This is a genomic window from Syntrophorhabdus sp. (assembly GCA_012719415.1).
Lineage (GTDB): Bacteria > Desulfobacterota > Syntrophorhabdia > Syntrophorhabdales > Syntrophorhabdaceae > Delta-02.
The window spans coordinates 1-41,495 of sequence record JAAYAK010000328.1 but is presented as its reverse complement, the minus strand read 5'-3'; the positions used below and the strand labels follow the sequence as shown (position 1 = coordinate 41,495).

General features: G+C 59.0%; 41 protein-coding genes and 1 tRNA gene. 26 read left to right on the top strand and 16 right to left on the bottom strand.

Annotated elements, in window-relative coordinates; translation table 11 throughout:
- The 4 genes from GXX82_18505 to GXX82_18490 form a co-directional block, all read right to left on the bottom strand.
- A partial coding sequence (locus GXX82_18505; protein ID NLT25030.1) for a hypothetical protein occupies positions 1-113 on the bottom strand: 113 nt, incomplete at its 3' end.
- Positions 106-2,184 (bottom strand): elongation factor G, encoded by a 2,079-nt coding sequence (gene fusA / locus GXX82_18500; protein ID NLT25029.1) that lies wholly within the window; start codon positions 2,182-2,184, stop codon positions 106-108. The genes fusA and GXX82_18505, both read right to left, overlap by 8 nt.
- 10 nt (positions 2,185-2,194) lie before the next feature.
- Positions 2,195-2,665 carry a 30S ribosomal protein S7 gene (gene rpsG, locus GXX82_18495; protein ID NLT25028.1) on the bottom strand — a complete coding sequence of 157 codons (471 nt, stop codon included), beginning with the start codon at positions 2,663-2,665 and terminating at the stop codon, positions 2,195-2,197.
- Positions 2,666-2,678: 13 nt separating this feature from the next.
- Positions 2,679-3,053, bottom strand: a complete 375-nt coding sequence (locus tag GXX82_18490; protein NLT25027.1) for a 30S ribosomal protein S12 — start codon at positions 3,051-3,053, stop codon at positions 2,679-2,681.
- 416 nt (positions 3,054-3,469) lie between these two features.
- Here GXX82_18490 and GXX82_18485 point away from each other — a divergent pair, with 416 nt between their 5' ends.
- Entirely contained in the window at positions 3,470-4,705 is a 1,236-nt protein-coding gene (locus GXX82_18485) for an OFA family MFS transporter (protein NLT25026.1), read from the top strand.
- Between the two features lie 88 nt (positions 4,706-4,793).
- Here GXX82_18485 and GXX82_18480 read toward each other — a convergent pair whose 3' ends face one another.
- Entirely contained in the window at positions 4,794-5,768 is a 975-nt protein-coding gene (locus GXX82_18480; protein NLT25025.1) for a class I SAM-dependent methyltransferase, read from the bottom strand.
- A gap of 77 nt (positions 5,769-5,845) precedes the next feature.
- The gene (gene acs, locus GXX82_18475; protein NLT25024.1) at positions 5,846-7,834 is read right to left on the bottom strand and encodes an acetate--CoA ligase; all 1,989 of its coding nucleotides are present in this window, start codon (positions 7,832-7,834) and stop codon (positions 5,846-5,848) included.
- A gap of 236 nt (positions 7,835-8,070) precedes the next feature.
- On the opposite strand from acs, the gene GXX82_18470 reads away from it, so the two are divergent.
- Positions 8,071-8,655, top strand: a complete 585-nt coding sequence (locus GXX82_18470; protein NLT25023.1) for a carbonic anhydrase — start codon at positions 8,071-8,073, stop codon at positions 8,653-8,655.
- A gap of 87 nt (positions 8,656-8,742) precedes the next feature.
- Here the strand turns inward: GXX82_18470 and GXX82_18465 are convergent, their stop codons facing one another.
- From GXX82_18465 to GXX82_18455, 3 genes are all read right to left on the bottom strand, one after another.
- Entirely contained in the window at positions 8,743-9,540 is a 798-nt protein-coding gene (locus tag GXX82_18465; GenBank protein NLT25022.1) for a prolipoprotein diacylglyceryl transferase, read from the bottom strand.
- Between the two features lie 90 nt (positions 9,541-9,630).
- Positions 9,631-10,248: an HAD family phosphatase gene (locus GXX82_18460; protein ID NLT25021.1), complete on the bottom strand. Its 618-nt coding sequence runs from the start codon at positions 10,246-10,248 to the stop codon at positions 9,631-9,633.
- Entirely contained in the window at positions 10,241-10,885 is a 645-nt protein-coding gene (locus GXX82_18455) for a hypothetical protein (protein ID NLT25020.1), read from the bottom strand. Before GXX82_18455 ends, GXX82_18460 begins: the two co-directional genes overlap by 8 nt.
- 160 nt (positions 10,886-11,045) lie before the next feature.
- Here GXX82_18455 and GXX82_18450 point away from each other — a divergent pair, with 160 nt between their 5' ends.
- Both GXX82_18450 and tadA read left to right on the top strand, forming a co-directional pair.
- Positions 11,046-12,035 (top strand): L,D-transpeptidase family protein, encoded by a 990-nt coding sequence (locus GXX82_18450; GenBank protein ID NLT25019.1) that lies wholly within the window; start codon positions 11,046-11,048, stop codon positions 12,033-12,035.
- Positions 12,036-12,215: 180 nt separating this feature from the next.
- A complete protein-coding gene (gene tadA, locus GXX82_18445; protein ID NLT25018.1) occupies positions 12,216-13,943 on the top strand; it encodes a Flp pilus assembly complex ATPase component TadA in 1,728 nt (575 codons plus the stop codon).
- Positions 13,944-14,077: 134 nt separating this feature from the next.
- On the opposite strand, the gene greA is transcribed toward tadA, so the two are convergent.
- A complete protein-coding gene (gene greA / locus GXX82_18440) occupies positions 14,078-14,542 on the bottom strand; it encodes a transcription elongation factor GreA (protein NLT25017.1) in 465 nt (154 codons plus the stop codon).
- Positions 14,543-14,764: 222 nt separating this feature from the next.
- Here greA and mraZ point away from each other — a divergent pair, with 222 nt between their 5' ends.
- The 18 genes from mraZ to GXX82_18350 all read left to right on the top strand — a co-directional run bounded on the left by mraZ (position 14,765) and on the right by GXX82_18350 (position 33,159).
- On the top strand, positions 14,765-15,205 hold the full coding sequence (mraZ, locus tag GXX82_18435) for a division/cell wall cluster transcriptional repressor MraZ (protein ID NLT25016.1): 441 nt from the start codon (positions 14,765-14,767) through the stop codon (positions 15,203-15,205).
- Positions 15,205-16,071, top strand: a complete 867-nt coding sequence (rsmH, locus tag GXX82_18430; protein ID NLT25015.1) for a 16S rRNA (cytosine(1402)-N(4))-methyltransferase RsmH — start codon at positions 15,205-15,207, stop codon at positions 16,069-16,071. The genes mraZ and rsmH overlap by 1 nt, the downstream gene beginning before the upstream one ends.
- 10 nt (positions 16,072-16,081) lie before the next feature.
- A complete protein-coding gene (locus GXX82_18425) occupies positions 16,082-16,393 on the top strand; it encodes a hypothetical protein (protein NLT25014.1) in 312 nt (103 codons plus the stop codon).
- On the top strand, positions 16,390-17,238 hold the full coding sequence (locus GXX82_18420) for a hypothetical protein (protein ID NLT25013.1): 849 nt from the start codon (positions 16,390-16,392) through the stop codon (positions 17,236-17,238). Before GXX82_18425 ends, GXX82_18420 begins: the two co-directional genes overlap by 4 nt.
- Positions 17,235-18,686 (top strand): UDP-N-acetylmuramoyl-L-alanyl-D-glutamate--2,6-diaminopimelate ligase, encoded by a 1,452-nt coding sequence (locus tag GXX82_18415; protein ID NLT25012.1) that lies wholly within the window; start codon positions 17,235-17,237, stop codon positions 18,684-18,686. Before GXX82_18420 ends, GXX82_18415 begins: the two co-directional genes overlap by 4 nt.
- Entirely contained in the window at positions 18,673-20,031 is a 1,359-nt protein-coding gene (locus GXX82_18410) for a UDP-N-acetylmuramoyl-tripeptide--D-alanyl-D-alanine ligase (GenBank protein ID NLT25011.1), read from the top strand. Before GXX82_18415 ends, GXX82_18410 begins: the two co-directional genes overlap by 14 nt.
- Entirely contained in the window at positions 20,031-21,107 is a 1,077-nt protein-coding gene (locus GXX82_18405; protein NLT25010.1) for a phospho-N-acetylmuramoyl-pentapeptide-transferase, read from the top strand. Before GXX82_18410 ends, GXX82_18405 begins: the two co-directional genes overlap by 1 nt.
- A gap of 1 nt (position 21,108) precedes the next feature.
- On the top strand, positions 21,109-22,434 hold the full coding sequence (gene murD, locus GXX82_18400; protein NLT25009.1) for a UDP-N-acetylmuramoyl-L-alanine--D-glutamate ligase: 1,326 nt from the start codon (positions 21,109-21,111) through the stop codon (positions 22,432-22,434).
- Positions 22,431-23,219, top strand: a complete 789-nt coding sequence (locus GXX82_18395) for a hypothetical protein (GenBank protein ID NLT25008.1) — start codon at positions 22,431-22,433, stop codon at positions 23,217-23,219. Before murD ends, GXX82_18395 begins: the two co-directional genes overlap by 4 nt.
- On the top strand, positions 23,216-24,283 hold the full coding sequence (murG, locus tag GXX82_18390) for an undecaprenyldiphospho-muramoylpentapeptide beta-N-acetylglucosaminyltransferase (GenBank protein ID NLT25007.1): 1,068 nt from the start codon (positions 23,216-23,218) through the stop codon (positions 24,281-24,283). The genes GXX82_18395 and murG overlap by 4 nt, the downstream gene beginning before the upstream one ends.
- A complete protein-coding gene (locus GXX82_18385) occupies positions 24,270-25,646 on the top strand; it encodes a UDP-N-acetylmuramate--L-alanine ligase (GenBank protein ID NLT25006.1) in 1,377 nt (458 codons plus the stop codon). Before murG ends, GXX82_18385 begins: the two co-directional genes overlap by 14 nt.
- On the top strand, positions 25,628-26,524 hold the full coding sequence (murB, locus tag GXX82_18380) for a UDP-N-acetylmuramate dehydrogenase (protein NLT25005.1): 897 nt from the start codon (positions 25,628-25,630) through the stop codon (positions 26,522-26,524). Before GXX82_18385 ends, murB begins: the two co-directional genes overlap by 19 nt.
- Positions 26,517-27,425, top strand: coding sequence for a D-alanine--D-alanine ligase (locus GXX82_18375; protein NLT25004.1), 909 nt, complete (start codon positions 26,517-26,519; stop codon positions 27,423-27,425). The genes murB and GXX82_18375 overlap by 8 nt, the downstream gene beginning before the upstream one ends.
- Positions 27,422-28,123: an FtsQ-type POTRA domain-containing protein gene (locus GXX82_18370; protein ID NLT25003.1), complete on the top strand. Its 702-nt coding sequence runs from the start codon at positions 27,422-27,424 to the stop codon at positions 28,121-28,123. The genes GXX82_18375 and GXX82_18370 overlap by 4 nt, the downstream gene beginning before the upstream one ends.
- Before the next feature lie 5 nt (positions 28,124-28,128).
- Positions 28,129-29,373 (top strand): cell division protein FtsA, encoded by a 1,245-nt coding sequence (ftsA, locus tag GXX82_18365; protein ID NLT25002.1) that lies wholly within the window; start codon positions 28,129-28,131, stop codon positions 29,371-29,373.
- 19 nt (positions 29,374-29,392) lie between these two features.
- Positions 29,393-30,550: a cell division protein FtsZ gene (ftsZ, locus tag GXX82_18360; protein NLT25001.1), complete on the top strand. Its 1,158-nt coding sequence runs from the start codon at positions 29,393-29,395 to the stop codon at positions 30,548-30,550.
- A gap of 300 nt (positions 30,551-30,850) precedes the next feature.
- Positions 30,851-32,476 carry a radical SAM protein gene (locus GXX82_18355; protein NLT25000.1) on the top strand — a complete coding sequence of 542 codons (1,626 nt, stop codon included), beginning with the start codon at positions 30,851-30,853 and terminating at the stop codon, positions 32,474-32,476.
- A 248-nt stretch (positions 32,477-32,724) separates the two neighbouring features.
- Complete coding sequence (locus tag GXX82_18350; GenBank protein NLT24999.1) at positions 32,725-33,159, top strand: single-stranded DNA-binding protein; 435 nt, start codon at positions 32,725-32,727, stop codon at positions 33,157-33,159.
- Positions 33,160-33,678: 519 nt separating this feature from the next.
- Here GXX82_18350 and mtgA read toward each other — a convergent pair.
- A complete protein-coding gene (mtgA, locus tag GXX82_18345) occupies positions 33,679-34,539 on the bottom strand; it encodes a monofunctional biosynthetic peptidoglycan transglycosylase (GenBank protein NLT24998.1) in 861 nt (286 codons plus the stop codon).
- Between the two features lie 178 nt (positions 34,540-34,717).
- On the opposite strand from mtgA, the gene gatB reads away from it, so the two are divergent.
- From gatB to GXX82_18330, 3 genes are all read left to right on the top strand, one after another.
- Complete coding sequence (gene gatB / locus GXX82_18340) at positions 34,718-36,139, top strand: Asp-tRNA(Asn)/Glu-tRNA(Gln) amidotransferase subunit GatB (protein NLT24997.1); 1,422 nt, start codon at positions 34,718-34,720, stop codon at positions 36,137-36,139.
- Between the two features lie 112 nt (positions 36,140-36,251).
- Positions 36,252-37,274 carry an S-methyl-5-thioribose-1-phosphate isomerase gene (gene mtnA, locus GXX82_18335; GenBank protein ID NLT24996.1) on the top strand — a complete coding sequence of 341 codons (1,023 nt, stop codon included), beginning with the start codon at positions 36,252-36,254 and terminating at the stop codon, positions 37,272-37,274.
- A gap of 12 nt (positions 37,275-37,286) precedes the next feature.
- Positions 37,287-38,057 (top strand): SAM-dependent chlorinase/fluorinase, encoded by a 771-nt coding sequence (locus GXX82_18330; protein ID NLT24995.1) that lies wholly within the window; start codon positions 37,287-37,289, stop codon positions 38,055-38,057.
- Here GXX82_18330 and GXX82_18325 read toward each other — a convergent pair.
- The 5 genes from GXX82_18325 to GXX82_18305 all read right to left on the bottom strand — a co-directional run bounded on the left by GXX82_18325 (position 38,044) and on the right by GXX82_18305 (position 41,260).
- Positions 38,044-38,247, bottom strand: coding sequence for a hypothetical protein (locus GXX82_18325; GenBank protein ID NLT24994.1), 204 nt, complete (start codon positions 38,245-38,247; stop codon positions 38,044-38,046). The two genes, GXX82_18330 and GXX82_18325, sit on opposite strands and share 14 nt — an antisense overlap.
- A gap of 41 nt (positions 38,248-38,288) precedes the next feature.
- Positions 38,289-38,741 carry a hypothetical protein gene (locus GXX82_18320; protein NLT24993.1) on the bottom strand — a complete coding sequence of 151 codons (453 nt, stop codon included), beginning with the start codon at positions 38,739-38,741 and terminating at the stop codon, positions 38,289-38,291.
- The gene (gene rmuC, locus GXX82_18315) at positions 38,731-40,095 is read right to left on the bottom strand and encodes a DNA recombination protein RmuC (protein ID NLT24992.1); all 1,365 of its coding nucleotides are present in this window, start codon (positions 40,093-40,095) and stop codon (positions 38,731-38,733) included. Before rmuC ends, GXX82_18320 begins: the two co-directional genes overlap by 11 nt.
- Positions 40,092-40,556, bottom strand: coding sequence for a phosphohistidine phosphatase SixA (gene sixA, locus GXX82_18310; GenBank protein NLT24991.1), 465 nt, complete (start codon positions 40,554-40,556; stop codon positions 40,092-40,094). The genes rmuC and sixA overlap by 4 nt, the downstream gene beginning before the upstream one ends.
- 62 nt (positions 40,557-40,618) lie before the next feature.
- Complete coding sequence (locus GXX82_18305) at positions 40,619-41,260, bottom strand: SagB/ThcOx family dehydrogenase (protein NLT24990.1); 642 nt, start codon at positions 41,258-41,260, stop codon at positions 40,619-40,621.
- A gap of 157 nt (positions 41,261-41,417) precedes the next feature.
- Between GXX82_18305 and GXX82_18300 the strand changes: the two genes are divergently transcribed.
- Positions 41,418-41,493: transfer RNA gene (locus GXX82_18300), tRNA-Ala, on the top strand.
- Positions 41,494-41,495 lie beyond the last annotated feature (2 nt).

Below are 41,495 nucleotides of genomic sequence, written 5' to 3'. Positions count from 1 at the left end.
TTGGAAAGACACCTCGTGATGGCGCTCGTGAGGGTGGTCTTCCCGTGATCTATATGTCCGATGGTTCCTATGTTCACATGTGGTTTCGTCCGTTCAAACTTTTTCTTACCCATAGAGGACCTCCGTGGCGAATTTATCTTTTCTTTTTAGATTCTGTAATATGTTGGATGGTACGGGATGGTAGTGAAAGAACTCCATGCTGGAATAGCCGCGTCCCTGAGTCAGCGACCGGAGCTGCGTCGTGTATCCGAACATCTCGTCGAGAGGAATGTGGGCCAGGACGTGTTTGAAACCGCTGCGTTCGTCCACCTCGAGGACCCTGCCCCTGCGCGACGTCGCGTCCCCGATCACGGCACCCATCGACTCAGGCGGACAATGGATGTCGACCTTCATAATGGGTTCAAGGATGACCGGGTTTGCCTTCGATACCGCTTCCTTCACCGCGATGGACCCGGCGAGCTTGAATGCCAGCTCGGAAGAGTCGACGTCGTGGAAGGACCCGTCTGTCAATTCCACCTTGACGTTGATGACAGGATAGCCCAGATAGACGCCCTTTTCCAGCGCTTCCCTGATGCCCGTTTCGACGCTGCCTATATACTCCCTCGGGATGGCGCCGCCGATGATCTTGTTCTCGAAGACGAGCTCCGAGCCGTCGTGGGGCGCGATGTTGATGACGACGTGACCATACTGGCCGCGGCCGCCGGACTGCTTGATATATTTCCCCACCGCCGAGGCAGGCCTCGTGATGGTCTCACGATAGGCGACCTGGGGCGGTGACGTCACCATCTCAAGATTGTGCTCCCTCCTGGCCCTGTCCATGATGATCTCGAGATGGAGCTCGCCCATCCCCGACAGGATCACCTCGCCTGTCTCGCCATCGAGCCTCACTGTCAACGACGGGTCTTCAACGGTGTACTTGTTGAACACGAGCCACATTTTCTTCAGGTCGTCTTTCTTCTTCGGCGCGATCGCGCAGGACAGCACGGGTGACGGGATCTCGATGGTCTCGAAGACGACGTCGTGTCCAATGGATACCAGCGTATCGCCGGTCACCGCGTTCTTGAGCCCCACGACGGCGCAGATATCGCCGGCGCTGACCCTCTTCACCTCTTCGCGCTTGTTCGCGTGGAGCCTCAGGATCCTCCCCACGCGCTCCGATCTGTCCCGGGAGGTATTAGTAATGGTATCGCCCGCCTTGATCTCGCCGGAATAGACCCGGATATAACTCAAGTGGCCTACGAAAGGATCGGTCATTATCTTGAAGACGAGCGCGCTCATGGGCTCGTCGGCGGTTCCCTTGAGGCTCAGTTCCTGTCCTTCCCCCGTCCAGCACTGATAGGGCGACACATCATCCGGGGAGGGGAGGTAATCGACGATGGCGTCGAGGAGCGGCTGAATGCCTTTGTTCTTGAAAGCGCTGCCACACAGGACAGGGAGTATCCTCCCTTCGAGCGTCCCCTTTCTGATGGCGCTCTTGACCGTATCGACGTCTATGTCGCCGCCTTCGAGGTAGCGTGTCATTATGTGGTCGTCGATCTCGGCAAGGCTTTCGAACATCGCCTCCCTCAGGGAATGGACCTTGTCCCTGTATTCCTCCGGAACCTCTTCATCGGCACAGTCGAGACCCAGACGGTCCCTGTCGTACCTCATCATCTTCTCGGTGATGATGTCGATGACACCTATGAACTCGTCGCCGTTCTTGAGAGGTACCTGGAGCGCGAGCGGGTTTGCCCGGAGGATGTCGCGCATCATGCCGGTGCACTTGTCGAAGTCCGCGCCGGGCCTGTCCATCTTGTTGATGAAGCCGATACGGGGAACACCGTATCGGTCCGCCTGTCTCCAGACGGTCTCCGACTGCGGCTCGACGCCCTCGACACCCGAAAAGAGAGCAACCGCCCCGTCAAGGACGCGCAGCGACCTGCCGACCTCGATGGTGAAATCGATATGTCCCGGAGTGTCTATAATATTGATGCGATGGTCGCGCCAGAAGCAGGTGGTCGCGGCGGCGGTGATGGTGATGCCCCGTTCCTTCTCTTCTTCCATCCAGTCCATCGTTGCCGCCCCGTCGTCAACTTCCCCTATCCTGTTGTTGACGCCGGTATAGAAAAGGATCCGCTCCGTCGCGGTCGTCTTGCCCGCGTCGATGTGCGCCATGATCCCTACGTTTCTGACCCGATTGTTCATTGTAAACCTGTTACCACCTGTAGTGGGCGAATGCCTTGTTGGCCTCGGCCATCTTGTGGGTGTCCTCTCTTTTCTTGACCGCGCTTCCCTTGTTGTTGTAAGCGTCGATCAGTTCACCCGCAAGCCTCTCCATCATCGTCTTTTCTGAACGTGCACGGGAATAGCGGATAAGCCATCGTATGCCGAGGGAGAGTTTTCTGTTGAGCCGCACCTCCACAGGTACCTGGTAGGTAGCGCCGCCGACACGTCTCGCCTTGACCTCGATCTCCGGCTTGATGTTGTCGAGGGCCTTGTGGAAAACCTTGAGACCTTCCTCTTTGAGCCGCTCTTCGATGAGGTTTATCGCGCCGTATACGATCCCCGAGGCCGTGCTTTTCTTGCCGTCGAGCATCACACAGTTGATGAGCCTCTGAACCATCATGTCATTGTACTTGGGATCGGGCAGTTTCTCCCGTTTCGATATGTGTCCTTTGCGTGGCATTTCTTATGCTCCCTTATTGTTTCGGCTTCTTTGCCCCATACTTGGACCTGCTCTTCTTCCTGTTCGCGACACCGCTGGCATCGAGCGATCCCCTGATGATGTGGTAACGGACACCGGGAAGGTCTTTTACCCTGCCGCCCCTTATGAGGACAACGGAGTGCTCCTGCAGATTGTGGCCGATGCCGGGGATGTATGTCGTCACCTCGATGCTGTTCGTAAGCCTCACACGGGCAACCTTCCTCAATGCCGAGTTCGGTTTCTTCGGCGTCGTCGTATAGACCCTGACGCAAACCCCCCTTTTCTGCGGGCAGTTTGTCAGGGCGGGAGATGAGCTCTTCTTTTTGACGGCTTCTCTCCCAAGCCTCACTAATTGGTTAATAGTAGGCATCAATACCTCCAAAAAAATAATCCCTCATCATGACGGGATATAGGTCATAACTGGCGTAAAAAGCAGTGCTATATTAAACGATTACCTCTTTTAATGTCAAGACTTTTTTGGATTCCCTTCAAGAAAAGACCCGCTCTTCGCCGGGGTGTGAGGATCGGAAAAATCGCAAAAAACGGGAAACATGAGGCATCAGTTTCGTCAGAAATTTGTAACTAATCGAAATAACGGAAGAAAAAAGCGAAATATTTTTTTCGAAATGCCCCGGGGGAAGGCAGAACAGGCGACGACTGGCCCGTAAACCTTGTGAACTATGGCACAGAAAATCCTTGACATCATTCATCCGGTATACTAGTTTTCAGCATATTCGTTTAAAATAGGGGATAAGCGCATTTATTCAAATCAGGGGAGGTAGGTATATGTCGGATAACGCGAAGGTCTTTGGTATGTCCGCGAACGCCGGGAGGTGGGTGTTCGTGGTCCTTGGCATGATCATCAACCTGTGCCTTGGAGCTGTCTACGCATACAGTGTGTTCAAAGGACCACTGGAAAAGCTGTTTCAGGCAACAGCAAAGCAGGGCAACATGCCTTTCATGGTCTTCATAGCCATCTTTGCCCTTTTCACGTTCCTGGCAGGCCGGTTCATCGATAAGCTCGGCCCCCGGATCGTCATGATCGTCGGTGGCGTCATCGTCGGTTTGGGATGGATGCTGGCGAAATTCTCCGGCAGCATCACCATGGTCTCGATCACGTACGGAATCATCGGCGGCGCGGGCGTTGGCCTCGTGTACGGCGGGCCGGTCTCTGTCTGCACGAAATGGTTCCCTGACAGAAAGGGCCTCGCCGTCGGTCTCGCCCTGCTCGGCTTTGGAGGCTCCGCCTTCATCACGGCGCCGCTGGCCAAGTCCCTCATCGCATCTTCGGGACCTCTCAACACGTTTCTTTACATGGGTGCCGGGTTTCTCGTTGTCACCGTCATCCTGTCCATGTTCATGAAGTTCCCGCCGGCAGGATGGAAACCGGCAGGATGGAACCCTCCCCAGGCCACGGGCGGCGGCGCCAGCGCCATCACCCCGGGCGGCATGCTGGCGACATCGAGCTTCTACGGCCTCTGGATCTGCTATCTCTTCGGTACGACCGCCGGTCTTATGGCAATAGGCGTCTCGGCAACGGTAGGTGGTGAGGTCATCGGCCTCGATGTCGGCACCGCGGCGTTCCTTGTCTCCATATTTGCCATATTCAATGGTATAGGCAGACCCATCTTCGGCTCCCTGGCGGACAAGATCACGCCCCGGTACGCAGCCATTGTCACCTTTGTCATCATAGGCGTATCCTCCCTCATGATGCTCGGCGCCGGCAAGGGTTCCGTGGCTATCTTCGCCGTTGCCTTCTGCGGTTTCTGGCTCACCCTTGGCGGCTGGCTCGCCATCGGCCCGGCCAGCACGGCGTCCTTCTTCGGTCTTGAGGGGTACGCGCAGAAATACGGCATCGTCTTCAGCGCCTACGGTCTCGGCGCCATCGTCGGCGGCATCATTTCCGGTATGGCGAAAGACACCTTCGGAAGCTACACGGCAGCCTTCTGGCCCACCCTGATACTCAGCATAGTGGGCATCTTCGTCGCGTTCTTCCTCCTCAGGCCGCCGAAGGCAAAGTAGGCTCACAAAGCGCTAAACAAAAGAGGCATGGCAACATGCCTCTTTTTTTGCTATAACCCCCTCGCCCTCAACTCCTCCCTGTCCCCTATCATCCCCCGTCCTCTTCCTTCACCATCACCAGGTACTCATACTCGTACAGGTCGCCGATGAAGTGGTAGATCATCTCTTCGGAGTCGCTGTAGAGGCCCCTCGTGGCAAGGATCGCCTTCAACTCCTCCGTGATGTTGGGCACGATGTAGTCGGCAAAGGGGCCGCGGACGGTCCTGTAGCCGTAATATTCGGCTATGCGGCGCAGGTGGGAGAACTTGATGGTGTATTCGTCGTGGCCCTTTAAGCGGATGCGCCGGGGGTTGCCGTCGAACGCGAGGGGCATGTACGGCTTAAGGGCCGGAGGAAGGGCCGCTTCACAGCTGTGTTCCCCTATGAAGATGCGGGGCACCTCTGAAGAACAGAGCTTCTCGACCATCTCCAGAGCCCCGAGGTTGACGTTGAAGGGAGTCTGCGATATCTCGAGGTTGTAGGTGTCAAAGAGACGGCATATCCTCCAGGGCAGGTCACCGGCTCCCTCCCGGTCCTCGAAGACCCGTTGGTCCACGTCCACCGCCGTCGGAAAGTCACCGAGGTTCTCGTTGAGGATCACCAGCTCGAAGCGCTGAAGGGTTGCGGCGTCCGCCTCCAGGGCATCCTGCAGCACGTAGGATACATCGTGACCGGCCAGCGTCTCCCGCTGTTTCCCGAGGAGCGCCGGTGAGATGTCCATGAGACAGGGACGCAATCCGGGGTTCCTCTCCAGGAAATCCTTCATAAGGTAGCCGTAGCCGGCTCCGATCTCGAGGATGGACGTCATGTCCATGAGGGGCATGAAACAGCTGAGATGGTCATAGAGCAGATGCCCGTAGGAAGCATCCTTCTCGAGGACCCGGCGCATCGGCGTACCGGCGGGATGGAGGGAATTGCAGACGGTCAGCTCCCACCCCAGACCGTCGATCTCCTGTCTGTGATACGCTTCCGTCGTGCTCAGCCGGCAGGTGCCGCCGAAGGTTGACAAGTCTCTCTCGTCCATGGACTGCCCTCACAAAAAGAAGCCCCCGGGTATGATCCCGGGGGCCTCGCATTGCCTTTCAAGAAGGCGGGCCGGTCTTACTGCCTGCCCTTTACGATCTCGTCGACAACTGACGGATCTGCCAGCGTGGTGGTATCGCCGAGCTGATCGATCTCGCCGGAGGCGACCTTTCTCAGGATCCTTCTCATGATCTTGCCGGAGCGTGTCTTCGGCAGACCGGGTACGAACTGGATCTTGCCCGGTGATGCGATGGGGCCGATCTCTTTCCTGACGTGGGCAACGAGCTCTTTCTTCAGAGCATCCGTTCCCTCAACGCCTGTCTTCAGGATGATGTATGCGTAAAGGTCCTCGCCCTTGACTTCGTGCGGGAAGCCGACAACCGCGGATTCCGCGACTGCCGTGTTGAAGGAGTTGAGGGCTGCCTCGACCTCTGCGGTTCCCATCCTGTGACCGGATACGTTGACGACGTCGTCGATACGGCCCATCAGTCTGAAGTAGCCGTTCTCGTCCTTCAACGCACCGTCACCGGAGAAGTAGAATCCCGGCTGCTGGACGAAGTAGGTATTGAAGAATCTTTCAGGTTCGCCGAAAACGCCTCTCATCATGCCAGGCCATGACCTGCCGATGCAGAGCTCGCCCTGCTCGTTCATGGGCGCGTCCACCGCAGGTTTGCTGGCGTCGGGGCGTGACTGGAGCGCGCGGGCGTCAACGCCGAAGAATGGAAGCGTCGCGTAGCCCGGCTTTCCCGGCCACGCGCCAGGAAGAGAGGTGATGAGGATGCCGCCTGTCTCCGTCTGCCACCAGGTGTCGGCGATGGGGCATTTCTCTGCGCCGATATACTTGTGGTACCACAGCCACGCCTCGGGGTTGATCGGCTCGCCGACTGAACCGAGGAGTCTCAGGGAGGAGAGGTTCCTGCCCTGCGGCCACTTCTCGCCTTCTTTCATGAGGGCCCTGATGGCTGTCGGGGCGGTGTAGAAGGTGCTGACCTTGAATTTCTCGACGATCTGCCAGAACCTGTCGGGGTTCGGGAATGTCGGGACGGACTCGAAAACGATCGAGGTCGCGCCGTTGCACATCGGACCGTAGACGATGTAGCTGTGGCCCGTTACCCAGCCGATGTCGGCGGTGCAGAAGAAAACGTCTTTATCTTTGTAATCAAAGATGTATTTGAATGTTGAATAAACGTAGACCATGTAGCCGCCGACGGTGTGGAGAACACCCTTCGGCTTGCCCGTTGAACCTGACGTGTAGAGAATGAACAGCGGGTCTTCCGCGTCCATCATCTCGGCGGGGCAGGCGTCCGTGATGTCGGCCGCTGCCAGTTCTTCCTCGAACCAGGTGTCGCGGCCGGCCTTCATCGGGACGTCGAAGTTGTCGAGTCTCTTGACGACGACAACCTTGTCCACGGTGTGGCCCTGCTCAAGACACAGATCGCAGGCCTTATCGGCGTTCGCCTTGGAACTGACGGTCTTGCCGGAACGCCAGTAGCCGTTCGTCGTGATGAGCATCTTTGCGCCGGCGTCGAGGATCCTGTCGCGGAGCGCCTCAGCGGAGAACCCGCCGAAAACGATCGTATGGACAGCACCTATCCTTGCGCATGCGAGCATGACAACGGGAAGCTGCCAGATCATGGGCAGGTAGATGGCAATCCTGTCGCCCTTGCGGACGCCTTTCTTCTTCAACACGTTGGCGAACTTGGAAACCATGGAAAGCATTTCCTTGTACGTCAGTTTCACGACATCGTCTTCCGGCTCGCCCTGGAAGAGGATGGCGACCTTGTCGCCCTTACCCTTCTCGACCTGGGCATCGAGGCAGTTGTAGGCGATGTTGGTCTTGCCACCGATGAACCATTCCACTTCACCCTTCGCGAAGTCTTCCCTGTTGACCTTCAGCCACGGTTTGAACCAGTGGAGCTCTTTCGCGATGCCGCCCCAAAATGTTTCCGGGTCCTGAATGGACTGTTTCCACATCTTTTCGTATTCATCGCGGCTCTTCACGTAGGCCTGGTCGACGAATTCCTTAAGGGGTGGATACAATCTGGTTTCTTCTGTTGCGTCTGCCATACATAACCTCCTTATTGATTTTAAATGAAGCTGCCCGTATTTAAGCTTAAGCTACCCGTATTTAGCTTATTGAACAGACTATTTTAAACGCGCCGGGTGGTGATGTCAATAAAATTTTGTTAATCTTTTCACAATACTTGTAGGCCTTGAAGCACCCACAGCCACCGCGGCCTTTTAGCTTGATGAAGACGCATAAATCCATTATGATACTTTCTAAAAAACCAGGGGGAACTATTATGGCCAAGGATTCCCGAATCAACGACGCACTGCAGACCCTTCTCGACGGCAACGAGCGTTTCGCCGCCATGAAACAAACACACCCCAACCAGGACCGGGCCCGCCGCGACGAGGTCAAGGCCGGCCAGAGGCCCTTTGCCGTCATCGTCGGATGCTCCGATTCCCGCATCCCTCCCGAGATCCTCTTCGATCAGGGCATCGGTGACCTCTTCATCATCAGGCTTGCCGGCAACATCGTCGATGACATTGCTCTCGGGAGCATCGAGTACGCCGTCGACCACCTCGGCACTCCTCTCGTCGTCGTCCTCGGCCATTCCAAGTGCGGCGCCGTGACGGCGACAGCGCAAGGCGGCGAGACCCACGGCCACATCGGCAGCATCGCCAGTGCCATTCTCCCCGCCCTTGACAACGTCAGGGCACAACCCGGCGACCTCATCGACAACGCCATCAGGGAGAACGCAAAACTCGTCACCGCAACCATCGCGTCATCGAAACCAATGCTGGAGAAGATGGTGAACGAGGGAAAGATAGCGGTCATCCCCCTCTACTACGACATCGACACGGGCCTGGTGGAAAGGCTCTAGAAACAGTTACAGGTTTCAGGTTTCAGGTTAGAAACAGGACGATCAGGCCTCTCTCCTTTGCCTGAGACTTGAAACCTGGAACTGTTTCTAACTGTTCTTTCGTCGCTCCAGCAGGGGAAAGAGGAAAAACTTCAATCCAATGCCGATGAGGACCATGATGAGGCTCAGGACCTGGCCCATGCTGAAGGGACCAAGGACGGAGCCGAGTTGCACGTCGGGGAGCCTGAAGAACTCGCAGAAGGTCCTGAACAGACCGTAGAGGATGAGAAAGAGCGCAAAGACATCGCCCTCTCGCTTTTTCCTGTCCTTGTAGAACCAGAGGATGACGAAAAGGAGCAGTCCCTCGAAGAAGGCCTCGTAAAGCTGCGAGGGATGGCGGGGAACCGGGCCGCCGTGGGGAAAGACCATGGCCCAGGGGACATCGGCCGGTTTACCGAAGAGCTCACCATTGATGAAGTTTCCAAGCCTTCCCAGGCAGATCCCTACGGGGGCCGCGGGGATAACGAGGTCCGCCGTGGCGCGGAAGGGAAGCTTCTTCCTTATTATTATGATGACGCTGGCGATGAACGCGCCGGCGAGACCCCCGTGAAAGGACATACCGCCATGCCAGACCATGAATATTTCGAGGGGGTTCTCGATATAGAACGGGAGATTGTAGAAAACCGCGTATCCCAGGCGGGCGCCGACGATGAGCCCTATAATAAGGTAGAAGAAAAGGTCGTCCACCGCCTCCCGGGGGACCTCGGGCTTCCTGCCCCCGCGGAGCTGGTACACGGTAAGCCCGTATCCGGCCAGAAACCCCAGGATATACATGAGCCCGTACCATCGCATGGCAAAAGGGCCGATTCTAAAAATGACAGGGTCTATCTCGGGAAAAGGAAGCATGGGTCTCCTGGGAAACAAGGTCATGGGTTATAGTCATGGGAAAAGAGGCTTTCCGCCCATTACCCATCACCCATTACTATCACCCCTCTTCTATACGCAATTCTCTCGTATGACCTTCCAGACGTCCGCGGCCTCCCTGAAGACTATCCCGGGGATGCCGTAGCCCGCGGCCGCCGCGACGTATTCGGGGATGTCGTCGATATACAGCACCTCGTGCCGCTCCAGCGACCGCGCCTCGAATATCATGTTGTAGATCTTCTCCTGCGGTTTCTTCGCGCCCACCTCGAAGGAAAGTATCCATTCATCGAAATGGTGTATTATGGGAAACCTCTCCATGACATAGGAAAAATGGAGCTCGTTCGTATTGCTCAAAAGGACGATGGGGTATCCCCTTTCCTTGAGGTAAAGGATGATCTCGCTGACCGCCGGGTCTTCCTCGAATATGTCGTTCCATGCCTCCTTGAACTCTTCGGGCTCCATTTCAAGTTTGTACCTCTCCTTGATCCTCCGGTAGAAATCCTTCGAAGACAGGCGGCCTTCCTCGTATGCGTTCACGAATCCCTTCTCACGGTCGAAGAGATACCGGAAGATGTCGTCGGGGGTGAAACGGTCCTTGATGGTCGAGGCCTCGTGCAGCTTCACCGCTATCTGCCGGTGTTCGAAGGGAAGGATCACATTGCCCAGATCGAAGACAAAGAGCTTAATCATAGGGGAATATCTTCACAGGCTGGAATCGGGCGTAGAGACCGAGAGGGTCCACGAGATGCCGCCATCCGGCTATGTGCAGGAAACGCTTTCCGCTGAAACGTTTCGCAAGCACTCCGATACCGCGGCACATATACCCGTCGCGCAGCGCCATCTCGTCGGTGTATGAAAATGCGGTGACTCCCGACCGGAAGTAAAGGCTTGCCAGGACATTCTCCGTTGTACGACCCGGGCGATCTCTGAAGGTCAGGCTCTTCTCCACGTTTTCCGGACTTGTGAGCTCGTCTATCCCCCGAAGCTTCGTCCAGGAAAAAAAGTCCATATCGACAGGATACAGGCGCGCGCCGCGCCGCCTGCAATACCCGTCGGCGATAGCGAACTCGCGTGGGACATCCACGTAGGCGTAAAGGTCGTCCACATCCCCGGGCGAACAGCAATGACCTTCGCTCCGCAGGGAGCGAAGGATATCATCTATCCTTTTCCGGTAGACCTTTCCCATCGCCTGCCGGAAGGCAAGGCCGTAGGGGGACAACTCCAGCGTGATGACTTCGGGTGCCAGCACATCGATCCATTTTGCGAGGAGCTCATCGTTTCGCCTGTCCCGGTGGATGATCCCCAGCATGTGGAATGAAAAGGGCAAAATTTCGTCATCAAGGCGCGCCATGGTTAAATTTACGCATGACCCCGGGGACGTTTCAAGAAAAATGTATGGACCGCCCCATTGTATTTCTCACTTTTTCTGTTGTCAATTTCCCCGAGGTATAATAGAATAACCTCCTGTTATACCTATGAAAACATCAATGAAAACGATGCTCTGCATCTTCTGTCTTCTCTTTGCCGGTCAGGCGCTGGCGGCAGACATGATCATCGGCGGCGATGTGACCCACACCGTGGGCAAGGGCGACAACCTTTACCGCCTGGGCGCCAAATACGGCGTTTTCTGGAAGAACATCGCCCGTGACAACGGGCTCGACGAGAAGCAGCCCCTTGCGGAAGGCACCGTCCTGAAACTGAACACACGCAAGATCGTGCCCCGCATGATCGACAACGGCATCATAGTCAACATACCCGACAGAACCCTTTACTTCTTTCAGGACAAGCAACTGATGGCCCTTCCCGTCGGGCTCGGGGCCATTTTCGAGAATGATTACAGCGACTGGAAGACGCCGGAAGGCAAGTTCCGGATAACGGGGAAGAGGAAGGACCCGACATGGTATGTGCCGGAATCGATACAGATCGAATACGCGCTGAAGGGCAAACCCGTCGAAGAATCCGTTCCCCCCGGCCCGAAGAACCCGCTCGGGAAATACGCCATCAAGACGTCGCTGCCGGCCGTGCTCATCCACGAGACCATCTGGCCGGGGAGTGTCTACAGGTATATGAGCCATGGATGCATACGGATGCTCAGGGAACACATCGAGCAGCTCTTCCCCCTCGTTGAGGTGAACATGCAGGGGGAGATCATCTACGAACCGGTGAAGATCGCACAAACTGCGGACGGCAGGACCTACGTCGAGGTCCGCACCGACGTGTACAGGAAATACCGTTCCATCAGGGGACATCTCACGAAGCTCCTCGAGAACCGGAGCGTTGCCGACAAGGTGGACTGGCAAAAGATAGACAGGCTCATCAAGGAGGAATCGGGGGTGGCGGAGGACGTGAGCCTTCAACCGCCAAAGGGCCCCTCCCTGGACGGTACCGCCTCGAAGGCCGGTTTCACGGGCCGCATCATCGATTTCTTCAAGGGAAAGTTCAGAAAGACCGAAGACGTGAGCCGCCCGAAGCTGTAAGACAGGCTTCAGGTCACAGGTCGCAAGTCACAGGTTCTCAAAACCATAGACACCCGCTGGACTCTACCCGATGAGCACGCGTCCCGGGTCTTGTCACGGTTCTCGCCTGAGACTTGAGACCTGCGACCTGGGACGTTTTTTCGGTTTGCCATTATCTCCCTTTTCTCTTACAATAGACGCATGACGACACGCTTGAAGAAGGACTCCCCCGACGGAAGGCTGGCCGCCTTCCTGACAGACCAGAGGCTCATCCCTCCGGGTGAGCTCGCCACGGCCCTCGAGGTCCTGAAGACACGCGGCGGATATCTCAGCGAGGTGCTCGTGAGCCGGGGACTCATGCCGGAGGATGATGTCGCGTTCGCGCTGTCGCAGGAGTTCAATGTCCCGCTCCTGTCATCACAGAACGGTTCCATGAGGCCCTCCGACGACCAGGACCTCAGAAAGCTCATACCGAAGCAGTTTGCCCTGAGGAACGTCATCCTCCCCCTCTCCCGCGACGGCAATGTCTTTACCTGCGTCATGTTCAACCCTCTCGACGTGATGCTCATCGATGAACTCAGGAAGATCACCGGCTGCGAGATCAACACCGTCGTGGCGACCAAGTCGGATATACTGCGCGCCATAGAGGGTTTCTACGATACGACGGTGATCGCGCCGAAATTCCAGCAGCACGGCCACACGGTAAAAAGCCTCGATCTGAGATCGCCCGACTCCCGGGACGATTCCATGGGCATAGAGAGTATCGTCGAGCGCGCCAAGGCCGCCCCGGTGGTGAAGCTCGTCGATCTCATGCTCTGGCAGGCGATCGATAAACGGGCCTCTGATATCCACATCGAGCCCTTCGAGGACCAGATATCCCTGAGGTACCGCATAGACGGCAAACTTTACGAAATGGCGCCGCCCCCGAAACATCTCCACCTTCCCATCGTCTCACGTATAAAGATCCTCTCGGGCCTCGACATAGCGGAGAAACGGCTTCCCCAGGACGGGACGTTCATGGTCAAGCTCAAGGACCGGACCATTGACCTTCGCGTCTCCGTGATACCCACCATCTACGGTGAGAAGGTCGTGTTGCGCATACTCGACAGGACGGGGGTCGTCTTCGAGCTCCCGGAGATGGGCTTCGAAGATGAGGACCTCGCAAAGCTGCGGTCGGCCATCTTCAGTCCCTACGGCGTCGTGTTCCTCACCGGCCCCACGGGCAGCGGAAAATCGACGACGCTCTACGCCATCCTCCAGGAGATCAGGTCGTCGGAGAAGAACATCCTCACCGTCGAGGATCCCGTCGAATACCGGCTCGCCGGCATCAACCAGGTGCAGGTCAAGCCCGAGATCGGGCTTACCTTCGCGTCGGCCCTGAGGGCCTTTCTGCGGCAGGACCCCGACATCATGCTCGTCGGCGAGGTCCGCGACCTCGAGACGGCGGAGATCTGCGTCCGCTCGGCGCTGACGGGCCACCTCGTGCTCTCCACGCTTCACACCAACGACGCGCCGTCGGCGGTGACGAGGCTCATCGATATCGGGGTCGAACCCTACCTGCTCGCGCCGACGGTGCTGGCCGTCGTCGGCCAGAGGCTCGTGAGGAAGCTCTGCCCGGAATGCAAGGAGGCCTACAGGCCCGCCACGAAGGACCTGGGCTCCGTGAAACTCAATGCCGATACGATCTACCGCGCGAAGGGGTGCCCCGCCTGTAACAACACCGGGTACCGGGGACGGACCCTGATCGCGGAGATAATGTCCTCTTCGGAGGAACTCAAATCCCTCATCACCCACACCGTCTCCTACCAGAACATGCGCGAGACGGCGCGCAAACTGGGCATGACCACGCTCTACGAGTCGGGCCTCAAAAAGGTCGAGAAGGGGATAACAAGCCTGGAAGAAGTAATGAGCGTGACCTTCGGAATCTGAAAAAAGGGTTCAAGGGAAAGATCGCGAAAGAACGGCGGTTGTCAACAGGAGGACCGGGTAGCGTATTTCAGGTGCCCGTTTCTTCTCTTGTCTCTACTCTTGAGCTCTTGAACTTTTGAACCCTTGAACTGTCTTCAGTCCACTTTGACTATCTCGTAGGTTCTTTGCCCGCCGGGGGCGTTGAAGTTCACTTCGTCGCCGACGGACTTGCCCATGAGGGCCCTGCCGAGGGGGGAAGTGATCGATATCGTGTTCTTTTTGATGTCCGATTCGTAGGGACCGACGATCCTGTAAAGGGATTCTTCATCGGTGTCGAGATTGACGAGCGTCACGGTACAGCCAAACTCCACGGTCTCTCCATCGCCTTTCCTCACGTCGACGATCTCGGAATTTCTCAGCTGCTCCTCGATCTCGGCAACCCGCTGCTGAAGAAACTGGAATTCCTCCCTGGCGGCATCGTATTCCGCGTTCTCCGAGAGGTCGCCGTGCTCCCGTGCCTCCTCAATGGCCTTGAGGATCTGGGGACGTTTCACGGCAAGCATGTTCTCATGCTCCTTCTTCAACGCTTCATAGCCTTCGCGGGTAATTGGTACCTTCATTAACACTCCGAATTATTTTACGATGGCTTAAAAGACTACCTGAGGCGGGCCGAATTATCAACAGATTTGTGTCAGCATCCGCCTCGTCTCTTCTGACACCCGACGGGGACGGCCGCGGAAAGCAAGCGGGAGACGGCGGAAATAGAGGAAAAAAACCTTGACAAGATATGGAGTTACAAGTATAAATGACTAAAGTGGTAAAAGGTGTAAAAAGGTGGGAGATTGTTCGCAGGACGGTACGAATACTCGATAGACGACAAGAGCAGGGTAAGCATCCCGGCGAAGTTCAGGGAGGCCCTCGGGCAGAGTTACGACCTCAGGCTCATCCTCACCAACCTGGATGGCTGTATCGTCGCTTATCCCTACCAGGAGTGGCTCGCCATCCAGGACAAGGTTTCCGCCGCGGGCCCTATCCGAAAGGAGGCGAGGGCATTTTTGCGCTACTTCTACTCCGGGGCATCGGAGTGCCCCATCGACAAGCTGGGGAGGATCCTCATCCCCCAGGCGCTGAAAACGGACGCGCACATACAGAAGAATGTCGTCATCATCGGTGTGGGAAAGAAGATAGAGGTCTGGGCAAAGGAGAAATGGGAGGAACTGGTCAAACTGGCCACCGCCGACCCCGATCAGATAGCTGATATCGTATCGGAACTCGGCCTTTGATCGGCCGTGAACACATAGCCGTTCTTTCCAGGGAAGTATGTGACAACCTGATCGGCACCGGATGCAAGGTCTTCGTCGATGCCACCGTTGGCGGAGCGGGACATTCCATCGGCCTGCTGGAGAGATACAGACAATTACATATCATCGGTATTGATAGAGATAAAGAAGCACTCGACCGGGCAGAGGTGACCCTCAAAGGGTATAGCGACCGGGTAACACTACTGAGGGGGAACTTCAGGGACTTGAGGCAGATACTGGGGGGGATCGGGGTGACGTCCATGGACGGCATCCTCTTCGATCTCGGTATATCAAGCTACCAGCTGGCTGCGGGGCGGGGCTTCAGCTTCAACGACGACGAGGGACTCGACATGAGAATGGACACGAGGGACGTCCTCACCGCATATGAGATCGTCAACTCCTTCCGTCAGGACGAGATCGCCCGGATCCTCTATGAATACGGGGAAGAGTGGCAATCGCGAAGGATCGCGAAGGCCATCTTCGAGAACCGCAAGAAAGGCAGGATCCGCACGGCGCGGGAGCTGGCCGCCATAGTGGCCTCCGTGAAGAGAAAGACGGGCAAGATACATCCCGCCACGAAGACCTTCCAGGCGCTCAGGATCGCCGTGAACGACGAGCTGGGAAGTCTTTCGGAAGGGATGGACACGGCCGTTCAACTCCTTACCCCCGGCGGCAGGATAGGCATAATAACGTTCCATTCGCTGGAAGACAGGATGGTGAAACAGCGTTTTCGCGAGGACTCGGCCCTGACCGTTCTGACACGAAAGGCCGTCATGCCGGGAACCGATGAGATAAGAAGCAACCCGCGCGCAAGAAGCGCCAAGCTTCGCGTCGCAGAAAAGAATTGACGGGGGCACTATGAGCAGACCAAAGAGAGTATACATCGAGTCGTCGGGAGACGCGCTCTTCTCGAGCGTGAGGCCTTTTCTTTTCCTGGGATTCATCATGGTCTTCGTCCTCGTTGTCAGCTATTTTCTTGTCAGCGCCCACAACCGCGCCCGGCAGGACCTCATCGAGACGCTCACGCTGGAACGCGAGCTGAGACAGAACCACCAGAAACTGACAACGGAGATGGCGGGCGTCACGCAATCGAGACTCCTCGCGCTCAAGGCCAGGGAGCGCCTGGGACTGACAAAACCGAAAGAGGAAGAGGTTCTCGTGTTGAAATGAACAAGCAGGCGATAAGGAAGGCGTTTTTCGTGTGCGCATCTATCGGGCTCGCATACGCCGCGCTGGTTTTCAACGTTCAGGACAGGTTTTCCATGAAAAGGACCTACGAGACATCAGTGAAGACGGCTCCCCGGAGTCTGAACGTCGCCGTTCCCGGGCCGCAGAAAGAACCGGACCGGCAGGCGCCGGTCATTGCGGGGGGAGGCCTTTCTTTTGAACCATCGCTCCTCATCGCCGTTCCCATCATCGCCCATTCCATCAAAGAAGGTATCATCGAAAAGGACGGTATGGTCATTGTCAAGGGGACGGAGGAAGCCTCCCCGGTCTATCTCAAGAAACCCCTCGAGATCCTCAAAGACAGGGATATGGATGGCTTGAGGACCCTGTCCCGGATCATCGGCAGGAAGAACATGGATGCCTTCCTCGCGAGGGAAGGGATACAGCTTCCGGACAGGTCGCTCACCTTCGACACACTGGCGGGCACGGGATACAGCGTGGACCAGAGGGTTCTCGCGGCACTCTACAACAAGTACGTCGACGACAGCTTCGATCCTTTGATGCCCTTTTCCAGCGGGGGATTTGAGGTCTCGCGCAAGGCCGGAGGGTTCGCGATAGAGAAGGTCCGCGAGCAAAAGAGGGCTGAAGCCGGCCGGGACAGCACCGCATGGACGATGCCGGACCTCACCGGCCTTTCGCTGAGGGCGGCCCTCGACAGGATATCGACGAAAGGGCAGGCGGTGCTCATCTACGGGTCAGGTGTCGTCACCGACCAGCACCCCAGGGCGCAGGAAAAGGTTGAAAAGGATACCCGGTGCATTCTCTACGGGAGGACATACAAGAAGTGAAATTGAGCGAGCTCATACGGGGCATGAAGAGGACCGCCGTGACCGGCGACACATCCCTCGAGATAACGGGTGTGACGAAGGACTCCCGGAGCGTCTCCGAGGGGTCCCTGTTCTTCGTCACCTCCGCGAGCAGCGCGTATATGGATGACGCCCTGAAAAGGGGAGCGCGCGCCGTGGTCACCGACGGCGACATCGATCGCCCCTTCACGTGCGTCGTTCGCGTCGAAGATGTCCCGCGGGCGCTCGGCGAGGCCGCATCGAAGTTCTACGGCCGACCTTCCCGCAGGATGCATGTCACGGGCATCACGGGGACAAACGGCAAGACAACGACGACCTACCTGATAGAGTCCATACTCGATGCCGCGGGGAAGAGGCCCGGCGTCATCGGCACCATATCCTACCGCTACGCCGGCAGGAGGCTCGCGGCCCCCAACACCACACCCGGCGCCAGCGAGACGAACGCGCTCCTTCGTGACATGCTCGACGCGGGGATAACCCACGTGGTCATGGAGGTTTCCTCTCACGCGCTCCACCAGTCGCGCGTTGAAGGCATCGACCTCGATGTCGCCGTGTTCACCAATCTCACCCACGACCATCTCGATTATCACGGCGATTTCGAGAGCTACAGGGCCTCAAAAAGGCTTCTCTTCGAAGACTACCTCGCGAGGAGCAGGAAGAAGAGAAGATATGCCATAATGAACATCGACGATCCCTCCGTACGGGACCTCGCGGTCGCCTCACCGGTGACGATGCTCTCCTACAGCACGCGGGGTTTCGCTGACGCCTGCCTGTCGAGCTATTCCGAGACCATCGACGGCCTGACACTCACCTTATCCCTACCGGGGAAGAAGATCCCCATTGTCTCACCCTTAGTCGGCATGTTCAATGCCTCCAACATCCTTGCCGCATCATTGTCAGGCCATGTCACAGGTATATCGCCCCAGGCGATAAAAGAAGGGATCGAACGGCTGGGCGGCGTCCCGGGAAGACTGGAGCGGGTGACGAACGACAGAGGCATTTCCATCTTTGTCGATTACGCCCACACCCCGGACGCGCTCGAAAATGTCCTTAGTCTGCTCGGAAGGCTCAAGAAAGGGAGGCTCATCGTGGTCTTCGGTTGCGGGGGCAACAGGGATGTCGTGAAGAGACCCCTCATGGGCGCCATCGCCGCGCGCTTCGCCGACGAGGTGATCGTCACCTCCGACAATCCGCGGAACGAAGACCCGATGAAGATCATCGAGGACATCAGACGGGGTCTTGAAGGCAAGACGGCGAGGATCATCCCGGACAGGCGCGAGGCCATTTTTGAAGGCATCGGGGCGGCGAAACCCGATGATGTCGTGCTTGTTGCAGGCAAGGGGCATGAGGATTACCAGATCATCGGTGGAACCACCCTTCACTTCAGCGACCGCGAAGTAATCGAGGAGTCTCTCCGTGTGGCGACTTGAGGATATCGTGAAGGCGGTGGGAGGAACGGTCCTGAAAAAGGAAAAGGAGGTGTTCACGGCCATTTCGACGGATTCCCGGACGATCGGGAAAGGGGAGCTGTTCATCCCTATCCTGGGCAAGTCCTTTGACGGTCACACTTTCATCGGTGCGGCACTTAAAAGATCGGGGGGAGGAACACTCTGCCGCGCCGACAGCCCCGTGTCGCTTGCGGACGCCGGCGGGACCGTCATCCTCGTGGAGGACACCAACCAGGCCCTCCTCGACCTCGCCCGCTTCAAGAGGGACAGCCTTTCGGGCACCGTCATCTCCATCACGGGAAGCAACGGCAAGACGACGACGAAGGAGATCCTCGCCGCCATGATGAAGAAACGCTACGGCGTGCACTTCAACGAAAAGAACCTGAACAACCTTATCGGCGTGCCGATGAGCATCCTCTCCATTGCCGGGGACCCCGACATGTGTATCCTGGAGCTGGGCACGAACACGCCCGGAGAGATAAGGAAGCTCGCCGTGGCGACCGATCCCGACGCCTCCCTCATCACGAACGTCAACCCCTCTCACCTTGAAGGGCTCACGTCGCTCGAGGGCATCCTCGAGGAAAAGCTCGACCTCTTCCGGTACACGAGGGAAGGCGGGAGGATATTCATCAACATCGACGACCCCGGCATTGCCGGCCGCCGGCACGATGTGGAGAGGACGGCCGTCACCTTCGGCATCGACAACGAAGCCGACTTCCGCCTTACCATCCGGAAGGACCTCGGCTGGGAAGGCTCGGATGTTCTCATCACCTCCCCGGCAGAGACCATAGAGGGCAGGACACCGCTGCTCGGCAGGCACAACCTTTACAACATCCTCGCCGCCGCCGCGATAGCGTCGACGATGGGGGTCGAAGGGACGCTCATCGCGGAGGCGATCGGAGAGTTCGCTTCCTACGACAAGAGATTCCAGCCGGCGATGAGCTCGAAGGGTTACATTATCATCGACGACACGTACAACGCAAACCCCTCGTCGATGAGGTGGGCCATAAGCACCCTTGCCGCCCTGCCCGCGGCGGGGAAGCGGATTGCGATCCTCGGGGGGATGAAGGAACTCGGCGAGGAAAGCTCCCGGTATCACAGGGAGCTCGGGACATACCTCGGTCATGCCGGACTCGGACTCATCGTCCTTCTCGGTGAAGAGATGAAGGACACCATGGCCGAACTCAGCGGCGCGCCGGCGGCGCACTTCGACAACAAAGAGGACCTCGTCGGCTACGTGACATCGCAGGCAGGACCGGGAGACACCATCCTGGTGAAAGGGTCCCGGGCGTTCAAGATGGAAGAGATCGTGGAGGCGCTGAACTAATGCTGTATTACCTCCTCTACCAGCTTCACATGAAGGTTTCCGCGTTCAACGTGTTCCGGTACATAACCTTCAGGGCCGTCCTGTCCATACTCACGGCGCTCATCATCAGCTTTATCCTCACACCATACGTGATCAGGAAGTTCCATGACTGGAAGATCAGCAGCGGCAAGCGCGAGGACGTCCCCGACCGCCATGAGGCGAAGAAGGAGACGCCGACGATGGGTGGGTTCGTTATCCTCATCGCCACCATGATCCCGACGCTCCTCTGGGCGGACCTCGCCAACTATTACATATGGGTCGTCAGCTTCTCGCTGGTGTCCTTCGGGGCCATCGGCTTCATGGACGATGTGAAGAAGCTCAAAGGGGAAAAAGGGAAGGGCATCTCGGGACGGACGAAGCTCTCCCTGCAGATATTCTTCGGCCTCTGCATCGGCGCGCTCATCTTCTTCAAGTACGGGTTCGTCACGCAGCTCACCATTCCCTTCTTCAAGAACCTCCGGCCCGATCTGGGCGTCTTCTACATCGCCCTGTGCATATTCATCATCGCCGGGACATCCAATGCCGTGAACCTGACCGACGGCCTCGACGGCCTCGCCATCGGCCCCGTCCTTACCGTCTGCTCCACGTTCATGCTCTTTTCCTATCTCGTGGGCAACGTGATCTTCGCACAATACCTCCAGATATTCTACGTGAAGGGCGCCGGGGAGCTCACGGTCCTGTGCGGGGCCATGCTCGGCGCCGGCATCGGGTTCCTCTGGTACAACGCCCACCCGGCGGAGCTCTTCATGGGGGACACGGGTTCGCTCTCCCTGGGAGCGGCGCTCGCGACGATCGCCGTCATCATCAAACAGGAATTTCTCCTCGTCATCGCCGGCGGGATCTTCGTCCTGGAGACGCTTTCCGTCATCATCCAGGTCTACTCTTTCAAACTGAGAGGCAAGAGGGTCTTTCGCATGGCGCCCATCCACCATCATTTCGAGTTGAAGGGGTGGAACGAGGAAAAGATAGTGGTGCGCTTCTGGATCATCTCGGTGATCCTGGGGCTCCTGGCGCTAAGCACGCTGAAGCTGAGGTAAGATGGATATACCTGACCGCATATTGATCGTCGGACTCGGTGCCTCGGGGATAGCCGCGGCACGGTTCCTTTCACGGAAAGGGAAGACGATCGGACTCGCCGACGAAAAGAACGCGGCCGAACTGGCCGGACCCTTGAAGGACCTCGAAGGCATCTCCTTCACCGGCCATTTCGGGCCCCATCGCGCCGAAGACTTCGCCTCCTATCCCCTCATCGTCCTCAGCCCCGGCGTCGACAGCGAACTGCCGGCGCTCAGGCGGGCGCGCGAGGCAGGGGTGCGTGTCATCGGAGAGATGGAGCTCGCCGCCTCCTTTATCAGGGAACCCGTCATAGCCATCACCGGCACCAACGGCAAGACGACGACGACGACCCTCATCGGCGAGATATTTTCGCGGGCCTTCGGCGACGTCTTCGTCGGGGGGAACATAGGCAATCCCCTCATCAACTACGTGACCGGGAACGCAAAGACCTCCCACGTCATTGTCGAGGTGAGCAGTTTTCAGCTCGAGACCATAGAGACCTTCAGGCCGGCGACGGCGGTGCTCCTCAACATCACCGAGGACCACCTGGACCGTTACCGCAGCTACGACGAGTACAGGCAGGCAAAGTACCGCATCTTCGACAACCAGGGGAGCGGGGATTCTGCCGTTATCAGAAAGGGTCTCGATGTCGTCATGAAGGGGTCACCGCGCGTGCTGTCCTTCTCGGTGACGGAGGAACTCGATGAGGGCGCCTTCTCGAAGAACGGAAGGCTCCATGTCAGGATGGACGGGACGGAGACCTCCTGGCCGAGGGACCTGTCGCCGCTGGCGGGCGTCCACAACACGGAGAACATCCTTGCCGCCCTTCTCGTGGCCCGCATCCACGGCGTGGACGGGCAGGTCATCGAAGAGGCGTTGAGGACATTCAGGGGACTGTCCCACCGGGTCGAGTTCGTCCGCGCCATCCGTGGCGTCTCCTTCTACAACGACTCCAAGGCAACCAATGTGGACGCGACGAAGAGGGCCCTCGAGGGCATGGAAGGCGGCATCATCCTCATCGCGGGCGGGAAGGACAAGGGCGGAAGCTACCGGGTCATCCGGGAGGAGGCCGGGAAGATAAAGGCCCTCATCGCCATAGGCGAGGCACGGGACCGGATAGCGTCCGAGCTCGGCGATGCCATCCCCACGTACCTCGAGAGGGACATGGCCGCGGCTGTGTCCCTGGCCTTCACGAAGGCCGGGCAGGGAGACTCCGTCATCCTGTCGCCCATGTGCAGCAGCTTCGACATGTTCAGGGACTACAAGGACAGGGGAAACACCTTCAGGAGGATAGTGGAGGCGCTGTGAAAAAGATCCTCATAGCCATATTGTCGCTCCTTCTCGTGTACGGCTTCCTCCGGGAATACACCGTGGCGAAGGTCCTTGTCGTCATCGCCGGGGCGGCCGCGGGCTACGCCATCTTCCGGCTCCCCCAGCGCTCCATCGAGGCCATGAAGTACCCGATCATAGTCCTATCCTTCATGGTCACCGTCCTTTTCTTCTTCTACCCCAGGCTCGCCATTCCCGAGGCTGCCCGGATCGCCATCGTCTTCGTCTCATTTTACGCCTTTATACTCTATCTCAGCGGCATGGAAGAAAAGGGCCAGGACGTCTTCAAGGAGATCACGGCCCTGTCCATCCTCTTCTTCTCGTCGGGATTCAACCTTTACATAATGGGCAAGCTTGTCTTCCTGATATCCTTCGCGGCCGCCCTCATCCTCTTCCTCTTCATCATCGGAAAGTACCGCATCATCCCCTTCATCGCCGCCTACACCTCAATCGCGGCCTTCATGGCATACCGTCAGGGCGCCGGTTTGACCGGCAGCGGGCTTGCGGGCCTTGCCGAGATGAACAGGTATATACTCCTCGGGTCGGCCTTCGCCCTTCTCGTCACGAGCTTCGCCCTCGTCATGAAGAAGAGCTCATTTTCCACCATGCTGCCCTTCTTCGGTTTCCTCTACATCGCCATGGATATCCTCCTCGTCGCGGGGGTCAGGTTCTCCACGGGGCTCCTCTATCAGCCGGCCCTTTTCATCGCCATTCTTGCTCCCCTTGCGGGAACGATGCTGAAGACCGAAGGGGGGAAGTCATGAGGCTCGTCATATCCGCGGGCGGGACAGGGGGACACATCTTTCCGGGAATAGCCGTCGCCGAGGCGCTCATGGGGCGCGCCACCGACAACAGCGTCCTTTTCATCGGCACGCCCTATGGCCTCGAGGGGAAGATCATCCCCGATGCCGGGTTCCGGCTCTGCCTCATCGAGGCGCACCAGTTCCTGGGACGCTCCCCGATCCACAAGGCGATCACCATCCTGAGGATGATTAAGGGCATCGTCATGTGTCTCAAGGTTCTCAGGAAAGAGCGGCCCGACGCCATCCTCGGCATGGGCGGGTTCACCTCGGTACCCGTTATAGCCGCGGGAAGGCTGCTCGCCATCCCCTGCTTTATCCATGAACAGAACGTTCAGCCGGGGCTCGCGAACAAATTCCTTTCAAAGATCACACGCAGGGTCTTCGTGAGCTTTGAGGAGACGAAGAAATACCTTCCGGCGGGGCGCTGCGTCCACACCGGCAATCCCCTGCGGAGCAACCTCAAAAAGATCGAGGGCCTTAAAGAGCCGGGCTCCTTCGGCATATTCGTCTTCGGCGGCTCCCGGGGCGCACGGAGCATCAACGACGCCGTCATTTCCCTTCTGCCCCTTCTTGAGGGGATACCGGGCGTAGCCGTCTACCACCAGACGGGAGCGGATGACCTCGACCGGGTGCGCGGCGCCTATGCGAAGCGCTCCGTCACTCACGAGGTCTTCGCCTTCACGAAGGAGATGGAAAGGTACTATGCCCTCTCCGACGTCGTCATCGCCCGCGCCGGGGCCACAACCATCTTCGAACTCGCTTTCTATCAGAAAGCGGCAATACTCATCCCCTACCCTTATTCGGCAGGCAATCACCAATGGCAGAACGCCGCCCACGTGGAGGAAGCCGGGGGGTGTTACCTCATCGGAAACGACAAGGCGACGGGCGAGAGGCTCTTTGGCGTCATCGGGCAGCTCATGAAGGACAGGCCCCTCATGGAAGAGATGGGCCGCAACCTGGAAAAGATATTCGTACACGATGCCGCATCGCGTATCATCGGAGGTATGGAACATGGTCTTTCATAAGATAGAAAGGGTCCACTTCGTGGGCATCGGCGGCATCGGCATGAGCGGCATCGCGGAAGTGCTCATCAACCTCGGCTTCAAGGTCACCGGCTCGGACGTTCGCCGCACGGACATAACGGAGCGCCTCGAATCCCTCGGGGCCGTCATCTTCCAGGGACACGGCGAGGAGAACATCATCGACTCCGACGTCGTCGTGGTCTCCTCGGCGGTGCGGTCCGACAACCCGGAGGTGAAGAAGGCACGGGAGCTCTTCATACCCGTCATCCAGCGCGCGGAGATGCTCGCCGAACTCATGCGGATGAAGTACTCCGTTGCGGTCGCCGGGGCCCACGGGAAAACGACGACGACGTCTCTCGTCTCCTCCATCCTCGGCCATGCCGGGCTCGACCCGACGTGCGTCATCGGGGGAAGGCTCAACAGCCTGGGGAGCAACGCCAAGCTGGGCGACAGCAAGTTCCTCGTCGCCGAAGCCGATGAGAGCGACGGCACCTTCCTGCTCCTCTATCCCACCATTGCCGTCGCCACGAACATCGACCTCGAGCACCTCGACTTCTACAAGGACATCGATGAGATCAAGGCCGCCTTTCTCGCCTTCCTCAACAAGGTCCCCTTTTACGGCGTCAACATCATCTGCATAGACAACGCCAACATACAGAGCCTCATACCCCTTATCAAGCGCCGCTACATGACCTACGGCCTGTCGAAGCAGGCGGACCTGAGGGCGGACAACATCTCCTACGAGGGATTCGTGACACGCTTCAGGGTCATATACAAGGGATATGATCTGGGCGAGATCCACCTCACGCTCCCGGGGATACACAATGTCGTGAACGCGCTCGCCGCCTGCGGCGTGGCGATCGAGCTCGACATTCCCTTCCGCACGATACAGGAGGCCCTCGGGAATTTCTCCGGCATCCACCGCAGGCTGGAGATAAAATGGGACGGGGACATAAAGCTCATAGACGATTACGGCCACCATCCAACGGAGATCAGGGCAACCCTGTCGGCGATGCGGAAGATGTGGAAGGACAGGATCATAGCGGCCTTTCAGCCGCACCGCTACACGAGGACCCGGGCGCTGATGGAACAGTTCGCCACATCCTTCAACGAGGCGGACATCCTGATCGTGACAGAGATATACGCGGCCTCGGAAGACCCCATAGAGGGGGTCACCGGGGCGAGTCTCGCCGAGAAGATACGGGCGAGCGGGCACAAGAATGTCATCTTCGCCCCTACCAGGGACGATGTGGTGGAGAAGATACTGGAGAACGCGAAGGCGGGAGACGTCGTCGTCACACTGGGCGCCGGCGACCTGTACAAGATCGATGAGAGACTGAAGGGCGTATGGAGTGGAAAGGAATAAAGGGGACGGTTCTGGCGAATGCGCCCATGCGGCGGTACACCTCGATGCGTGTCGGCGGGCCGGCGGAGTGGCTCCTGTACCCCGCTGACAGGGCCGATATCTCGGCGATGGTGCGGCGCCTCAACGGGGAGGGCATCCCCTATCGTTTCCTGGGCAACGGCACGAACATCATCGTCAGCGATGAAGGGATCCGGGCGGCGCTGATACGGATAGCGAGGATGCGGCGCCTGACCTTCGAGAAGACCCGTGACGGCGCCATTGCCGAGGTGGGCGGAGGGTATCCCCTCGCGAGGTTCATCAGGGAATGCGCGAAGCGGGGCCTCGGAGGCCTTCAAAGGCTGTACTGGATACCGGGAAGCGTGGGCGGGGCGATAAAGATGAACGCCGGGAGCTTCGACCAGTCCATATCGGACACCGTCATCGGCATGGACGTCATGACGACACGGGGCGAGATCGTCGAGAAGGCGGTCAAGTTCGAGGACTTTGGCTACCGCACCTCGCCGGTGGGCCGCGAGGAATGCGTCATCGCCGGCAGGTTCCGCCTCCACACCGCCGACGGTGAGGACCTCGAGCGGGAGATGGAATACGTGTACCGCGAGAGAAAGGAGCGCCACCCCATGGAATACCCCTCCGCGGGGTCCGTCTTCAAGGCGGCCGGGGGCAGGTCCGCGTGGTGGTTTGTGGAAAAGGCGGGCCTGAGAGGATACCGCATGGGCGATGCCTGCGTCTCGGAGAAACACACCAACTTCATCGTGAACATGGGGCACGCCCGGGCCGCCGATATCGCGGCCCTCATCAGAAAGATAAAGGAGGAGGTCCTCTCGAAGCTCGGGGTGAGGCTCGAGGAAGAGGTGGAACTCTGGGGGTTCAATGGATAGGAACAGTCTCAAGAAAGTGAAGGTAGGCGTCCTGCTGGGAGGAAGGTCGTCGGAACGCGAAATATCCCTGAAGAGCGGGGCAGCCGTCCTGGAAAGCCTTGCCCGATCGGGATATGACGCGGTGGCCATCGATGCGAAGGACCGTCTCGTCGAAAAGCTGAAGAAGGAGAAGATCGGGGCGGCCTTCATCGTCCTCCACGGAAGATGGGGGGAGGACGGCACCGTCCAGGGTCTCCTCGAGATCATGGGAATACCCTACACGGGCCCCGGAGTGCTCGGTTCATCGGCGGCGATGGACAAGGCCGTCATGAAGTTCATCCTCGAAGCAACGGGGATCCCGACGCCGGCATATGTCATAGTCGACGACGGCACGAAGGTCACTCTCAAACCTCCCGTCGTCGTCAAGCCCGCGAACGAGGGGTCGACGATCGGCATATCGATGGTCCACAGGAAAAAGGACCTCCCCGCGGCCCTCGAGCTCGCCCGGAAATATGACAGGAAGGTCGTCGTCGAGGAGTTTGTGGCCGGGCAGGAGATCACCGTGGCCGTCGTCAACGGAAAGGTCCTTCCCGTTGTGGAGGTGAGGCCGCTGTCGGGTTTCTACGATTTCGAATCGAAGTACACGAAGGGAAAGACGGAATACATCGTCCCCGCGCGGATACCGCGGAAGGTGGCGAAAAAGGCCGAGGCCATCGCCATGGACGTCTACCGGAGGTTCGACCTCTCCGGGTGCGTGCGGACGGATATGCTCATAAGGGACGGGGTACCCCTTGTCATCGACATCAACACGTCCCCGGGCATGACGGAGACCTCTCTCGTCCCCAAGGCCTGGGCCTGTCAGGGGGGCTCGTTCGATGAGCTCATCGAGGAGATACTTGGAGGAGCATCGCTGAAGACATGAGGAAACTTCTCTACACGCTCTTCATCGGACCGGTGTGCATCCTTTCGATGCTCTCCATCGCCTACCTGTTCTCCCGGGAGGAACCGCTCTTCTTCCTGCAGAACATAAAGGTGAACGGCCTCTCCCAGCTCGGCGACAAGGAAACGATGGCCAAGATCGCTCCCCACCTCACGGAGAGCATCTTCAAGGTGGATGTGGCAAAGGTCCGCGAAGCCCTCACATCCCATCCCTTCGTTAAGGAAGTGAGCGTGAAAAGGGTCTATCCCTTCTCCATCGTCATCGACGTGAAGGAGAAGACCCCGTCGGCCCTGTGGGTCGCGGCGGACGGCGCCGTCCACGTCCTCGACGAAAAGGGCGAGCCCTACCGCCCCCTCGGGAAGGACGATGTCAGAAACCTCTATATCATCAGCACCCGCGAGAGGTTGGATGTGAAGAAGGTCTTCAGCGAAACGAACGCCTTCGTCGCCGAGGGTATCCTGAGGAGGGAACAGCTCTCGGAGGTCTCCTACCGTGAGGGCGATCTCACCATCTTCGGTCTCGACGATGGCGTGGAGATCATCCTCGGCAGGGAGGACCACAAGAAAAGACTGAAAAGGGCCCTCGCCGTCCTCAAGGACGCGAGCAAGCGGGGCCTTGTCATAAAATGCATCGACGCGCGCTTTGAAAAGGGCGCCATAATCCAGGAAAGGAAGGGGTGATCCGGGTGAAGGACGACGAACAGCTCCTCGTTGGGCTTGACATTGGAACGACAAAGATCTGCGTGGTCGTCGGAAAGGCGACGGAGAACCAGGTGAACATCATCGGCATCGGCTCCCACCCATCGACGGGTCTCCGCAAGGGTGTTGTGGTCAACATGGACAGCACCGTCAACTCCATCAAGAAAGCCGTCGAGGAAGCGGAGCTCATGGCCGGCATCAAGATAGACTCCTGCCTCGCCGGCATCGGGGGAGCGCACATAAAGAGCTTCAATTCCAACGGCGTCGTCGCCGTGAAGGACAGGGAGGTGCGTCCCGACGACATAGACAGGGCCATCGACGCCGCGAAGGCGGTGGCGATCCCCGCCGACAGGGAGCTCATTCACGTCATCCCCCAGGAGTTCATCGTCGACGACCAGGACGGGATCAGGGACCCGGTGGGAATAACGGGGGTGAGGCTCGAGGTGAAGGTCCACATCGTGACGGGCAGCATCTCCTCCGCCCAGAACATCATCAAGTGCTGCAGACTGGCGGGGCTCAACGTCGACGATGTCATACTCTGTCAGCTCGCCTCCGCCGAGGCTGTCCTCACACCGGAAGAGAAGGAGATAGGCGTCGCCGTCGTGGACATCGGAGGGGGGACAAGCGACATCGCCGTGTACGCGAATGGAGCGATAAAGCACACCTCCGTCCTGCCCTTTGGCGGTAACAACATAACGAACGATATTGCCATCGGCCTGAGGACCCCCATCGACGACGCTGAGAAGATAAAGAAGAAATTCGGCTGCGCCATGGCGAGCCTCGTCGGTCAGAACGAAACGATCGAGGTCCCGAGCGTCGGCGGCCGCAAGCCCCGGACGCTCCAGCGCAAGACGCTGGCCGACATCATAGAGCCCAGGGTCGAGGAGGTGGCCTCCCTGATCTACGAGGAGATCAAGAAATCGGGCCTCGAGAAGCTCCTCGCCTCCGGCGTCGTGCTGACGGGCGGGTGCTCGAACCTCGACGGCCTGCCCGAGATAGCGGAGAACATATTCAACCTCCCGGCGCGGAAGGGCGACCCCATAGGCGTTGGAGGCCTTATCGACGTCGTCAACAACCCTGCGTACGCGACGGCGGTGGGGCTTTTGCTTTTCGGTTTCAAGGAAGGACGAGGGAAGAAACGTGGGTTTGACGCGACACGGTCGATGAAGAGGCTCTTCAGCAACCAGAAGCTGCTCACGAAGATGAAGGATTGGTTCAAAGAAATATTCTAGGAGGTGCGAGGTGAGTGGAATGTTCTACATGGACGAGAGCAACGGATTTTCAGCAAAACTCATCGTGGTCGGTGTTGGAGGAGGTGGCTGCAACGCGCTCAACAACATGGTGGAAGCAGGTGTTCAGGGCGTTGAGTTCATCGCCGTCAACACCGACATCAAGTCGTTGAGCACCTGCAAGGCGCCCGTCAAGATCCAGATCGGCACGAAGCTGACGGAGGGCCTGGGAGCCGGGGCCAATCCAGAGGTGGGCAAGAAGGCCGCCCTCGAGGATGTGGACAAGCTCAAGGACCACCTGAAAGGTGCCCACATGGTGTTTATAACATGCGGCCTCGGCGGTGGGACGGGAACGGGCGCATCCCCCGTTATCGCCGAGATAGCGAGGGAGGTGGGAGCCCTCACCGTGGCCATCGCCACGAAACCCTTCGCCTTCGAGGGAAAGGACAGGATGAACCAATCCGAGGGCGGCGTTGTCCAGCTCAAGTCGCGCGTCGACTCGCTCATCACCATCCCCAACCAGAGGCTCCTTTCCATCGGCGGCAAGCACATGACGATCAAGGAGGCGTTCCTCAAGGCCGACGAGGTCCTGCTCAACGCGGTCAGGAGCATCTCCGACCTCATCGTCGGGTCCGGTCACGTCGTCGTCGACTTCGCGGACGTGAAGACGATCATGAGCGAGCGGGGCATGGCGATCATGGGCATCGGTGAATCCGAAGGCGAGAACAGGGCCCGCGACGCCGCCCAGAAGGCCATATCGAGCCCGCTCCTCGAAGACATCTCCATCCACGGCGCACGCGGCGTCCTCATCAACGTCACGGGCAACACGGACATGACGCTGATGGAGGTCTCCGAGGCCTCAACACTCATCCAGGAACAGGCCCACGAGGATGCGAAGATCATCTGGGGCCTCGTCTACGATGAGACGATGCAGGATTCCCTGAGGATAACCGTCATCGCCACGGGCTTCGAGGAACGCGCCGTCATCGATGAGGACAGGACGGAACCCTTCTTGAGGGGCAAGCTCTTCGACGATGAGAACGTTCCCTCCTTCATGAAGAAGAAGGTGGCCATCGATTACAAGGTCGACTACAAGGAGATACGGCAAAAGAGCGACACCATCGACATCGATGATGACCGCTACGACATCCCGACATTTCTCAGGAAGCAGGCAGACTAACCTCCTGAAACGAGGGGTGGCGAAAGCTCTCGTCCCGCCACCCCTCAACCTTACACCCAGAAGACCGCTTGAACCGCTTCAACCGCTTGAACCGTTTGACAACCTGTTGATAAACTCATTTTCGACGTCATTCCGGCGAAGGCCGGAATGACAAAAGAGCACGAACCGCCTTGAGAAATGACTTCGTCAACGGCCTGTCAAGCCATTCAAGCCTTTTCTTTCGCTTCCAACCGCCGTCCTATAGCCCATCGCCTATGACCTATCACCCATTACCTGATCTGTGTTATTGTTATTACTGCAATGGCTCAGAAGCGCGCGCGACGGAATGACGACAAGGCGGACCTTCTTCTCGGGGAAAAGGGTACCATCCGCAAGAAATGGGGGGGCAGGATACCTGTTCTCGTCGTTTTCCCCAATTCCTATCACGTGGGGATGTCGAACCTTGCGACGCACATCCTCTACAGGACGCTGAACGACCGGGATGATGTGGTGTGCGAACGGCTTTTCTACGAGGAAGGCAGGCCGCTTGTCTCGCTGGAGAGCTCCCGGACCCTTTCCTCCTTCGAGATCGTCTTCTTCACCCTCTCCTTCGAGCTCGACTATCCCAATATCGTGAAGGTGCTTGAAGGGTCGTCAGTCGGGGTCCTCGCCCGGGAGCGGAGGGAGAACTCCCCGCTCGTCGTCGCCGGGGGGATCTGCGTTATTGCGAACCCCGAGCCCGTCTCGCCCTTTTTCGATCTCATGGTGATGGGCGACATCGAAGCCACCATTCCCTCCTTCATGGAACGCTTCATTGCGGGCCGCGATTCGGGAAGGGGTCACATCGTCGACAAGCTCACAGCACTGCCCTTCGTTTACAACCCTGCAGGGTTGTCGGTGCGGTACGGTGGAGATGGCCGGGTGGAAGGTTTCGATCCCGCTGGTTTCGCCGTCACCGTGGAGCGCCACAAGGGAGAGGCGCTGGGCATGTCCGTCATGACCACTCCGAACACGGAGTTCGCGGACATGGTCCTCGTCGAGGGGACGCGCGGCTGCCCGTCGCGGTGCTCCTTCTGTCTCCTCGGCAACCTCTACGGCTTCAGGTCGGAGGACATCGACGTGACGGTGGGAGAGGCGAGCGACGTGGGCATCATAGGCGGCGGCGTGTCCTACCACCCCCGCATCACCGAGATCGTCGCAGATCTCAGCTCCCGGGGGATAGGCGTCCATCTCCCGTCGCTCCGCCTCGACGAGGTCCCCTTACGCCTCATCGAACTCATGAAGGATACGGTGAAGACCCTCACCTTCGGCGTCGAGGCAGCAACGGAAAGCCTGCGACACCTCCTCGGCAAGCCCATGACGGACGAGGAGATCCTCTCCCGCATCGACGGCATCATGGCCCTCAAGTCCTTCAACCTCAAGCTCTATTTCATGATCGGCCTCCCCGGGGAGACACCAGGCGACATCGACGCGATACCGGACCTCGTGAAGCGCATCCGCCACACCATGATCAAACGGGGCGCACCGCGGGGGGCCCTCGGCGGCATCACCGTTCACGCCAGCCCCTTCGTCCCGAAAGCGGCCACGCCCTTTCAGTGGCTTCCCATGGCCGACATGGCTGAGATGAAGCAAAAGGTATCGCGCCTCACGCACGCCTTCGGCAAAATAGACAACACCTATTTCACCCATGACTCGGTGAAGTTCAGCTTCCTCCAGGCGGTGCTTGCCCGCGGTGACCGGCACGTGTCGGACACGGTCGTTCGCCTCGCCCACGGGACAAGCCTCGCGCGTATCCTCAGGGAAAGCCCCGTCAACCTTAACTTCTATGCCCTGCGCGACCGCCCCCGCGACGAGGTCTTCCCCTGGGACTTCATCGAGGGCACCATCCCGAAGGGAAAGCTACGGGAGAGGGGACAGAAGGGCTTGGATCGCTTGACAGGCCGTTGACGAAGTCATTTCTCAAGGCGGTTCGTGCTCTTTCATTCCGGCATTCGCCCAAATGAATACAGACTTTGTCAACAACCTGTTGAAGGTAAAAAAGGGCTCTCTTCTTTCACCACGGTTCTAACGGTTCCAACGGTTCCAACGGTATATCGGGCGGGGTCGTCACAACGCCCCAGGTGTTCATTGACTTTTGCCCTCGCTTACTATAGGATTTGGATATTTTCCGTCCAATTCAAAGGGGGTATGACGTTATGTCCAATCTCAATAAAGTGTTGCTCATGGGAAGGCTCGGAAAGGACCCGGAGCTCCGGTACACGACTGACGGCACACCCGTGGCCACCTTCAGTCTGGCCACGTCCGAATCATACAAGGACAAGTCCGGCGTCAAGCAGGAAAGGACGGAATGGCACAACATCGTCGTGTGGCGAAAGCTCGCTGAGATCGCCGGGGAATACCTGAAAAAGGGAAGGCTTGTCTACATCGAGGGAAGGATACAGTCCCGCGAATATGAAGGACGTGACGGCGTCAAGCGCAGGGCTTACGAGATAGTGGCCTCGGACATGAAGATGATGCCGAGCGGCCAGGCGCAGGGACAACCCCAGGAGGAACGCCGCCCCTTCGGCTCGCCGAGGGGCCCCGTCGACGACGACTTCGTCCCCGAGATGGAAGACGACGTCCCGATGTAGAAAGACTGCGTCTCTCGCCCGTTCGGTGCCTTGAGTGTGCGGTCGGAACGGGGGGAGAGGCTTGAAGATATTATCTCTCGCCCGCTTCGCTCAAGATCGCAGAGGTCGCAGAGAGAGACCGAAAGAGAGAAAAGACTGCCGCCGGATCTCGGAGCCCCCCAAGATCCGGCGGCCTTCTCGTCCCGCCGTGCCGGCGGGAGAGAAAGAAATAGTGTTTTTTATCCTGAAGAAGTTATCCCCTCTCATCTCCCCCGTAGTCATAGGTCCTATGGGTCCTATATGTCCTATAGGTCCTATACTCCATCCTCAAACCCCCATACTACCTTGCCCCCCAGACTCCCATCACCCCCACCTGAAACCCAAACTTTTCTTTGCCTCCCGTCGCAGACGGGATGCAAAGCCGGCCGGATTTTGGGAGGCTCCGAAATCCGGCCGAATCTTTTCTCTGCGATCTCTGCGGGCTTGAGAGAGGAGCGAATGCGACGAACGGGCGAGAGGCAAGGTCTTTAAGGTTTTCCCCTATTGCCCGTTGGGCGGAGGTGTGGGGCCGGGGGTGGTAGAGTTGGCGCCCTGGCTGTCGGCCGGCGGGGTGGGAGCGGTCTCGTCGACGGTTTCTGGCGGGGTGGTCGTTACCTCTTCGTAGTCGGGGACGACTATGCCTCTTCTTACCATGATGGTGTAGATGATCTTCGCGCGGCGTTCGACGTAGCGGGAAGTCCCGTCCACGCGGTAACGTCTGGGGTTGGGCAGGGCCGCTGCGAGCTTGGCCGCCTCTTCCGCGGTGAGCGCCGAGGCAGGCTTGCCGAAGTGGCGCCTCGCGGCGGCCTCGGCGCCGAAGACGCCCTCGCCCCATTCGACGACGTTGAGGTAGAGCTCGAGGATCCTCCGTTTTGAGAGGGCCCTCTCGAGCCTCCAGGTGATGATCGCCTCCTTGAGCTTGCGGACGGGGTTCTTGGAGGGCGTGAGGTAGAGGTTCTTCGTGAGCTGCTGGCTGATCGTGCTGCCGCCGAGTTTGAACCTTCCCGCCTCCAGGTTCTTCTCGAGGGCCTTCTGGATCGCCTCCGTGTCGAAGCCGTGGTGGGACCAGAACTTATCGTCCTCCGCTATGAGGACCGCCTTCATGAGGTAGGGCGATATGGACCGCAAGGGGACCCACTTCGACTGTATCCGCATCTTCTTTCCCTTCGCCCGGTACTCCGCTTCCCGGTATTCCATGAAGGACGTCTTCCCCGGGTTCTGCTTCTTCAGCTTCGACACGTCGGGGTAGACCATGTACAACCCCGCGAACCCCACCACGAGAAGGACGACAAGAACGACGATGACCTTGATGAAGCGGAGGAGTTTCCCCGGCTTCTTCCTTTTGACCTTTCTTGTTGCCAATTCCTGTACCCATCTCTTCTTATCATATCGCGGGCGCCATTGGAAGGTCCCTTTTCCCCCTAAGGGGGCAATTTGTTTTGAAATGACACCGTTACCTGTTGTATAGTTTCAATCATTTGTAAGCGATAGAAAGCAGTCAGAGAGGTGCGCCGTGGATTATGGTGACTACGAAGGGGTAATGGGTCTCGAGGTCCATGCCCATCTTCTTACGGAGAGCAAGATATTCTGCGGCTGTTCGACGAAGTTCGGGGCCGAGCCGAACAGCCATACCTGCCCCACCTGCATGGGCCTGCCGGGGGCTTTGCCGGTCCTGAACAAGAAGGTCGTCGAGTTCGCCATCAAGCTGGGGCTCGCCCTTAACTGCTCCATCAATCCCAGGAGCGTCTTCGCCCGGAAGAACTACTACTATCCCGACCTGCCGAAGGGCTACCAGATCTCGCAATACGAAGAACCCATCTGCGGCAACGGGTGGCTCGACATCGTCATGGACGGGAAGACGAAGCGCATCCGCATCCTGCGCATTCACATGGAGGAGGACGCGGGCAAGCTCGTCCACGAACGCACCATCGACACGAGCAGCTACAGCATGGTGGACTACAACCGCTCGAGCACTCCGCTCCTCGAGATCGTCAGCGAACCCGACCTGAGGACGCCGGAAGAGGCGACGGCGTACCTGAAGGCGCTCAGGGACATCCTCATGTACCTCGAGATATGCGACGGCAACATGGAGGAAGGAAGCTTCCGCTGCGACGCCAACGTCTCGGTGCGCAAAAAGGGCGACGAGGCCTTCGGCACCCGGGCGGAGCTCAAGAACCTCAACTCTTTCCGCTACATCGAGAGGTCCCTCGACTACGAGATCGACCGCCAGATCGCCCTTATCAGGAAGGGCGGGAGCGTCGTTCAGGAGACGCGCCTCTTCAACGCCGAGCAGGGCGCCACCTATTCCATGCGCGGCAAGGAGGAGGCCCACGACTATCGTTATTTCCCGGAACCCGACCTCCTTCCCGTGACCGTGGACGAGGCATGGATCGAAGAGGTGCGGAAGACACTGCCCGAACTCCCCACGGAGAAGATGGAACGCTTCATGAAAGATTACGGCCTGCCCCGGTACGACGTGGAGATACTCTCCTCCGACAGGGAACTGGCCGCGTATTTCGAAGAGGTTCTCAAGCTCTTTCCCGAGGCGAAGACGGTGAGCAACTTCATCATGACGGAGCTGTTGAGGGAACTGAAGGACGGCAACATCTCCCCCAAGGACTCCCCCGTTACACCGGCACGGCTGGCCGAGCTTCTCACGCTCATCAAGGACGGCACCATCAGCAACAAGATCGGTAAGGAGATATTCCCGGAGATCTACCGGACCGGCGCCTCCCCGCGTGAGTACGTGAAGGAGAAGGGCCTGCTCCAGATCTCCGACGAGGGGGCCATCGAGGGCATCATCGACGCGGTCATCGCCCGGTCACCGAAGGAAGTGGCCGACTTCAGGGCCGGCAAGGAGAAGCTCATCGGCTTCTTCGTGGGCCAGGTCATGAGGGAAACGAAAGGCAAGGCCAACCCGGCGCTCCTCAACGAACTCCTGCTCAAGAAGCTGAAGGCCTAGATTTTTGCCGTCATTCCGGCTTTAGGCCGGAATCCAGGAAGAAACGCGCAACGGAAGAACCTCTGGATCCCGGATCAGGTCCGGGATGACCACCAACAGAAAGAGGTGACGCATGACGGATCATATTTACTGGAAAAACGGCGTTCTTTACCTTCTCGATCAGAGAGAGCTGCCCTTCAGGAAAACATATGTGAAATGCAGGACCGCCGGGGACGTCATAACGGCCATCAACAACATGACCGTCCGGGGCGCGCCGCTGCTCGGCATCGTCGCCGCCTATGGAATGGTGCTGGGGGTGAAGGAGGTCGTGGCGGCGAAGCGGTCCGTCCGCCGGGCCGATATCGACCGCATCGCCAAAAAGCTCGGCGCCACGCGCCCCACGGCGGTGAACCTCTTCTGGGCCTTGAGGAGAATGACCGAGGCCTTTGAGGGCCACGCGGGCGACAGGGACATCGCCGAAGACATGCTCGGCGAGGCACTGGCCATCCATGTCGAGGACATCGAGAACAACAGGATGCTCTCCCTCTACGGCGCGGAGCTCATAGAAAAAGGCGACACCATCATGACACACTGCAACGCGGGGGCGCTTGCCACGGGGGGCTACGGCACGGCGCTCGGCGTCATGCGCGCCGCCCACGAGGCGGGCAAGAAGATTAAGGTCATCGCCACGGAAACGCGCCCTTACATGCAGGGGTCGCGCCTGACGGTGTGGGAGCTCATGCAGGAAGGCATCCCCGTCGAGCTCGTCCCTGAGAACCACGCCGGGCTCCTGTGCTCCCGGGGGGCGGTGAACAAGATCATCACCGGCGCCGACAGGATAGCGGCGAACGGGGACACGGCGAACAAGATCGGTACCTTCATGATAGCCCTCGCCGCGGACGCGTACAAGGTCCCCTTCTACATCGCCGCCCCGGTCTCCACCTTCGATAAGGCCGTCGAGGACGGCGGCCGCATAGAGATCGAAGAGCGAAGCGCTAGGGAGGTGAAATACCTCGACGACAGGCTCCTCACCGTAAAAGACGCGAAGGCCCGTTATTTCGGGTTCGACGTCACCCCGTCCCGGTACATCAGCGGCTTTATCACCGAGAAAGGCATCATCAAGAAACCTTTCGCGAAATACATCAGGATGCTCTGACCGGCAGGGCCGATGGGCATCATCACCCTCCTCACCGATTTCGGCGTCAAAGACCCCTACGTGGGCGTCATGAAGGGGATCATCCTCGGCATCGACCCGGGGTGCCGGATCGTCGACATGACCCACGAGGTGGAACCCCAGGACATGCGCGAGGCCGCCTTCCTCATCGACGACTACTGGAGGTATTTCCCGCCGGGGACGGTCCATGTCGCCGTCGTCGACCCCACCGTGGGGAGCGCGAGGCGGCCGCTTATCGTGTCGGCGAAGGGACATCATTTCGTCGGGCCCGACAACGGCGTCTTCACCCTCCTCGCGGACAACGCCCCCGATATCCACGTCATCGAGAACCGCAACTTCATGCTCTCCCCCGTCAGTTCCACCTTCCACGGCCGGGACGTCTTCTCCCCCGCCGCCGCCAGGCTGTCCCGCGGCTACTCCCCCCAGGCGTTCGGGCGAAAAATAACGGATCCCGTTCTCTTGAGCGACATCCATCCCGTGATCGAGGGCAGGACGCTTAAAGGGAGCGTGGTGCGCTTCGACCGCTTCGGCAACGCCATCACGAACATAAAGGGCCACGCCCTGCGGTACTTCGCCGGGGAGGGCCCCTTCGAGATACGGATGGGCGAACACGTCTTCGCGGCGATCGGCAAGACCTACTGCGAGGGTGGCCTCACCTGCCTCGAGGGCAGCTCCGGCTACCTGGAATTCGGGGTTTTCAAGGGAGACTTCAGGCGCGAAACGGGGACGGGAAAGGGCGACCCGGTGACGGTCACTCTCCCATGAGGCCGAGGGCACCCCGGAGCTTCTGCGTGGCTATCTGTATGAACTGACCGGCCTCGTCTATCTCCTTCGACACCGCATCGAGACCGCCCGTCGCGGCGACCCTGCCCCATTTCCGGTAATTCTCGGCGAGATACTCGTTGTTCTGGATGAGCTGCTTCAGCACGGTACGTAAACGGTCCTCATCTTCCATCACAAGCCTCCTTCATCCGGCCGCTCCGCGGAGGGCCTCGCTTACCTGCAGACCGGGCCGTTCCCGGGATCGACGTAGAGAAGTTCCCAGCCGAACTCCCGTTCATCTTCCATGGCGACATAAGGCCCCGAGAGCCTGGCGTAGTTGTCGGCATCGCCGTGTATGTCGTATCGGCCCCTGTATTCCTTCTTCCCGTCGCCCCAGCGCACGCTGAGGGCTGGTATCCTGTCGGCCGTCACGAGAACGATGGAACCCTGACCGGCGTGGCGCGATCCGCCGACGCACCGTATGACCTCGAGGCCGCCATCCCTCGCCTTTATCGTCACCGTCCCCGAATAGGTCTCGCCCGTGCCCGGACGCCTGCCGACAAGACCGTAGTTCCCTTCGAGAAAACCGGGAAGGTCCTTGCCGCCATCGGCACCGGCGACGAGGCACGGCACCGACAGGAGAAGCGCAAGGACGAGGCGGCTCAATGAGGGCAGACTAGCTTTCATCCTGCGAGAGCTCCCCCGTTCCCAGTTCCAGGGCATCGGCCGCGCTCAGTTCATCAATCTTCCTCAGCGGCCTCTCGAGCATGTTCGTCCGCGTGGTGACGAGGATCTCGTATTCCTTCCTGGCCGCGTCGATGCGGTCGCCCATGGTCTTGAACCTGTCCTTGTAAAGCTTCCACTGCTTCGAGAACTCGGTAAGGAGCTTGAGTATCTCCGAGGCGGTCCGTTCGAGCTTCACGTTCTCGATGGTCTGGCGGATCACGGCGAGGACCGCGTAGAGCGTGAAGGGGGAGCAGAGGATGACCTTCTGCCTCAATGCCTCGTCCATGATCGAGGCGTCCGATTCCTGGATGAAGCTGTAGACCTGCTCGTTGGGGATGAAGACGATGACGTAGTCCACGGTGTTCTCGGCGGGGTTGATGTACTCCCGGGTCGTCACCTGCTTTATCATCACCTTCGCGTTCTTGAGGAGCTCATCGCGGTACCGCTTCCGGTCGTGGTCGCTCTCGGCGTCGAGATAGTGGGCGAAGTTGTCGAGGGGGAACTTCACATCCATGTTGACCTTGAGGTCATTGGGGAGAAAGAAGGTGAAATCGGGCCTACCGGGCCCGTTCTCCAGGGTCGTTTGCTTGACGTAGTTGATGCCTTCCGCCATCCCCACGAGACGGATGATGTCCTCGGCCATCCGCTCGCCCCACTCGCCCCTCTTCTTCGAGCTTGCGAGCGCGCGGCCGAGGTGCTCCGTCGTGTCCCTGAGCTTCGCCGTGACCTCTTCGTGCTTTTTGATCAAGGTGGTCACCTCGGTGATGCGCTCGCCGCTCACCTTGCCCACCTCTTCGACGCGCCTCTGGACCTCCGTCAGGGTCTTCCCGATGGAGTCGATGTTCCTGTCTATGAGTTCCTTCTTGCCTTCGAGTTCCTTTTTCCCTTCCGCCGTCTGGGATTTGAGCTTCTCCTCGGCAAGCTTCATGAACTCTTCGGCGTATTTCCTGAACTCGTTCGTATTGGACGCGAGGGCGTCGAGGGAAAGGGCTTTGAAGGTCTCGGAGAGCTCCTTCCTTACGGCCTCGAAACGCTCCATCTCCTCCTTGAGGCGAAGGTCCAGCGTTTCGCACCTCGTCATGGCCTGCACCCTGGCCTCTCTTTCAGCGTCAAGCTCAGCCTGGAGCCGCAGCGCTTCGTCCCTGCCCTCACGGTACTGCTGCCTCAACTCGGTAACGACCGCCTCGGCGGACCCGGCCCTCGCCTCGAGCTCTGCCTGCCGGGCGCGCGCGCGGGAGGTGACAACAAGGGAGAAGACGACACCTCCCAGGGCCGCTCCCGCGATAAAGGCGATGATAAGGGCGAGATAGCTCACCAGATCACCTCGGGGCCAAGCACCCAGGCGATGAGCCACCTTCCCTCACCCGAGGGCTTAAGGCACACCGTTCCCGCCGGCCTGAAGTCTATGATGGTCCTCCCCGCGTCGCCGAGGACGAGAAGGCCGAGGAGCCTGTCGAGGAAAGGGAGATGACCGACGATGGCAGTGTCGGCGGTCATGGCGTTTATCCTTTCGACCCATGGCGCCGGGTCGTCGTTGGGAGAGAGACCCTTCTCCTCCCGGATACCGGCGGTGGGCCGTATCGATTCCGTGAGAGCCTGAGCCGTCTCAGCGGCCCTCTTCTTCGTGCTGTGGACGACAACGTCGAGGCTGACGTCCATGAAGGCGAGGAACTCGCCCATCCTCCGGGCATGCCTCATCCCGTTGTCCGTGAGGCCTCGCTCGGGGTCCTCGTCCTCGCGCTTCGCTTCGCCGTGGCGCACAAGGTAGAGCAGCATCGTCGTCCTTTCCTGTTTTGTGGTGTCTCCGGCGGGCCGCGCCGCCGGGAGTACATTATAATCTATTTCCTGCCGAGAGGCATTATATAAAGGGTCCGTTCGCCGGCGGGAAGACCGATGGCCTTGTCCACCGCGTCTGCGTTGAATCCCGCCATGACGACCGTACCGAGGCCGAGCGGCACTGACTGCAGATAGACGTTCTGCGCCGCATGGCCCGCCTCGAGATACATCCAGCTCTCGTTCGTCGCCCTTGCCCGCGATCCGGCAATGACGAGCGCCGCCGGCGCCTTGTCTATCGGCGCCTGACCCGCCGCCTTGTAGAGCCTGCCCTTGGCGTCCCCGTCGGCAATGAAGGTGAGCGAGTGGCCCCCTGGCACGTAGCGGTACATGCCCGGCTTAAGCCCCGTGACGTTGCCGGCAAAGAGATAAACGGTGAGGTAATACTGCGCCCGCGCGGAAGGCGCCGTCCTCAGGCCCCTGCCTGGCTCCGTTATGCCCTGTGCCGCGAAGAGGACCTGGGATACCTCGGCCACCGACAGGGGGGAATCCTTGTAGACCCTCACCGATCGCCTCTCCTTCAGCGCCTTCTCGACAGAAACGTTCCCGTCGTATTTCGGCTCGGGCAGCCTGATCCCGGCACCGGGTGCGGCGCCCTGCCCGTACACCGACGTTGTCGACACGAGAACAAGACAAAGGACCGCCATCAAACAAACGATGGACCTCATAGGGCACCTCCTGAACGGTATCGTTACCCTCACATGGTAATAAGTTTTCCGCGCCTTTGCAACTCTTAAGGCACCTCCTTGGGCGGCGCAATAGCCATTGACAATTCATCCTCATGCTGTTATAACACTTACCTGCGGGGCTGTAGCTCAGCTGGGAGAGTGCTTGACTGGCAGTCAAGAGGTCGAGGGTTCGATCCCCTTCAGCTCCACCATT

Bases quoted from the DNA above. Each gene is read 5' to 3' on its own strand.
- GXX82_18385 (NLT25006.1), top strand. From the start codon at position 24,270: ATGGTCTTTCATAAGATAGAAAGGGTCCACTTCGTGGGCATCGGCGGC.
- mtnA (NLT24996.1), top strand. From the start codon at position 36,252: ATGACGGATCATATTTACTGGAAAAACGGCGTTCTTTACCTTCTCGAT.
- GXX82_18450 (NLT25019.1), top strand. From the start codon at position 11,046: ATGAAAACGATGCTCTGCATCTTCTGTCTTCTCTTTGCCGGTCAGGCG.
- sixA (NLT24991.1), bottom strand. From the start codon at position 40,556: ATGCTGCTCTACCTTGTGCGCCACGGCGAAGCGAAGCGCGAGGACGAG.
- GXX82_18375 (NLT25004.1), top strand. From the start codon at position 26,517: ATGGATAGGAACAGTCTCAAGAAAGTGAAGGTAGGCGTCCTGCTGGGA.
- GXX82_18305 (NLT24990.1), bottom strand. From the start codon at position 41,260: ATGGCGGTCCTTTGTCTTGTTCTCGTGTCGACAACGTCGGTGTACGGG.
- ftsZ (NLT25001.1), top strand. From the start codon at position 29,393: ATGTTCTACATGGACGAGAGCAACGGATTTTCAGCAAAACTCATCGTG.
- GXX82_18320 (NLT24993.1), bottom strand. From the start codon at position 38,741: ATGAAAGCTAGTCTGCCCTCATTGAGCCGCCTCGTCCTTGCGCTTCTC.
- GXX82_18480 (NLT25025.1), bottom strand. From the start codon at position 5,768: ATGGACGAGAGAGACTTGTCAACCTTCGGCGGCACCTGCCGGCTGAGC.
- acs (NLT25024.1), bottom strand. From the start codon at position 7,834: ATGGCAGACGCAACAGAAGAAACCAGATTGTATCCACCCCTTAAGGAA.
- GXX82_18355 (NLT25000.1), top strand. From the start codon at position 30,851: ATGGCTCAGAAGCGCGCGCGACGGAATGACGACAAGGCGGACCTTCTT.
- GXX82_18330 (NLT24995.1), top strand. From the start codon at position 37,287: ATGGGCATCATCACCCTCCTCACCGATTTCGGCGTCAAAGACCCCTAC.
- GXX82_18460 (NLT25021.1), bottom strand. From the start codon at position 10,248: ATGATTAAGCTCTTTGTCTTCGATCTGGGCAATGTGATCCTTCCCTTC.
- gatB (NLT24997.1), top strand. From the start codon at position 34,718: ATGGGTCTCGAGGTCCATGCCCATCTTCTTACGGAGAGCAAGATATTC.
- GXX82_18370 (NLT25003.1), top strand. From the start codon at position 27,422: ATGAGGAAACTTCTCTACACGCTCTTCATCGGACCGGTGTGCATCCTT.
- GXX82_18490 (NLT25027.1), bottom strand. From the start codon at position 3,053: ATGCCTACTATTAACCAATTAGTGAGGCTTGGGAGAGAAGCCGTCAAA.
- GXX82_18470 (NLT25023.1), top strand. From the start codon at position 8,071: ATGGCCAAGGATTCCCGAATCAACGACGCACTGCAGACCCTTCTCGAC.
- GXX82_18420 (NLT25013.1), top strand. From the start codon at position 16,390: ATGAACAAGCAGGCGATAAGGAAGGCGTTTTTCGTGTGCGCATCTATC.
- GXX82_18325 (NLT24994.1), bottom strand. From the start codon at position 38,247: ATGGAAGATGAGGACCGTTTACGTACCGTGCTGAAGCAGCTCATCCAG.
- GXX82_18485 (NLT25026.1), top strand. From the start codon at position 3,470: ATGTCGGATAACGCGAAGGTCTTTGGTATGTCCGCGAACGCCGGGAGG.
- GXX82_18465 (NLT25022.1), bottom strand. From the start codon at position 9,540: ATGCTTCCTTTTCCCGAGATAGACCCTGTCATTTTTAGAATCGGCCCT.
- GXX82_18405 (NLT25010.1), top strand. From the start codon at position 20,031: ATGCTGTATTACCTCCTCTACCAGCTTCACATGAAGGTTTCCGCGTTC.
- tadA (NLT25018.1), top strand. From the start codon at position 12,216: ATGACGACACGCTTGAAGAAGGACTCCCCCGACGGAAGGCTGGCCGCC.
- fusA (NLT25029.1), bottom strand. From the start codon at position 2,184: ATGAACAATCGGGTCAGAAACGTAGGGATCATGGCGCACATCGACGCG.
- rpsG (NLT25028.1), bottom strand. From the start codon at position 2,665: ATGCCACGCAAAGGACACATATCGAAACGGGAGAAACTGCCCGATCCC.
- murB (NLT25005.1), top strand. From the start codon at position 25,628: ATGGAGTGGAAAGGAATAAAGGGGACGGTTCTGGCGAATGCGCCCATG.
- murD (NLT25009.1), top strand. From the start codon at position 21,109: ATGGATATACCTGACCGCATATTGATCGTCGGACTCGGTGCCTCGGGG.
- greA (NLT25017.1), bottom strand. From the start codon at position 14,542: ATGAAGGTACCAATTACCCGCGAAGGCTATGAAGCGTTGAAGAAGGAG.
- GXX82_18425 (NLT25014.1), top strand. From the start codon at position 16,082: ATGAGCAGACCAAAGAGAGTATACATCGAGTCGTCGGGAGACGCGCTC.
- murG (NLT25007.1), top strand. From the start codon at position 23,216: ATGAGGCTCGTCATATCCGCGGGCGGGACAGGGGGACACATCTTTCCG.
- GXX82_18350 (NLT24999.1), top strand. From the start codon at position 32,725: ATGTCCAATCTCAATAAAGTGTTGCTCATGGGAAGGCTCGGAAAGGAC.